Origin of the sequence: Rhodococcus coprophilus NBRC 100603, from assembly GCF_001895045.1 — a bacterium.
Classification (GTDB): Bacteria; Actinomycetota; Actinomycetes; order Mycobacteriales; family Mycobacteriaceae; genus Rhodococcus; species Rhodococcus coprophilus.
Map to the genome: position 1 here is coordinate 57,672 of NZ_BDAM01000002.1, position 56,099 is coordinate 113,770.

At 67.0% G+C, this 56,099-nt stretch carries 54 protein-coding genes, 1 tRNA gene and 1 pseudogene (2 of these 56 cut by a window edge); 16 read left to right on the top strand and 40 right to left on the bottom strand.

From position 1 onward, the window contains the following. From RDCOP1_RS04615 to trxA, 4 genes are all read left to right on the top strand, one after another. A protein-coding gene (locus tag RDCOP1_RS04615; protein WP_197713473.1) for a PadR family transcriptional regulator crosses the window boundary here: on the top strand, positions 1-485 show its 3' portion. 124 nt of this gene lie to the left of the window's left edge; only the last 485 of its 609 coding nucleotides appear in the window; its start codon lies off the left edge, out of view; it ends in the stop codon at positions 483-485. Between the two features lie 183 nt (positions 486-668). Beyond that, positions 669-1,187, top strand: coding sequence for a 2'-5' RNA ligase family protein (locus tag RDCOP1_RS04620; protein WP_072698955.1), 519 nt, complete (start codon positions 669-671; stop codon positions 1,185-1,187). Between the two features lie 232 nt (positions 1,188-1,419). Beyond that, positions 1,420-2,442, top strand: coding sequence for a GlxA family transcriptional regulator (locus RDCOP1_RS04625; RefSeq protein WP_072698956.1), 1,023 nt, complete (start codon positions 1,420-1,422; stop codon positions 2,440-2,442). Positions 2,443-2,563: 121 nt separating this feature from the next. Next, complete coding sequence (gene trxA / locus RDCOP1_RS04630; RefSeq protein WP_072698957.1) at positions 2,564-2,935, top strand: thioredoxin; 372 nt, start codon at positions 2,564-2,566, stop codon at positions 2,933-2,935. A 116-nt stretch (positions 2,936-3,051) separates the two neighbouring features. On the opposite strand, the gene polA is transcribed toward trxA, so the two are convergent. After that, positions 3,052-5,778 carry a DNA polymerase I gene (polA, locus tag RDCOP1_RS04635; RefSeq protein ID WP_072698958.1) on the bottom strand — a complete coding sequence of 909 codons (2,727 nt, stop codon included), beginning with the start codon at positions 5,776-5,778 and terminating at the stop codon, positions 3,052-3,054. 297 nt (positions 5,779-6,075) lie between these two features. Here polA and RDCOP1_RS04640 point away from each other — a divergent pair, with 297 nt between their 5' ends. The 4 genes from RDCOP1_RS04640 to RDCOP1_RS04655 are packed head-to-tail and all read left to right on the top strand — an operon-like array spanning position 6,076 to position 10,179. Next, positions 6,076-7,362, top strand: coding sequence for an ABC transporter permease subunit (locus tag RDCOP1_RS04640; protein ID WP_174555772.1), 1,287 nt, complete (start codon positions 6,076-6,078; stop codon positions 7,360-7,362). Between the two features lie 3 nt (positions 7,363-7,365). Then, complete coding sequence (locus tag RDCOP1_RS04645; protein ID WP_072698960.1) at positions 7,366-8,355, top strand: branched-chain amino acid ABC transporter permease; 990 nt, start codon at positions 7,366-7,368, stop codon at positions 8,353-8,355. Beyond that, positions 8,348-9,364 carry an ABC transporter ATP-binding protein gene (locus RDCOP1_RS04650; RefSeq protein WP_072698961.1) on the top strand — a complete coding sequence of 339 codons (1,017 nt, stop codon included), beginning with the start codon at positions 8,348-8,350 and terminating at the stop codon, positions 9,362-9,364. Before RDCOP1_RS04645 ends, RDCOP1_RS04650 begins: the two co-directional genes overlap by 8 nt. Continuing rightward, a complete protein-coding gene (locus RDCOP1_RS04655; protein ID WP_072698962.1) occupies positions 9,361-10,179 on the top strand; it encodes an ABC transporter ATP-binding protein in 819 nt (272 codons plus the stop codon). Before RDCOP1_RS04650 ends, RDCOP1_RS04655 begins: the two co-directional genes overlap by 4 nt. Before the next feature lie 75 nt (positions 10,180-10,254). On the opposite strand, the gene RDCOP1_RS04660 is transcribed toward RDCOP1_RS04655, so the two are convergent. Both RDCOP1_RS04660 and RDCOP1_RS04665 read right to left on the bottom strand, forming a co-directional pair. Further along, a complete protein-coding gene (locus tag RDCOP1_RS04660) occupies positions 10,255-11,583 on the bottom strand; it encodes an ABC transporter substrate-binding protein (RefSeq protein ID WP_072698963.1) in 1,329 nt (442 codons plus the stop codon). A 156-nt stretch (positions 11,584-11,739) separates the two neighbouring features. Next, positions 11,740-12,354, bottom strand: coding sequence for an ANTAR domain-containing response regulator (locus tag RDCOP1_RS04665; protein ID WP_072698964.1), 615 nt, complete (start codon positions 12,352-12,354; stop codon positions 11,740-11,742). A gap of 111 nt (positions 12,355-12,465) precedes the next feature. Between RDCOP1_RS04665 and RDCOP1_RS04670 the strand changes: the two genes are divergently transcribed. Next, positions 12,466-12,542, top strand: a tRNA-Leu gene (locus RDCOP1_RS04670). Positions 12,543-12,856: 314 nt separating this feature from the next. Here RDCOP1_RS04670 and RDCOP1_RS04675 read toward each other — a convergent pair. Then, positions 12,857-13,384, bottom strand: a complete 528-nt coding sequence (locus RDCOP1_RS04675; protein WP_072698965.1) for a universal stress protein — start codon at positions 13,382-13,384, stop codon at positions 12,857-12,859. Positions 13,385-13,736: 352 nt separating this feature from the next. Here RDCOP1_RS04675 and RDCOP1_RS21715 point away from each other — a divergent pair. Together RDCOP1_RS21715 and lexA are read left to right on the top strand one after the other, a co-directional pair. Further along, positions 13,737-14,073 (top strand): annotated as a pseudogene (locus RDCOP1_RS21715) (acetamidase/formamidase family protein); the annotation flags it as partial. A gap of 79 nt (positions 14,074-14,152) precedes the next feature. After that, positions 14,153-14,815 (top strand): transcriptional repressor LexA, encoded by a 663-nt coding sequence (lexA, locus tag RDCOP1_RS04685; RefSeq protein ID WP_072699166.1) that lies wholly within the window; start codon positions 14,153-14,155, stop codon positions 14,813-14,815. A 71-nt stretch (positions 14,816-14,886) separates the two neighbouring features. Here lexA and RDCOP1_RS04690 read toward each other — a convergent pair whose 3' ends face one another. From RDCOP1_RS04690 to RDCOP1_RS04700, 3 genes are all read right to left on the bottom strand, one after another. Continuing rightward, positions 14,887-15,543 (bottom strand): hypothetical protein, encoded by a 657-nt coding sequence (locus RDCOP1_RS04690; protein WP_072698966.1) that lies wholly within the window; start codon positions 15,541-15,543, stop codon positions 14,887-14,889. Between the two features lie 222 nt (positions 15,544-15,765). Beyond that, a complete protein-coding gene (locus RDCOP1_RS04695; protein ID WP_072698967.1) occupies positions 15,766-16,962 on the bottom strand; it encodes an NAD(P)/FAD-dependent oxidoreductase in 1,197 nt (398 codons plus the stop codon). A gap of 102 nt (positions 16,963-17,064) precedes the next feature. Then, a complete protein-coding gene (locus RDCOP1_RS04700; protein ID WP_072698968.1) occupies positions 17,065-17,982 on the bottom strand; it encodes an RNA polymerase sigma-70 factor in 918 nt (305 codons plus the stop codon). A gap of 419 nt (positions 17,983-18,401) precedes the next feature. On the opposite strand from RDCOP1_RS04700, the gene RDCOP1_RS04705 reads away from it, so the two are divergent. After that, positions 18,402-18,908 (top strand): hypothetical protein, encoded by a 507-nt coding sequence (locus RDCOP1_RS04705; RefSeq protein ID WP_231922932.1) that lies wholly within the window; start codon positions 18,402-18,404, stop codon positions 18,906-18,908. A 96-nt stretch (positions 18,909-19,004) separates the two neighbouring features. Here the strand turns inward: RDCOP1_RS04705 and nuoN are convergent, their stop codons facing one another. The 19 genes from nuoN to RDCOP1_RS04805 form a co-directional block, all read right to left on the bottom strand. Next, positions 19,005-20,603: an NADH-quinone oxidoreductase subunit NuoN gene (nuoN, locus tag RDCOP1_RS04710; protein WP_072698970.1), complete on the bottom strand. Its 1,599-nt coding sequence runs from the start codon at positions 20,601-20,603 to the stop codon at positions 19,005-19,007. Next, positions 20,600-22,294, bottom strand: coding sequence for an NADH-quinone oxidoreductase subunit M (locus RDCOP1_RS04715; protein WP_072698971.1), 1,695 nt, complete (start codon positions 22,292-22,294; stop codon positions 20,600-20,602). The genes nuoN and RDCOP1_RS04715 overlap by 4 nt, the downstream gene beginning before the upstream one ends. Positions 22,295-22,310: 16 nt before the next feature. Further along, positions 22,311-24,203 carry an NADH-quinone oxidoreductase subunit L gene (nuoL, locus tag RDCOP1_RS04720; RefSeq protein ID WP_072698972.1) on the bottom strand — a complete coding sequence of 631 codons (1,893 nt, stop codon included), beginning with the start codon at positions 24,201-24,203 and terminating at the stop codon, positions 22,311-22,313. Positions 24,204-24,263: 60 nt separating this feature from the next. Continuing rightward, positions 24,264-24,563 (bottom strand): NADH-quinone oxidoreductase subunit NuoK, encoded by a 300-nt coding sequence (gene nuoK / locus RDCOP1_RS04725; RefSeq protein WP_072698973.1) that lies wholly within the window; start codon positions 24,561-24,563, stop codon positions 24,264-24,266. Continuing rightward, a complete protein-coding gene (locus tag RDCOP1_RS04730; protein WP_072698974.1) occupies positions 24,560-25,396 on the bottom strand; it encodes an NADH-quinone oxidoreductase subunit J in 837 nt (278 codons plus the stop codon). Before RDCOP1_RS04730 ends, nuoK begins: the two co-directional genes overlap by 4 nt. Then, positions 25,393-25,944 (bottom strand): NADH-quinone oxidoreductase subunit NuoI, encoded by a 552-nt coding sequence (nuoI, locus tag RDCOP1_RS04735; protein WP_072698975.1) that lies wholly within the window; start codon positions 25,942-25,944, stop codon positions 25,393-25,395. The genes RDCOP1_RS04730 and nuoI overlap by 4 nt, the downstream gene beginning before the upstream one ends. Continuing rightward, positions 25,937-27,259, bottom strand: a complete 1,323-nt coding sequence (gene nuoH, locus RDCOP1_RS04740) for an NADH-quinone oxidoreductase subunit NuoH (protein ID WP_072698976.1) — start codon at positions 27,257-27,259, stop codon at positions 25,937-25,939. The genes nuoI and nuoH overlap by 8 nt, the downstream gene beginning before the upstream one ends. After that, on the bottom strand, positions 27,256-29,700 hold the full coding sequence (locus RDCOP1_RS04745; protein ID WP_072698977.1) for an NADH-quinone oxidoreductase subunit G: 2,445 nt from the start codon (positions 29,698-29,700) through the stop codon (positions 27,256-27,258). Before RDCOP1_RS04745 ends, nuoH begins: the two co-directional genes overlap by 4 nt. Beyond that, positions 29,697-31,826 carry an NADH-quinone oxidoreductase subunit NuoF gene (gene nuoF, locus RDCOP1_RS04750; RefSeq protein ID WP_072698978.1) on the bottom strand — a complete coding sequence of 710 codons (2,130 nt, stop codon included), beginning with the start codon at positions 31,824-31,826 and terminating at the stop codon, positions 29,697-29,699. Before nuoF ends, RDCOP1_RS04745 begins: the two co-directional genes overlap by 4 nt. After that, entirely contained in the window at positions 31,823-33,145 is a 1,323-nt protein-coding gene (gene nuoD / locus RDCOP1_RS04755) for an NADH dehydrogenase (quinone) subunit D (RefSeq protein WP_072698979.1), read from the bottom strand. The genes nuoF and nuoD overlap by 4 nt, the downstream gene beginning before the upstream one ends. Next, positions 33,145-33,840: an NADH-quinone oxidoreductase subunit C gene (locus RDCOP1_RS04760; protein ID WP_072698980.1), complete on the bottom strand. Its 696-nt coding sequence runs from the start codon at positions 33,838-33,840 to the stop codon at positions 33,145-33,147. Before RDCOP1_RS04760 ends, nuoD begins: the two co-directional genes overlap by 1 nt. Beyond that, positions 33,837-34,391, bottom strand: a complete 555-nt coding sequence (locus RDCOP1_RS04765; protein ID WP_072698981.1) for a NuoB/complex I 20 kDa subunit family protein — start codon at positions 34,389-34,391, stop codon at positions 33,837-33,839. The genes RDCOP1_RS04760 and RDCOP1_RS04765 overlap by 4 nt, the downstream gene beginning before the upstream one ends. Positions 34,392-34,484: 93 nt before the next feature. Next, on the bottom strand, positions 34,485-34,844 hold the full coding sequence (locus RDCOP1_RS04770; protein ID WP_072698982.1) for an NADH-quinone oxidoreductase subunit A: 360 nt from the start codon (positions 34,842-34,844) through the stop codon (positions 34,485-34,487). 230 nt (positions 34,845-35,074) lie between these two features. Next, on the bottom strand, positions 35,075-35,542 hold the full coding sequence (locus RDCOP1_RS04775; protein ID WP_239537372.1) for an Rv3143 family two-component system response regulator: 468 nt from the start codon (positions 35,540-35,542) through the stop codon (positions 35,075-35,077). 340 nt (positions 35,543-35,882) lie between these two features. After that, positions 35,883-36,167: a hypothetical protein gene (locus RDCOP1_RS04785; protein WP_143152178.1), complete on the bottom strand. Its 285-nt coding sequence runs from the start codon at positions 36,165-36,167 to the stop codon at positions 35,883-35,885. A 287-nt stretch (positions 36,168-36,454) separates the two neighbouring features. Beyond that, the gene (locus RDCOP1_RS04790; RefSeq protein ID WP_072698986.1) at positions 36,455-37,123 is read right to left on the bottom strand and encodes a methionine ABC transporter permease; all 669 of its coding nucleotides are present in this window, start codon (positions 37,121-37,123) and stop codon (positions 36,455-36,457) included. A gap of 13 nt (positions 37,124-37,136) precedes the next feature. Continuing rightward, the gene (locus RDCOP1_RS04795) at positions 37,137-38,156 is read right to left on the bottom strand and encodes a methionine ABC transporter ATP-binding protein (RefSeq protein WP_072698987.1); all 1,020 of its coding nucleotides are present in this window, start codon (positions 38,154-38,156) and stop codon (positions 37,137-37,139) included. Further along, on the bottom strand, positions 38,156-38,992 hold the full coding sequence (locus tag RDCOP1_RS04800) for a MetQ/NlpA family ABC transporter substrate-binding protein (protein ID WP_072698988.1): 837 nt from the start codon (positions 38,990-38,992) through the stop codon (positions 38,156-38,158). Before RDCOP1_RS04800 ends, RDCOP1_RS04795 begins: the two co-directional genes overlap by 1 nt. A gap of 182 nt (positions 38,993-39,174) precedes the next feature. Further along, positions 39,175-40,203, bottom strand: coding sequence for an isopenicillin N synthase family dioxygenase (locus RDCOP1_RS04805; RefSeq protein WP_072698989.1), 1,029 nt, complete (start codon positions 40,201-40,203; stop codon positions 39,175-39,177). Between the two features lie 325 nt (positions 40,204-40,528). Between RDCOP1_RS04805 and RDCOP1_RS04810 the strand changes: the two genes are divergently transcribed. Both RDCOP1_RS04810 and RDCOP1_RS04815 read left to right on the top strand, forming a co-directional pair. Continuing rightward, the gene (locus tag RDCOP1_RS04810; RefSeq protein WP_072698990.1) at positions 40,529-41,146 is read left to right on the top strand and encodes a type 1 glutamine amidotransferase family protein; all 618 of its coding nucleotides are present in this window, start codon (positions 40,529-40,531) and stop codon (positions 41,144-41,146) included. After that, positions 41,143-41,610: a MarR family winged helix-turn-helix transcriptional regulator gene (locus RDCOP1_RS04815; RefSeq protein WP_072698991.1), complete on the top strand. Its 468-nt coding sequence runs from the start codon at positions 41,143-41,145 to the stop codon at positions 41,608-41,610. The genes RDCOP1_RS04810 and RDCOP1_RS04815 overlap by 4 nt, the downstream gene beginning before the upstream one ends. 11 nt (positions 41,611-41,621) lie before the next feature. Here RDCOP1_RS04815 and RDCOP1_RS04820 read toward each other — a convergent pair whose 3' ends face one another. The 12 genes from RDCOP1_RS04820 to RDCOP1_RS04870 all read right to left on the bottom strand — a co-directional run bounded on the left by RDCOP1_RS04820 (position 41,622) and on the right by RDCOP1_RS04870 (position 52,807). Continuing rightward, a complete protein-coding gene (locus RDCOP1_RS04820; RefSeq protein ID WP_072698992.1) occupies positions 41,622-42,494 on the bottom strand; it encodes an acyl-CoA thioesterase II in 873 nt (290 codons plus the stop codon). Next, on the bottom strand, positions 42,491-43,912 hold the full coding sequence (gene pyk, locus RDCOP1_RS04825) for a pyruvate kinase (RefSeq protein WP_072698993.1): 1,422 nt from the start codon (positions 43,910-43,912) through the stop codon (positions 42,491-42,493). Before pyk ends, RDCOP1_RS04820 begins: the two co-directional genes overlap by 4 nt. Positions 43,913-43,996: 84 nt before the next feature. Continuing rightward, positions 43,997-44,170 carry a hypothetical protein gene (locus RDCOP1_RS21440; RefSeq protein ID WP_169848821.1) on the bottom strand — a complete coding sequence of 58 codons (174 nt, stop codon included), beginning with the start codon at positions 44,168-44,170 and terminating at the stop codon, positions 43,997-43,999. Between the two features lie 170 nt (positions 44,171-44,340). Continuing rightward, entirely contained in the window at positions 44,341-44,601 is a 261-nt protein-coding gene (locus RDCOP1_RS21590) for a hypothetical protein (protein WP_174555767.1), read from the bottom strand. 80 nt (positions 44,602-44,681) lie between these two features. Further along, positions 44,682-45,548 (bottom strand): TM2 domain-containing protein, encoded by an 867-nt coding sequence (locus tag RDCOP1_RS04835; RefSeq protein WP_084722413.1) that lies wholly within the window; start codon positions 45,546-45,548, stop codon positions 44,682-44,684. Next, positions 45,545-46,600 carry a prolipoprotein diacylglyceryl transferase gene (lgt, locus tag RDCOP1_RS04840; protein WP_072698995.1) on the bottom strand — a complete coding sequence of 352 codons (1,056 nt, stop codon included), beginning with the start codon at positions 46,598-46,600 and terminating at the stop codon, positions 45,545-45,547. The genes RDCOP1_RS04835 and lgt overlap by 4 nt, the downstream gene beginning before the upstream one ends. After that, complete coding sequence (trpA, locus tag RDCOP1_RS04845) at positions 46,597-47,400, bottom strand: tryptophan synthase subunit alpha (RefSeq protein ID WP_072698996.1); 804 nt, start codon at positions 47,398-47,400, stop codon at positions 46,597-46,599. Before trpA ends, lgt begins: the two co-directional genes overlap by 4 nt. Next, positions 47,397-48,650: a tryptophan synthase subunit beta gene (gene trpB / locus RDCOP1_RS04850; RefSeq protein WP_072699167.1), complete on the bottom strand. Its 1,254-nt coding sequence runs from the start codon at positions 48,648-48,650 to the stop codon at positions 47,397-47,399. The genes trpA and trpB overlap by 4 nt, the downstream gene beginning before the upstream one ends. 136 nt (positions 48,651-48,786) lie before the next feature. Further along, a complete protein-coding gene (gene trpC / locus RDCOP1_RS04855) occupies positions 48,787-49,596 on the bottom strand; it encodes an indole-3-glycerol phosphate synthase TrpC (protein WP_072698997.1) in 810 nt (269 codons plus the stop codon). Positions 49,597-49,684: 88 nt separating this feature from the next. Next, a complete protein-coding gene (locus RDCOP1_RS04860; protein ID WP_072698998.1) occupies positions 49,685-50,374 on the bottom strand; it encodes a TIGR02234 family membrane protein in 690 nt (229 codons plus the stop codon). Continuing rightward, positions 50,371-51,954: an anthranilate synthase component I gene (locus RDCOP1_RS04865; protein WP_072698999.1), complete on the bottom strand. Its 1,584-nt coding sequence runs from the start codon at positions 51,952-51,954 to the stop codon at positions 50,371-50,373. Before RDCOP1_RS04865 ends, RDCOP1_RS04860 begins: the two co-directional genes overlap by 4 nt. An 85-nt stretch (positions 51,955-52,039) precedes the next feature. Continuing rightward, positions 52,040-52,807 carry a dioxygenase family protein gene (locus tag RDCOP1_RS04870; protein WP_072699169.1) on the bottom strand — a complete coding sequence of 256 codons (768 nt, stop codon included), beginning with the start codon at positions 52,805-52,807 and terminating at the stop codon, positions 52,040-52,042. A 144-nt stretch (positions 52,808-52,951) separates the two neighbouring features. Between RDCOP1_RS04870 and RDCOP1_RS04875 the strand changes: the two genes are divergently transcribed. Beyond that, entirely contained in the window at positions 52,952-53,437 is a 486-nt protein-coding gene (locus RDCOP1_RS04875; RefSeq protein ID WP_072699000.1) for a MarR family winged helix-turn-helix transcriptional regulator, read from the top strand. Between the two features lie 39 nt (positions 53,438-53,476). Here the strand turns inward: RDCOP1_RS04875 and RDCOP1_RS04880 are convergent, their stop codons facing one another. Continuing rightward, positions 53,477-54,760, bottom strand: a complete 1,284-nt coding sequence (locus RDCOP1_RS04880) for an acyl-CoA dehydrogenase family protein (protein WP_072699001.1) — start codon at positions 54,758-54,760, stop codon at positions 53,477-53,479. After that, a complete protein-coding gene (locus tag RDCOP1_RS04885) occupies positions 54,757-55,893 on the bottom strand; it encodes an acyl-CoA dehydrogenase family protein (protein ID WP_072699002.1) in 1,137 nt (378 codons plus the stop codon). Before RDCOP1_RS04885 ends, RDCOP1_RS04880 begins: the two co-directional genes overlap by 4 nt. A gap of 160 nt (positions 55,894-56,053) precedes the next feature. Between RDCOP1_RS04885 and RDCOP1_RS04890 the strand changes: the two genes are divergently transcribed. Continuing rightward, on the top strand, positions 56,054-56,099 hold the beginning of the coding sequence (locus RDCOP1_RS04890) for a tautomerase family protein (RefSeq protein WP_072699003.1). 134 nt of this gene lie beyond the right edge of the window; the window shows 46 of its 180 coding nt (coding positions 1-46); its start codon is at positions 56,054-56,056; its stop codon lies beyond the right edge, outside the window.

A 56,099-nucleotide genomic window follows, 5' to 3' on the forward strand; every position in this document is an offset into this window, starting at 1 on the left:
TGGCACGCAGCAACAGCGTCTACCAGGTGATCGACCGGCTCCTGCGCGACGAGTTGGTCCGGGTACGCGAGACGCATCCGGCGGGAACCGGTCCCAGTCGCACGGTGTACGAGATCACCCCGAAGGGACGCACGGCGTTCGACGACTGGATGGGCGTCGTGCTGGCCGAGCCCGCACGCGAGTTCCCCGAGTTCAGGGCTGCAGTGGCCATCGCGGGGATCCTGCCCCCGGAGGTGGTACGCGGCCATCTTGCGCGCCGGATCCCGATCCTGGAGCAGCAGTTGGCGGACGCGGACGAGACGTCCGCAACGACCACGGAACTCGGCCTGCCGCGCGTGCTCACCCTGGAGAACGAGCACAAGGCCGCACTGGCCCGGGCCGAACTCGACTGGCTCCGCGGGGTCGTCGCCGACCTCGAATCCGGCACCCTCACATGGTCTCCGGACGCATTGGTGGCACTGAGCGATCGCCTGGAACCCGAATAACAGGCCGTCCCCGTCGCTCGCGCCGGGCAATGACGCGAACCCACGCAGGTCCGGGACTCCACATCGGCGACTCGGCGCTGATCGGCAACAGCGCCCCTGCGACGGCCTGCCCGCGCACTGCAGCAACCTCGGCGGGCGCGGGACATTGCGGCCCGGACGGTCACCCGGTCATCATTGCTCACCATGGTGCAGTCGGTGGAACTACTGCTCGACGACGACCTCGACGCGGCGGTGCGGGAAGAATGGTCGAGGATGCTCGACGCCGGTGTCACCTCGCAGGGGCGCATCCGCTCCCCCAGCAATCGGCCACACGTGACGCTGTTCGTCTCGGCCGAGATCCCGGCCGAGGTCGAGGATGCGGTGCGCGCGACCCTGAGCGATACTCCCCTGCCGGTGCGACTCGGCGGTGTCGTGGTGTTCGGGGACCGTCACGCGACGCTTGCCCGGCTCGTCGTACCGTCGTCGGCTCTTCTCGATCTGCATGCGCGTCTGTTCGGTCTACTCGCGGAGTGCCCCGGGGTGCCGGCACACATCAGGCCCGGAGAATGGACGCCGCACGTGACATTGGCTCGCCGGGTACCTGCCGATCGCATCGGCGCCGCCTTGATCGCAGCGCACGTCGGCGGACGCGACCTCACCGGGACGAGCAGCGGAATCCGCCGGTGGGACGGTACGGCCAAACGCGAGTGGCGGCTGGTCTGACCGCATTCTCGGGCGGTGCTCAAAATTTGTAATCCCCGAATTGGGTGATCTCCATGTGGGTGTCGGGCGTCTTACCCATGAGAGCGAGGACGTCCAGGATAAGCAGTACGACGAGCAGCAGAAGCAGTAGCGCGATCATGATTACCAGCGTCGCGCGGCCCGATACCGCACAACAGTGGCAGAAACGACATGGTTCCTCGCTTTTCTGCCACTGCGGTGTCACACTGGCTCTATGGCCGACAAACTCGAGAAAGTCGTCGTCCCCGTCCTGCCCCGCACCGAGATGTTCGAACTCGGTGTGGTGTGCGAGGTCTTCGGCTTCGACCGGTCCGACGACGGCTTGCCCACCTACGATTTCTCGTTGATCGCCGGCAGCCCGACCCCCTCCCGGACCCGATTCGGGTTCACGATCGACGCACCCTACGACCTCGCGAAGATCGACGACGCCGACCTGGTGATACTTCCCGCCGGAGGCACCGACACAGCCTCACTCGACGATCCGTCCTTCCTGTGCGGGGACTGCAACGACACGTCCGACCTCGAGCCGCTGTTCGAGCGGCTTCGCGCGGCGGTCGACCGCGGGGCCCGGGTGGCGAGTCTGTGCACCGGCGCGTTCGTCCTGGGCGCCGCGGGACTTCTCGACGGACGCCGCTGTACCACCCATTGGCGGCATTCCGCCCGGCTCGCCGAGATGTACCCCGATGCGCTGGTCGATCCGAATGTCCTCTACGTCGACGACGGCTCGGTCCTCACCAGCGCGGGCACCGCCGCGGGCATCGACCTGTGCCTGCACATCGTGCGCACGGTGCAGGGTTCCCACGTCGCAAACTCGATCGCCCGGAGGATGGTCGTTCCACCGCACCGCGACGGCGGTCAGGCGCAGTACGTCGCGATGCCCCTGCCGGAATGCGAGTCCGAGGCCCTGGGTCCGCTCCTCGACTGGATGACCGAGAATCTGGGAAGCGACCTGCCCGTCCCGGCCCTTGCCGCGAAGGTGCACATGTCACCCCGCACGTTCGCGCGCCGCTTCACCGCCGAAACCGGGACCACTCCGGCGCGGTGGCTGCGCGACCAGCGCGTTCTCGGCGCTCAGCGCCTCCTCGAGGACACCGACCTCCCGGTCGACGTTGTGGCCGACCGCGTCGGATTCGGCACCGCAGCGGTGCTCCGGCAACACTTCCTGCGCCTCCGGCACACCACACCCCAGGCCTACCGCCGGGCCTTCCGGGCCGCCGAATCGGTGCCGGTCTCCTGACCTTCGGACGGCCCCGGCTCGCCGAGCGCCCCACATGAGCGGAGGGGCTCGCGTAGCGTGGCGGGAAGAAAACGAGACATCCGGATGTTGGACCGGGCGATACGCCGACGAAAGGATTTCCGTGGCAACCCAGGCTCTCACGCAGCAGAATTTCGACGAAGTCGTCACCAGCAACGACATCGTGCTCGTCGATTTCTGGGCCGATTGGTGCGGCCCGTGCAAGCAGTTCGCCCCGACCTTCGAGGCGTCGTCCGACGAGCACCCCGACGTGGTGCACGCCAAGGTGGACACCGAAGCCGAACAGGGCATCGCAGCGGCAGCGAACATCAGGTCGATTCCGACGATCATGGCCTTCCGAGAAGGCATTCTCGTCTACAACCAGGCCGGCGCGCTTCCGCCGGCAGCCCTCGCCGACCTCGTCAGCCAGGTCAAGGCGCTCGACATGGACGATGTGCGCAAGCAGATCGCAGAAGCGCAGAACACCCAGAACTGACCTGCCAGGACCACGGTCCCGTTGACCGTGCCTCCCCGTCACGCCAACGTCCTCCCCACCCTCGCGGGTAGGGAGGACGTTGCCGTCGTTGTCCGGTATCCGGTAGGTGCGGCCCGTCAGTGGGCGGCGGCGTCCCAGCTGCGGCCGTAGCCGACCGACACCTCGAGGGGCACCGACAATTCGATCACGGAGTCCATCTTCTCCCGCACGATCGCCTCGACCTGCTCGCGTTCCTCGTCGACGACCTCGAGAACGAGCTCGTCGTGCACCTGGAGCAGCATCCTCGAACGTAGGTCCGCCGCGCGCAGGGCGCGCTGCACATCGATCATCGCGACCTTGATGATGTCGGCGGCGGTGCCCTGGATCGGGGCGTTGAGCGCCGCGCGCTCGGCCACCTCCCGGCGCTGCCGGTTGTCGCTGTTGAGGTCCGGCAGGTACCGGCGCCGCCCGTAGAGCGTCGAGGTGTAGCCGACCTTCCGGGCTTCCTCGACCACATTGTGGAGATAGTCGCGCACCCCACCGAACCGGGTGAAGTACGCCTCCATCTGTGCGCGCGCCTCTTCCGCGGAGATCTTGAGCTGCTGTGCGAGACCGTACGCGCTCAGACCGTAGGCCAGACCGTAGGACATGGCCTTGACCCGCCGCCGCAGTTCCGGGGTGACCTCGTCGAGCGGGACACCGAACGCGCGCGAGGCGACGAACGAATGGAGGTCCTCTCCCGTGCGGAAGGCCTCGATCAGACCTTCGTCACCCGAGAGGTGCGCCATGATGCGCATCTCGATCTGGCTGTAGTCGGCGGTGAGCAGCATGTCGAACCCCTCACCGACGACGAAGCCCTCGCGGATCTGCCGGCCGGCGTCGGTGCGCACCGGAATGTTCTGCAGGTTCGGTTCGGTCGATGACAGCCGGCCGGTCGCCGCGACCGTCTGGTTGAACGTGGTGTGGATCCTGCCGTCGTCGGCCACCGACTTGATCAGCCCGTCGACGGTGGTCTTCATCTTGGTCGATTCCCGGTGTGCGAGAAGATGTTCCAGGAACGGGTGGCCGGTCTTGTCGAACAGGCCCTGCAGCGCGTCGGCGTCGGTGGTGTACCCGGTCTTGGTCTTCTTCGTCTTGGGCATGTCCAGTTCGTCGAAGAGCACGACCTGCAACTGCTTCGGTGAACCGAGATTGATCTGCTTGCCGATCACTTCGTAGGCGGCGTTCGCCGCGGCGGCGACGTCGGCCGCGAACCCGGACTGCAGGTCGTAGAGGTGGTCGGCGTCGACGGCGATACCGGTGGCCTCGATGTCGGCGAGCACCTCGAGCAGCGGCAGTTCCATCTCGGAGAGTAATGCCACCGATTCGATGTCGGCCAGTTCCGCGTCGAGCGCCGCAGCCAGGTCGACGACCGCGCGGGCGGCAAGGATCTGGGTCTGCGCGGCCTGCTCGTCGACAGCGTCCGCATCGTCGAGCAGAGACAACTGACCGTCGCCGTCGTTCTCGGCCCGCAGTTCGCGCTTGAGGTACCGCAGCGACAGGTCGTCGAGTTTGAAGCTGCGCTGCCCCGGCCGAACGAGGTAGGCGGCGAGGGCGGTGTCGCTGGTGAGGCCGGCGATCGTCCAGCCACGACCCCGCAGGGCGTGAATCGCGGATTTCGCTTCGTGCAACGCTTTTTCGACGGTCGGGTCGGCAAGCCATGCCGCGAGGGCCGCGTCATCCTCGGGTGTCAGCGCGATGGTCGCGACGTAGGCGCCGTCACCGTCGGCCGCTGCGATCGCGATTGCGGTGGCCTCTCCCCCGTACGGCGTTCCCGGTCCGACGACCGACAACCCGTGACGCTGCCCCGCGACGGCATGTGTCGCGAGCCAGTCGCCGAGAGCGCCGGGCTCGACGATCCCGCCGCGTACCTCGAAGCCTTCTTCGGCTTCGGGCGCGGCGGAGGCGAGCGTTTCGAACAGCCGATCTCGCAGCACCCGGAATTCGAGGTCGTCGAACAGACGGTGGATGCGGTCACGATCCCAGGGAGCCAGCGCGAGCTGATCCGGGGAGTACGGCAACGCCACGTCGCGCACCATCTCGGTGAGCTGCCGGTTGAGCAGCACGTTCGACAGGTTCTCGCGGAGTGCATCGCCGGTCTTGCCGCGCACCTCGTCGACCCGGTCGACGAGACCGCTGAGACTGCCGAACTCCCTGATCCACTTCGCGGCGGTCTTCTCTCCGACACCCGGGATACCGGGCAGGTTGTCGCTCGGGTCGCCGCGCAACGCAGCGAAGTCCGGGTACTGCGCCGGGGTCAGGCCGTACTTCTCCTCGACGGCCTCGGGGGTGAAGCGGGTGAGGTCGGAGACACCGCGCCGCGGATACAGCACGGTGATGTCGTCGTTGACGAGCTGGAGCGCGTCGCGGTCGCCCGTCACCACGAGCACCTTGTATCCGAGCGCATTCGCCTGGGTCGCGAGGGTGGCGATGAGGTCGTCGGCCTCGTAGCCCTCGATCGCCATGACGGGTATGCCCATCGCGCCGAGCACGTCCTTGGTGAGTTCGATCTGTCCCTTGAACTCGTCAGGTGCGGCGCTGCGCTGAGCCTTGTACGCGGCGAACAACTCTGCGCGGAACGTCTTGCGGCTGACGTCGAACGCCGCGGCGACATGTGTGGGCTGTTCGTCGCGGAGCAGGTTGATGAGCATGGAGGTGAACCCGTACACCGCGTTGGTGGTCTGCCCGCTGTGGGTCTTGAAGTTCTCCGCCGGCAGCGCGTAGAAGGCGCGGAACGCCAGAGAGTGTCCGTCGAGGAGGAGAAGGGTCGGGCGGGCGTCGGCGTCCGCGGTGGGCGTAGTCGAGGAAGATGCAGCACGGGTCACGCGCTCAGTCTAGGGACCGGCCCCGACACCGTCGAAGACCCGAGTCCGCGCGCACGCCGCTCGAGTTCCGGAAACACCAGTGTTTTCGTGCGGCACGGAAGCGAAACACGTGGGAAACCAAGGATGTCGGTGCATTTCCGTCATAGCCGCTAAAGTGCCCACTCACGACACCGCCCAGGCGTCGTTCTCGACCAACATTGCACCCGATTTGGGAGGACCTGCGTGGCCCCTACGGTGAGACTCCGGCGACGACGATGGGCGTCCGGATTCCAACTAGTGCTATTGCTCCTGGCGGTGATGTTCGGCCTTGTGGCGGGTGGCGGAAGCGCCGCCGCTCAAGACCCTCCGGAGCCGCCGCCCACAGGCACCGTCGCCCCTCCCTCCGAGGATTCGCAGATCGCCGACGACGCCGTGACCGTCCGCGGCACACTCAACAACGCGGGAGACAGGCTCGACGGCGTCACCGTCCGCGCGTCGGACGCGTCGGGTGAGATCGTCGGGGAGACGGAGTCCGCCGACGGTGGCCGCTGGGAACTCGCGGTGCCGCCCGGAACGTACGTCTTCGAGGTGGTCGGGGACAGCCTCCCCGACGACGTGAGCGTGCAGTCGACCGTCAGCCGCGAGGTGGCCCCCGGCCAGCCCAACACCGTGATCTTCTCCTTCGGCGAGGCTCGGTCCGGGTCGAACGTGGCGTTCGCGGAGACACTGATCCGCACCATCGTCGACGGCCTGCGATTCGGCCTGATCATCGCCATCGCGGGCGTCGGCCTGAGCCTGATCTTCGGGACGACGGGTCTGACGAACTTCGCGCACGGCGAGTTGGTGACGCTGGGCGCGGTCGCGGCCTGGGTCTTCAACGTCAGCTTCGGCATCCACCTGGTACCCGCGACGATCCTCGCGATCATCGTCGGCGTCATCATCGGCTGGCTCAACAACACGCTGGTCTGGGCTCCGCTACGGCGGCGGCGCACCGGCCTGATCGCACAGCTCGTGGTGTCGATCGGTCTCGCCATCGCGTTGCGGTACCTGATCCTCATCTTCTTCTCCGACCGCGCTCAGCCTTACAACGACTACCAAGCACAGCGTCAGCTCCAGTGGGGTCCGCTCGCGATCACCCCGGTCAATCTCGCGTGCATCGTGATCAGCCTGGTGGTGCTCGTCGGGGTGGCGTTGCTGCTCCAGCGCACCCGGATCGGCAAAGCGATGCGCGCGGTCGCCGACAATCGCGATCTCGCCGCGTCGTCGGGCATCGACGTCGAGAAGGTGATCCGCTTCGTGTGGGGCCTCGGCGGCGGACTCGCCGCGCTCGGCGGTGTGTTGTTCGGTCTCTCCGAGCTCGGGGGACGCGTCCAGTGGGAGATGGGCTTCAAGCTGCTCCTGCTGATGTTCGCGGGGATCATCCTCGGCGGACTGGGAACGGCCTACGGCGCGCTGCTCGGCTGTGTCGTCGTCGGGTTGCTCGTGCAGTTGTCCACACTGGTGATCAATCCCGACCTGAAGTACATCGGCGGACTGCTGGTACTCATCGTGATTCTGGTCATCCGCCCTCAGGGCATCCTCGGCAGCAGAACAAGGATCGGGTGACACATGGACCTCCTCGCTGTTCTCCAAGTGTCCTTCGCGCAGATGATCGGCCCGTCGGCCATCTTCTATGCGCTTCTCGCAATCGGCCTCAATCTCCACTTCGGATACGCGGGCCTGCTCAACTTCGGCCAGATCGGCTTCGCGCTGCTCGGCGGGTACGGAGTAGGCATCATGACCGTCACCTACGGTCAGCCGCTGTGGGTCGGCGTACTCGTCGGCCTCGCGCTCCCTGCGCTGCTCGCTCTCCTGCTCGGTATCCCGACGCTGCGCCTGCGTGCCGACTATCTGGCGATCGCCACGATTGCCGCAGCCGAGATCCTGCGGTTGGTGTTCCGGTCCACCGCGTCCGACTCCGTCACCGGATCGACCCGCGGACTGTGGGGTTTCGCGGGTCCGTTCACGGCCTGGAGTCCGTTCGACTCCGGTAAGCAGTACAACCTGCTCGGGATGCGCTTCTACGGTGACGACCTGTGGGCGATGGTGGTCGGCTGGACGCTCGTGCTCGTGCTGTGCGGCGTCGTCTACCTGCTGTCGCACAGCCCGTGGGGTCGCGTCCTCAAAGCGGTCCGCGAGGACGAGGACGCCGCCCGCGCCCTCGGCAAGAACGTGTTCGTCTACAAGATGCAGGCTCTCGTACTGGGCGGCATGATCGGCGGCCTCGGCGGCATTTTCAACGCGCTGCAGACCAAGTCCATCAACCCGGACTTCTATTCCACGGCGCAGACGTTCTTCGCGTTCGGCGCGTTGATCCTCGGCGGCGCCGCCACCGTGTTCGGCCCGGTCCTCGGGGCGATGTTGTTCTGGTTCATCCTCACACTCCCGGACGCATTCCTGCGCCAGGCGATCTCCGGACCCGATCCGCTGATCTCGCTCACCGAACAGCAGGTCGGGGCGATGCGATTCGTCCTCCTGGGCATCCTCATCGCGGTGATGATGGTGTTCCGTCCACAAGGAATCCTGGGCAGCAAGCGGGAGGTACAACTCGATGCCTGACACCACCATCCGTACTCCCCTCACCCGTGAGCAGCGAATAGCCGTGTTCGCGGACATCGACCATCGCCCGGGAAGCCCGAAAGCGGATCCGATTCTGGTGGTGGACAACGTGTCCCGGACCTTCGGCGGCCTCAAGGCCGTCGACGTCGACCATCTCGAGATCCAGCGAGGCTGCATCACGGGCCTGATCGGACCGAACGGTGCGGGCAAGACGACCTTGTTCAACCTCCTCACCGGCTTCGATCATGCCGACTCCGGGACGTGGAACATGGACGGCCGATCCCTCGGCCGGATGCCACCGCACCGGGTGGCCAGGCAGGGCATCGTCCGCACCTTCCAGCTCACGAAGGCACTGTCGAAGATGACGGTGCTCGACAACGTCCGGCTCGGCGCACGCCACCAGACCGGTGAACGCATGGCGGGCGCGATGCTGCCCTGGACGTGGCACGCGCAGGAACGAGCCATCACAGAACGTGCCCGCGACCTGCTCGCCCGCTTCAATCTCGAGCAGAAGGCCGACGACCTCGCCGGTTCCCTGTCCGGTGGACAGCGCAAGCTACTCGAGATGGCACGGGCGCTGATGACCGAGCCGACGATCGTCATGCTCGACGAGCCGATGGCCGGGGTGAACCCCGCGCTGACCCAGAGTCTGCTCGGGCACATCAAGTCGCTGTGCGACGACGGCATGACCGTGGTGTTCGTCGAGCACGACATGGACGTCATCCGGGACATCTCCGACTGGGTGGTGGTGATGGCACAAGGATCGGTGATCGCGGAAGCGCCCCCGGACCGGCTCGCCGACAACACCGCGGTCGTCGATGCCTATCTCGGCAGTCACCACGACCAGGCACTCGAGTTCGACGACGAAGGCAACCCGGTGGGAGCGACCGCGGAACTCGCCGAGGTTCTCGCCGAGGCGGAGGCCCAGGTCCTCGAATCCGGAGCCGACCTGTCCGACCCGGACGCAGTGCGGCCCACCGATCCACCCGCATCTCAGGAGAAGTCATGAGCGACACCCCGCCTGACGGGTCCATGACCCCGGCCGAAGCGGCCGCCACCCCCGACGAGCACGCACGATCGGCAGAAGGCGCGCTCGTGCGTGCGGACGACGTCGTCGCCGGCTATTTTCCAGGAGTCGATATCCTGCGCGGCTGCAACTTCTTTCTCCGCGAGGGCGAGATCGTGGGCATCATCGGCCCGAACGGCGCCGGCAAATCCACTCTGCTCAAGGCATTGTTCGGCCTGATCCCGGTGCGGCGAGGCGAAGTCACGCTCCGCGGTGAGTCGATCACCTCGGCGCCCGCGCACGTCCTCGTGCGTAAGGGCGTGGGGTACGTCCCGCAGACGCAGAACGTCTTTCCGTCGCTGACCATCGAGGAAAATCTCGAGATGGGAATCTACCTGCGGCCCAAACAGTTCGGCGAGCAGTTCGACCGGGTCTCGACCCTGTTCCCCCTTCTCGGGGAACGCCGCAAGGTCAAGGCGGGGGCGTTGTCCGGTGGTGAGCGGCAGATGGTGGCGATGGGCCGCGCACTGATGATGGATCCGTCGGTCCTGCTTCTCGACGAGCCGTCGGCGGGCCTGTCGCCGATGTTCCAGGACGAGGTGTTCATCCGCTGCAAGAAGATCAATGCCGCGGGCGTGTCGATCATCATGGTCGAGCAGAACGCGCGGCGCTGTCTGCAGATCTGCGACCGCGGGTACGTGCTCGATCAGGGCCGTAACGCCTACACCGACACCGGGTCCAACCTCATGCACGACCCCAAGGTCATCGAGTTGTACCTCGGGACTCTCGCGGGCAGCAAGGAGAAGAAGACTCCCTGACGCGGGTATCCGCGGCACACGATGGGGCCGGTCATCCGATTGGATGACCGGCCCCATCAGGGTTCTACGTGTCTGTCAGCCACCCACGACGATGTAATCCTCGGTCGTCAAGGTGTTGTCGGGTCCGAAGACGAGACGGCCGTACGAGCCGACACCGGGCTCACCGGCATCCACGAACGACAGCTCGCCGGTCGCGCCGTCGTAGTCGATGTCCTGGCCCGCCGCGATGAGGTCCTTGCACTGCTGGTACGTGGTGCACTTCTCGCCGTCCTTCGTCACGGCGTTGATGTTCGCCGCGATGTCGACGCCGGCGGTGGAGCCGGCCACCTCGGCGGCGAGCGCCGACACGATCGCTGCGTCGTAGGACTCTCCGGCGTAGTTGAAGTCGATGAGCGCGGGGTCGACCTCGAGCAGACGCTGCTGGAAGGCCTCACCGGTGTCGGTGAGAGGGGTCGTGCCTGCCATGCCCGCGAGCAGGCCGTCGGCGACGCTGTCGCCGAGCGCGTTGCCCATGTTCCCGTCGACACCGAAGACTGCCATGCCGTCGGACGGGCCGATGCCGACCTCGTGCATACGCGTGATGATCTTGGCCGATTCCTCGAATCCGATGAGCGCCACAGCGTCGGGACCGAAGTTGGCGACCTGGTCGACCTCGGCGTTGAAGGACTGCGCGTTGGGGTCGTAGATGATCTTCTGGATCTGGTCTTCCGGGATACCGGCGTCGACGAGGTTCGTCACGGTGTTCTCGGCCAGGCCCGTGCCGTACGGATCGTTCAGGGCGAGGATCGAGACGCGCTGAGCGCCGTCCTCGGCGATGAGCTGAGCAAGTGCCTGCGCCTGCAGGGAGTCCGTGGGCGCGGTACGGAAGTACATGCCGCCATCGGCGTAACACACGAACTGATCGGACGTGTTGGCCGGCGAGAACATGACCACGCCCGCGCTGGCGATCTTGTCGATCACCTTGAGCGAGACCGACGACGACGCCGCACCGATGATCACCTGGGTACCCGCGGCGAGTTCCCGGTCGACGGTGGCGTTCGCGGTATCGGTGGTGGTGTCACCCGAGTCGCCCGGGATCAGCTCCACGGGCTGGTTCAGGACGCCACCGGCAGCATTGATCTCGTCCACTGCCAGGCGTACTGCCGCGACCTCCGGCGGACCGAGGAACGCGAGGCTGCCCGTCTCGGGGAGCAGGGTGCCGATCTTCAGCGGGCCGGTCGCCGGGGTTGCCCCGGGTGTGGCCTGTTCGGGTTCGCAGTCGGTGTCGACAGTCGTGGCGGTCGCGGAACCACCGCCCTCGGCGGAACCACTCGTGGAATCGTCGCTGTCCGAGCTACAACCCGCGAGTGCGAGTGTCACAGCACCGAGAACCGCAGCGGCGCGGACATAGGTCCGTTTTGCCATCCAACTCTCCTTCAATCGCCTGTCCCCCCCGGCTGGTGCGCCGGATGTCGTCGAAACATAGCCGCAGAAGTGACGATTCGAACACAGGCGAAATCGTTGTGACCCGACCGTTATATTTCGGGCAGGAGAATTGATCCGGACGTAACGAGCCGAGGATCAGCCGGCCGCTTCGGAACCCAAGGTGTCGACGATGACCTCAGCAACCTGTTTCATGGTGGTCCGCCGGTCCATCGCGGCACGCTGGATCCACCGGAAGGCCTCCGGTTCGCTCATTGCATGCTTCGCCATGAGCAGACCCTTGGCACGATCGATGAGTTTGCGGGCCTCGAATCGCTCCGACAGCCCGGCGACCTCGCGTTCGAGTTCGCGCAGTTCCGCGAACCGGCTGACGGCCACCTCGATCGCGGGCACGAGGTCGCTCTTGGAGAACGGTTTGACCAGGTATGCCATCGCACCGGCGTCACGAGCACGCTCGACGAGTTCTCGCTGACTGAAGGCTGTGAGAATGACCACAGGAGCGATTCGACGCTGCGCGATCTCCGATGCCGCGTCGATCCCGTCCCGGCGGGGCATCTTCACGTCCATGATCACCAGATCCGGCGAGAGTTCCTCCGCCAGCTCGACCGCGCGTTGTCCGTCGCCGGCCTCGCCGACCACGTCGTAACCCTCTTCGCGCAGCATTTCCACCAGATCGAGCCTGATCAGCGTCTCGTCTTCCGCAACGACGACCCTCCGTGGAGTTGCAGTGTTGTCGTGCGGCGCGGTTGTCATGATCGGCCCTTCCCATCGTGCTCTGGCGGCCCCCGCGAAGGGGTGGAACGATTGAAGGGTACCGGTGTTTGACCGACGCGCCTGATCCCTTACAGTGGTCTCCGCAAGCATGCCCTCGTATCCCAATTGGCAGAGGAAACGGATTCAAAACCCGTGCAGTGTGAGTTCGAGTCTCACCGAGGGCACCACAAACCACACAGGACGTTCGAACGGTCCTGCTCGACGCCGGACCCCGGCCACGCCAGAAACCGCGGAATCAATGACGCGCAAGAGTCTCGGGTTCGGGGGCCCGCACATCGAGCAGTCGTGCAGGATCTGACCGTAGTCGTCGCGGCGAGGTCCAGGATCAGTTGGTCGGCGAAATGCCCTTCGTGCAGGCCCATCAACGTCGTTACCACTGCCCTGGGAACTGGGTAGCCCCGGCGCTCGCCCATCTTGCGCTATGTGCGGGAGTCGACGTTGTCCGCGGTGGTCGCTTGCAGGCAGTTTCGGGAGTCGTGATCTAGCCTCCGCTGGGATCCTTGACTTGTTCCCACGGCAGTAAGCCGTCGTCGTCGAGGACCGGTTTGCGCGGGATGATTACCACCGGACGGTGCTGACGGTGGGAAAGTTGCACGGAGAGTGACCCAGTGAAGAACTCTTCGACTGAACCCCGGAAACCCGATTCGCGTGAGCCGACCACGATGAGGGCCGCGTCCAACTGGTCGGCCAGGCGGGCAAGCTCCTGCGCCGGACCACCCGCCAGCGCGCGGACGGACCATTTCACTGGCAGCGGATCCATGACTCCCGCGATCTCTGCCCGCAGCCTGGGATCGAATTCCTCGGTCTCGGTGAAAGGCAGGTCGGGATTGATGGGCGCCGACACGACCGTCCCATCGGGTCGTTGCTCAACCTTCTCGCTGGAGGCGTCGACAGTGGCGCAGACCAAGTCCGCGCCCAAATCGTCGGCTAACCCTGCCGCTGCCTCGACCACCGTCGCAGCAGTGCCGGGCACGACACCCACCAAGACCTGGGGCTTGGGATTGTTCATTGTATGGACTCCTTCGTGCGGGATCCATCGATGCGATCGGCTGGCGAGGTGCCGGCGACACCCCGAGGTGACGGCGCAACGGCCGTCTGGGGCGGGACCGCCTCAACAGCTTGGGTTAGGGCTGATGCTGTAAGGAAAGGGTGTCACAACCTTTCGAGTTTGTGCATCGGAAGAGGGTTCCAGCTGCTTCATGAGGCCTTGATTGCTGGTGGTCCCGTGTGTCGGCGACGCTCGAAAACTGGACAGTTTCGCCGCCTGAAGAGTGAACACTCAACACGCTTGGAGAGTGATCACTCTTTGGAAGACTGGGCATTGATCAGAAGGCTCGCGGCCGACAGTGTCCCGAAGGCCCGGATCGCGGCGCGGTACCTTCCGATCGACCGTGTGCAAACCCGGATCCGGCGACGCGCCGAGTGTCGCGTACGGCTACCCGTTCGCGGAAACTGCCGGATCCTGGATACCCATCGGCCTGTCCGATCCCGACGGTGCGGTCGAGGCCAGAGCAGCGACCTCGACGCCGCAATGCGGCGCGCTGTCGTCAATGCCCTCGACCTCCTCGATAACGACCAGGCATTGACCGCGCAACCGCCCACGCGTACCTCTCGGCGGCGGCCGACTTCACCGTGTCGCAGGTGGTCGACCGGACAGTCGGTGTGCACGGCCAGATCTACAAGAACCATTTCAGCTGAGGTAGAACGGGGTGCCGGTCGATCGATGCGCGGCCACCGGCGCCGCTTCGGGTTGCGGCCACTCCCCTACTATCACCGGGTGACCGGTTACGACGATCTCGACATGTTCGGCGGCCTCGACGCCTCCGCCCTCCCGCTTCGCCAGCAACGAATTCTGGTGACCATCCGGGATTGGGTGGCCTCCCACGGCTGCGCCCCGAGCACCCGGCAGATCGCCGACGCGGTCGGCCTGAAGTCGACGTCGACGGTGTCGAAACATCTTCGTCTCCTCGAGGACCAGGGTTTCCTCCGCCGCGGTACCGCTGTGGCGCGCCAACTCGATGTGCGGCCGTTTCTTCCCGGGGCCTCCGGGGGCCGCTCGTCGGACAACCGGGTGTCGGTACCGGTGGTGGGCGACATCGCGGCCGGAACACCGATTCTCGCCGAAGAGCACACCGACGAGATCCTCGATCTGCCTCGGGAACTCGTGGGCACCGGCACGGTGTTCGGTCTCCGTGTGCGTGGGGAGTCGATGATCGACGCAGCGATCTGCGACGGTGACGTCGTGGTGGTCCGTCGCCAGGACGAGGCTCACTCCGGCCAGATCGTCGCCGCGATGATCGACGGCGAGGCCACCGTGAAGGTCTTCAGGCGACGCAACGGCCATGTATATCTCGAGCCCCGCAACCCTGCCTATTCGGTCATCGACGGTGACGACGCGGTAGTGCTGGGCAAGGTGGTCTCGGTGATGCGCCGGATCTGATGCCCCGCGGCAGAACTGAAAACGCTCCTGATCGACACTTTCGCTCTGCCTGTACTTCCGACCCGCTCCGGTCAGCGGATGAACACCCATTGTCCGCCGGTGCACCGCTGCTTTCGCATGTCGGGCGTGTTGGTGATGGTGCCTTCTTCGTCCGGACGGCAAGGACCTGCAACCGCTCCGCCGCCTCCCATCGTGCCGGGCGGATTGGGTGGATTGTTCACCGCGTCGAACTCGTCGGCGCAATGCTGCGTCCACGGTGACCAGGTTCCGTCATCCCACACTGTCGCCCCGCGGTCGTGAACGTACTTGTCGGTTCCACACCACACGATCTGTGGATTCCGCGGATCTGCGCTCGGGTCGGGCGCCGGCGCATCAGTGTAGGGGTTGGGGCAGATCTCACCGACGCAGTTGAACGGGTTGGGATCGGGCTCCTGCGGCGCAACCGTGGCCCCATCGTTCGTTTCGGCAGCGGGCGCCACATCCGCGTCTTTCGGCTGCGGCTGTGGCTCGACCGGCACCGCAGGGTCACCGGCTTCCGTCGGCACCGCAGGCTCGACGGGATCCGGTTGCGCCGCAGCCGATATCGGTGCCGTGCTGGTGGAAGTCCCTGCCGCGACCGTCGTCGTCGCTGTCGTGGGATTCGCACCATCGTTCGTCGAACTACCGTCGCCACATCCTGCAACCACAAGTCCGAGTACGACCAACAATCCTGCTGCGGCGCTTCTCATGGTCTGTTCTCCCCCATTCGACGAATCCCCCGAACCCGCGACAACGCGCGCTCACGATCACAGTCGTAGGATTATGCGCCAGCGTTACATGCGGACGGAAGTGTCGAAAACGCATCCGGCGTCCTGTTCGACGGTGCGGTCATCTGACCGCGGGGAACCCCTCCGTACCCAAGGAGGGCGACCCGTTCGTTTCCCAAGGAGGAGTGCCGATTCCAGCGGCAGTCATCGTGCGTTCCTCGAAGTCGCGGCGCGATCAGGGCTTCCTGTGCGAGTCGCGGTACCGGACGGATGCCGGCCGCCTCTCGGGAAGCCGACGGTGCTAGGACACAGCGCCTCCACGCGAAGGCCCGCCATGGCAGCTTTCAGTCCGAGAGCCTTGAGCGACAGGGCGATCCGGCCGGCGAACACCCGATCCTCGGGGGTGTCGTCCCGCTCGTGGAACTGGACGACGCCCGATCGTCGTCCCAGGCTGATACCGATGCCGTTGAATCCGAAGTCGAGACTCGCGGGTTCCTCGCCGGCTATTCGGCTGAGAACCGTGCCGGCGGCGGTGAGTCCCATGGGAAGTGCCGACTGGCATGCCATGCGTAGCGGGTCTCCCGAGGGCGCCGCGCAATCTCCTGCGGCGATCACGCGATCGTCGTCGATGCTCGTCAGCGTCTCGTCGGTGAGCATCCGACCGACCGTGTCCGTGCTGAAACCGCTGGCTCGGGCGAGTTCGGGGACCCCGAACCCGGCGGTCCAGACGGTGACCGCGCTGGGCAGAACGGTGCCGTCGTCGAGCGCCGGCCCGTCCGGGCCGACCCGGACGACACGCGAATTCTCGAGGACCTCGACGCGCAGGTTCGACAGGCGTTCGTACGTTGCGCGGCGTGCTTTCTCGGTCAGCACCGGGCCGATGACGCCGCTGCACACGAGACGGACCCGGCGCCCTTGTTCGGCGAGTTCTCCGGACGTTTCGAGACCTGTGAGTCCCGCCCCGACGACCGTGACCACCGAGTCGGGGTCGAGCGTGCTCAGCGCGTGCCGAAGGCGTTCTGCATGCTCGTATTCCGCTACCGGGAAGGCGAATTCTTCGACTCCCGGCACCGTGGCCGGTCGCGTCGCTTCGCTCCCGACGGCGTAGATCAGGTAGTCGTACCCGACCGAGCCACCCGTTGCGAGATGGACGGTCCGTGTGCGGGGTTCGATGTGGGCGACGGTATCGACCAGCAGTTCGGTTCCTTTCCCCAGGAGCTTGCGGTAGTCGCCGGAAGCATGATGGTTTCCGGCGGCGAACTGGTGGAGCCGGGTCCGTTCGACGAAGTGCGGTCGAGGATTGATTACCGTGACCGCGGTCTTCCTGCTCACACGACTGGCTGCGGCAGTTCCTGCGTATCCGCCGCCGATCACGACGACGCGGGGGCGTGGCTGTGACATGGTTTCTCCGATCCCTACGTGGCTCGGGTGAGTGAGCCCTTGTCATCGGAGACAGGACAGGATCGGTGTTTGTGACACGGCTACGGAGATCAGCCGGTCGTTCTACGGTCGTTGCATGTCGCGGAGATGTTGTGCGAGCGCACGAACGTCGGCGACTCGCCCCAGGTGAGCGAGCTTGTCCGGGTTGATCACGACCCGGACCGCCCCGATCCGTCCGTCGGCGATGTCGAAGGTCATGACCTGCACGATGGCCCCACTGTTGTCCCGCACGATCAGACCTGGGTGCCGGTTGATGTCTCGGGGTTCGAGCACCATGCCGACCTGTGCCATCGGCGAGATATACGAGGCGAGCAGACGAAGCACCTTCTCGCTACCCACTACAACCTTGCGCACCGCCGGCGCCTTGCCGCCGCTGTCGGCGACAAGTTGCACGTCGGCGGCCAGCAGGTCGCGAAGACCGCCGACGTCGCCGTCCTGAAACGCCGTGAGGAACCTCGCGGTGAGCCGTTCGTGAGCATGTGGATCGGCATCGAATCGGGCCGCGCCTCGATCGACGTGCCGACGTGCGCGCACCGCAAGCTGCCTGCACGCCGCCTCCGATCGGTCGACGATCTCGGCGATCTCGGCAAACCCGAATCCGAATGCTTCGCGCAGTACGAAGACGGCACGCTCTAGGGGGGTCAGTCGTTCGAGCAGGACGAGCGCCGCCATCGACACCGATTCCGTCAACTCTGCCGAGCGCTGCGGATCGTCGTAGGGCTCGTCGAGCATCGGTTCCGGAAGCCACTCGCCCACATATTGTTCGCGCCGCACGCGGGCCGATTCGAGCACGTTGATCGACACCCTCGTGACGACAGTGGACAGGAACGCGCGAGGCGAGTCCGGGCGGGTTCCGGATGCGTCGTATCGCATCCAGGTTTCCTGGACCGCGTCCTCGGCCTCGGCGACGCTCCCGAGGATGCGGTAGGCGATGGCGAAGAGCAGCGGACGTAGGTCTTCGAACTCTTCGACGGCAGTCACCTCTGCCCCTCCCGTAGATCCGTGTGTTCGATGACAGCACTCCCCCGGGATCAGTGCAACAACGCCGTGGAGGTTCCGGGGCCGTGAAGGTTCCGGGGCCGTGGAGGTTCCGGGGCCGTGGAGCTCCCGGGAAGGAACGCGACCGCAGCAGTCCCGCCCACGGTGCCGGCACCGAAAGATGTCGGCCGTTCGGACTATGGTGGCGCCGTATCGGAGATGCTTCACACCGCACCGACACGGAACGGACTTCCGCCATGACGCCGCCCGTCGTTTCTCCCGCGCACCGGACCTGCTCTCGCGCTGCCACCGTCCGCCTGCCCCGGACACCAGGTGACGGGCCACCGCTCGGCGCGTCCGCGTGCACGACAGCCACCCATGCCTCCCGAACGGTGATTCCCTTCGGCCGCGACGGTGCCGGCATGCCCGTGTCCTGGGATCTGTCGGCCGGACGTAACCTCCTCATCGCACGCGACGAGCGACTCGCCCCGCCGAGTGTGTCCCTCGACCTCGCGGCGATGAGCGTGCTGTCGGGAGGGACCCACGACGTGACCGTGCTCGATCCGCACCGGCGGCATCGGTGGGTGACCGAACTGGGTCCTGGGCAGAGTAGCTCCGCCCGCACGGCCGCGACACCCGAAGACATGACTCGCGTGGTGACCGACCTGGTTTCGGCGCCCGGGACGCGGCCACGAATGTTGCTGGTCTCCGACCTCGCAGCCACCGTCGCGGCTCTCGACCATCGGACCCGCGCTCTGCTCACAGAGGCGGCGGTGACGGCACGCGAGCGACGGCTGACGATCGTGGCGACCACCGCGGACCCCAATCCGCGGTGGTTCCCCGAGCACCTGATCTATGCGTTCGACGACGTCGTCGAACCGCAAGCGGTGCCGGGGCGGTACCGCGAGCCACGGCTGTGGGCACGCTGACGGCGCCGATCTTCGCCTGCCCGCACGCTCTTGGACTGGCCATCCCGCTGGTGATCGCGATCTCCACCGCGTGCACCGCGTCCGACCGGGCATGCGCTACCGCAGGAAGCCGACCGCCTGTTCGGCGAGGCTCAGCATCGGCGAAGGCATGATGCCGAGCAGCACGGTCGTCACCGCCGCGAACGCCACCACCGCGCCGGTGTAGGCGCTCGTCGTCGCGAGTTGCGGCGGGTCGTCGGGCGGATCACGGAAGAACATCAACACGATCACCCGGATGTAGAAGTATGCGGCAATGGCACTGGCCAGCACACCGACGATCACCAACGCCACCGCATCTCCCGCGACCGCCGCCCCGAAGACCGCGAACTTGGCGATGAAACCGCTGGTGAGCGGAATACCGGCGAGAGATAGCAGGAACAGCGCGAACACGGCAGCCAGGGCGGGATACCGCCTGCCGAGACCGGCCCACCGCGACAACTCCCAGGCCTCCCCGTCCGGGTCGCGGACGAGCATGACGACACCGAAGACACCGACTGCACCCACGGCGTAGGCGAACAGATAGAACAGGGTGGACGCCACCCCCACGGCATTCGTGGCCACGACACCCGTGAGCACGAAACCTGTGTGGCTGACGGCCGAGTACGCGAGCATGCGCTTGACGTCGGTCTGGGTCACCGCCAGCACCGCTCCCAGGAGCATCGTCGCGATCGCCACCGCCCACAGGATGGGCCGCCAGTCGTCGCGCAGACCCGGCACCGCGACGTACAGCACCCGCATCAACGCACCGAATGCCGCAATCTTCGTCGCCGCTGCCATGAAGGCGGTTATCGGTGTGGGCGCACCCTGATAGACGTCCGGGGTCCACGAATGAAACGGCACCGCACCGATTTTGAACAACAGGCCGACAGACAACAGACCGACGCCGATCAGGGCTATCGTCTCGTCTCCCGTTCCGGCCGCGACCGCATCAGCGATCCCAGCCAGTTGCACCGTGCCCGCGTATCCGTACAGAAGCGCGATCCCGTAGACGAAGAACGCGGACGAGAAGGCGCCGAGCAGAAAGTATTTCAGCGCCGCTTCCTGGGAGATCAGCCTGCGTCGGCGGGCGAGTCCGCAGAGCAGGTACAGCGGGAGCGACAGGACTTCGAGCGCGACGAACATGGTGAGCAGGTCACCTGCCGCCGGAAACAGCATCATCCCGCCGACCGCGAACAACGCCAGCGGAAATACCTCGGTCCGGGTGACACCCGCCTCGGTCGCTTCTCGCTCGGCGGCGCTGCCGGGTAGCGCAGCAGCCTGCGGTGCGAAGGCGTCGGTGTACACCACGGCCGGGGCCCGAGCCGGGTCCGGAGCGGTGGTGGCGACGCTGCGCTCGGCGATGAGCGCAACGGACAACAGCGCTACCACCAGAATGGATGCCTGCAAGAACAGCGTCGCGCCGTCGATCACGACCGCCCCACCTGCCGTCAGTCCCCGGGTGCGTTTGACCACCACCGCGACCAACGCGAGGGTCAGTCCCCCGAAGCTGAGAGCCAGGTGTGCCGCGTACCGCGCGCGGGACGGAACGAACGCCTCGACGAGCACTCCGACGACCGCAGCCCCGAACACGACGAGCATCGGCATGAGCATGCCGTAGTCGATGTCGGGCGCCGGCAACGACTGTGCGAGTACGGCTCCGCCGTCGAGAGATGTCACTCGTGGGCCCCTTCCTCGATACCGCTGTCCGAACCAGGTTCGGCCACCGGGCTTTCCGCCGGAACTGTCGGTTCCGGCTGAACCAGGTCGACGGAGACCAGCGTTGCGTCGACGGCCGGCGTGATCGCGTCGAGCATCGGCTGTGGGTAGAGGCCGAGGAACAGGAGCAACGCGATCAGCGGTGCCACCACCAACAATTCACGCGGCAGCAGGTCGGTCAACGCGGAGCCGTGCACCTCGGTGGGGTCGGTGCGGACCGGACCGCCCATCATGCGCTGATAGAGCCACAGGATGTAGAGCGCCGAGAGGACCAGCGCCAGGGTCGCGATCACGGCGGCAGCCTGATAGCGGGGATAGGTGCCGACGAAGACGAGGAACTCGCTCACGAACGGGGCCAGACCCGGGAGCGAGAGGGTCGCGAGACCGGCGACGAGGAACGTTCCGGCCAGGACCGGTGCAACCTTCTGCACCCCTCCGTACGCGGCGATCGCACGAGAGCCTCTGCGCGACACCAGGAATCCGGCAATGAGGAACAACGCTGCGGTCGAGATACCGTGGTTGACCATGTACAGCGTCGACCCGGTCTGGCCCTGGGCGGTCATCGCGAAGATACCGAGAACGATGAACCCGAAGTGCGAGATCGAGGTGTAGGCGATCAAGCGCATGAGGTCCGTCTGCCCGATGGCGAGCATCGCGCCGTACACGATCCCGATGACCGCGAGCGTGACCACCAGCGGCGCGAAATACACCGAGGCCTCGGGGAACAACTGCAGGCAGTACCGCAGCATCCCGAACGTACCGACCTTGTCGACCACCGCCATCATGAGCACCGCGGCGACCGGTGTGGTCTGCACCGCGGCGTCGGGCAGCCATCCGTGCAGTGGCCACAACGGCGCCTTGACCGCGAACGCGAACATGAAGCCGAGGAACAGAGCGTTGAGCACCGCGGGCGCGGCACCGAGTTCTCCTGCCGCAGCGGCGTCGCTGATCACCCGGAGGTCGAAGGTGCCCAGTCCCGGCTCGCTTCCCAGTTCCGCCTTTGCGGTCACCACGTAGAGACCGACCATCGCGGCGAGCATGACGAGGCCGCCGAGCAGGTTGTAGAGCAGGAACTTCACGGCCGCGCGCGACCGTGCGGCGCGGTCGCTTCCCCGGCCTCCGAAACCCGCGATGAGGAAGTACATCGGGATGAGCATGGCCTCGAAGAACACATAGAAGAGCAGGACGTCGAGCGTGCTGAACGAGACGAGCACCATCGCCTCGACGACCAGCATCAACGCGACGTAGGTGTGCGCTGCGCGGGGGCGTGACGGCTCCGCCACGCTGCCCCCCGCATCGCGATCGGTGGCCTCGGGGTGGTCGGCGGCACGGCCGTCGTGCCACCCCGCCAGCATCAGCAGCGGTACCAGGACCACGGTGAGCAGGATGAGCACGAGCGCGATGCCGTCGATGCCGAGGCGATACGCGGACCCGAAAGACGGTATCCACGGCTGAGATTCGACGTACTGGTACCTCTCGCCGTTCGGGGAGAATCCGACGGCCAGGAAGATGCCGACGAGCAGCACGGCTACTGCCGTTCCGAGTCCGAGCACTCTTGCGGCGGAGGACATCCGGGCGGGCAGAGCGAAGACGAGCGCTGCGCCGATCAGCGGGAGGACCCACAGGATCGTCAGCCAGGGCACGGTGGTCACGAGCGGCTCACCCCCATCACATTCTCACCAGCATCAGGGCGCCGACGATGATCGTCGCGCCGGCGAACATGTAGAGGGCGTACGAACGGACGAATCCGGTCTGCAGCAGTCGTAGTCCGCGGGACAAACCCCTCACGGCCGCTGCCGTTCCGGTGACCGATCCGTCGATCCCGCGGCTCTCGACCTGCTCGAGTCCGTCGACCGCCACCCGGCCCGGCCGCATGAAGACCGCTTCGTTCACGGTGTCGCCGTAGAGGTCGCGGCGAGCGGCGGTCGTGAACGACGACACGTCGGCGGGCGCGGACTCGGCCACCGGCCTCGTCGCGTACTGCCGGTACGCCGCATAGACGCCGGCTGCGACCACCGCGAGGGTGAGAACCGTGACGAGCCACACCGGCAACCCACCACCGTGGGGCGCCTCCCCGACTACAGGTTCGAGCCAGTGTTCGAGGTTGCCGCCCGCCACCAGCGCGCCGCCTGCACCCACCGAGCCGACGGCGAGCACGATCATCGGCCACGTCATGATCCGTGGCGCCTCGTGGGGGTCGACACTTGCCTCCCAGCGTCGTTCCCCGAAGAACGTCATGATCATCACGCGGCTCATATAGAAGGCGGTCAATCCCGCGCCGAGCAGCGCCGCGATTCCGAGTACCGCTCCGAGCCAACCGCCCTCGGCGAACGCGACTTCGATGATCTTGTCCTTGGAGAAAAAGCCGGAGAACGGTGGAACTCCGATGATCGCGAGATAGCCGAGGCCGAACGTGACGAAGGTGACGGGCATGACCGCACGCAGCCCACCGAATCGCCGCATGTCGGTCTCATCGTTCATCGCGTGCATCACCGAGCCGGCTCCGAGGAACAATCCGGCCTTGAAGAACCCGTGGGTGAGCAGATGCAGGATCGCGAAGACGCATCCGGCCGGCCCCAGCCCGGCGGCGAGCACCATGTATCCGATCTGGCTCATCGTGGAAGCGGCGAGTGCCTTCTTGATGTCGTCCTTCGCGCAGCCGATGATCGCGCCGAACAAGAGCGTCGCGGCCCCGACGAGCACCACCACCAGCCGGGCGGCGGGCGCGGCCTCGAAGATCGCGTTCGCTCGGACGATGAGGTAGACACCGGCGGTCACCATCGTTGCCGCGTGGATGAGCGCGGAGACCGGGGTCGGGCCTTCCATCGCGTCGCCGAGCCACGATTGCAGCGGCAGCTGTGCCGATTTCGCACAGGCGGCAAGCAACAACGTCAAGCCCAGTGCGGTGGCGACCCCTTCGCTCGCATCGGGGACGGCCGCGAACACGGCGTCGTATTCGAGGGTGCCGAAGGTGGCGAACATGATCATGAGTGCGACGAGAAGTCCCATGTCGCCCACGCGGTTGACCACGAACGCCTTCTTCGCGGCGGTCGCGGCGGACGGCTTGTACTGCCAGAACCCGATGAGCAGATACGACGCGAGGCCGACACCCTCCCAGCCGAGGTACAGGACGAGGAAGTTGTCGGCGAGAACGAGCACCAGCATCGCCGCGAGAAACAGGTTGAGGTAGGCGAAGAACTTCCGCCGCGCGGGATCGTGAGCCATGTACCCGACGGAGTAGAAGTGGATCAGCGTCCCCACCCCGGTGATGAGCAACACGAAACACACCGACAACTGGTCGATCCGCAGACCCATGTCGACTTGGAGTTGCCCGACGGACACCCACTCGAAGAGGGTCTGCCGGGCGCTGCGTGCGTCGGCGTCCGCACCGAGCATCTCGGCGAACACCGCGGCGCCGAGCACGAACGACACGAGCGCGGTGCCGCATCCCAGCAGGTGACCCCAGCGGTCGCTGCGCCGCCCCGCGAGGAGCAGCACCACAGCCCCCAGCAGGGGAATAGCAGGAATCAACCAGAGTGCCGAGGAAGGAAACGAAGTCATGTCGTGTCTCCTCTCGGCGCGTCGTGGTTCGTCACTCTCACCGTCCTTTGGGGGCGACCGTCAGTACCTGAGCAGATCGGCGTTGTCGACCGAGGCGGAACGGCGGGTCCGGAAGATCGTGACGATGATCGCGAGACCCACCACCACCTCGGCCGCAGCGACCACCATCGTGAAGAATGCGAAGACCTGGCCATGGAGATTGCCGTGCATCCTGGCGAACGTGACGAACGCCAGGTTCGCTGCGTTCAGCATGAGTTCGATACACATGAACACCACGATCGCGTTGCGTCGCAACAGCACTCCGGATGCGCCGATCGTGAACAGCAACGCCGAGAGGTACAGATAGTTCTCGGGGTTCATCGCGTCTCCCCCTCGCCACGGCCGTCTCCGGCGTTCTTCTCGCCACCGAGGCCTTCGTCCGCAGGGCCGGAGACGCCGAGATCATCGTGCCCCCAGTTTCGTCCGATGCGACGTAGCAGCGGACCGACGGAGTTCTCCGCGAACGAACCGTCGGGAAGCAGAGCGGGCACGTCGGCCGCGTTGTGGCGCGCGTAGACACCGGGTCCGGGAAGCGGTGTCACCCGGCCGCCCGTCCGGAACCGCTCCTCGGAGAGTTCCCGCTGAGTGCGCCGCGGACGGAGCCGTTCCCGGTGCGCGAGCACCATGGCTCCGAGAGTCGCGGTGATCAGCAGAGCACCGGTCAGTTCGAATGCCCACACGTAGTCCAGGAACAGCAGGACGGCCAGTTCTTCGACGTTGCCGGACGCGTCGGCGGCATCGAAGCCGACGAACCCCCTCATCGCTGCGTTTCCGAGGCCGGCGATCAGCAGCACTCCGAATCCGACTCCCACGGCTACGGCGAGAACTCTTTGTGCACGCAATGTTTCGACGAGCGAGTCGGACGAGTCGATGCCCACGAGCATGAGCACGAACAGGAACAACATCATGACGGCGCCGGTGTACACGACGATCTGTACGACACCGAGGAACAACGCTCCCTGGGCGATGTACAGGACGGCGAGGACGACCATGGTCATAGCGAGGAAGACCGCCGAGTACACAGCCTTGGCTGCCCCGACCACTCCGAGGGCGCCGACCACCGCAACGGTGGCGAGGATCCAGAACTGCACTTCTTCGCCGGTCGAGGTCTGGGTGAGTTCCTGGGCGAGCAGCACAGTTCCCGTCGAATTCATGACGGTTGTCCGTCGGTCGGTGCCGCCGGATCGGCGGCGTCGGCCGGCGAGACGGTGCCGGTGTAGTAGTCGTCGGCGGTGGTCCCCGGCGCCATCGGATGCGGTGGGGGCCGCATGCCCTCTTCCAGCGGCGCGAGGAGTCGGCCCTTGTCGTAGATGAGGTCGGTGCGATTGTCGTCGACCATCTCGTAGTCGTTCGTCATCGTCAGGGCGCGGGTCGGACATGCTTCGATGCACAGCCCGCAGCCGATACAGCGAAGGTAGTTGATCTGGTAGACACGTCCGAATCGTTCACCGGGCGAGAATCGTTCGTCCTCGGTGTTGTCGGCGCCCTCGACGTAGATCGCGTCTGCCGGGCACGCCCACGCGCACAGTTCGCACCCGATGCATTTCTCGAGGCCGTCCGCATACCGGTTGAGTTGGTGCCGGCCGTGGAAGCGCTCCGCGGTCGGATTCTTCTCCTCCGGGTAGAACTCGGTGTTGGGCTTCTTGAACATCGTCGAGAAGGTCACGCCGAAACCCGCGAGTGGGCCGAGGAATTCAGACATTGCTCTCCTCCTGCTTTACGGCCTGCACACTTTCGTGCTGTCGGCCGGGCAACGGCGGCACCGGGAATCCTCCCGCGAGCGGATCGTGCCGGCCCTCCGCCTCGGGTGTGCCGGTATCCGGGTCGCCACGCGGCTCTGCGGTGCGACGCCATCGATATCCGAGGTAGCCGAGTGAGATCGCCGAGACCACGAGTCCGGCGATGACGAGCGACGCGGTGGCAGGGAGTCGTCCCTCGTCGGCGAGCAGGACGATGACCGCCACGATCATGACCCACACCACGGCGATCGGGATGAGCACCTTCCATCCCAGGGCCATGAACTGGTCGTACCGCAACCTCGGGAGGGTGGCCCGCAGCCACACGAAGACGAACAGCACCAGCCAGATCTTCACGACGAACCACAGCAACGGCCACCATCCGCTGTTGGCTCCGTCCCAGATGCTCAGCGGCCACGGGGCACGCCAGCCGCCGAGGAACAACGTCGTGGCCAGCGCGGACACGGTGATCATGTTGACGTACTCGGCGAGCATGAACATCGCGAACCGCAGCGACGAGTACTCCGTGTGGAACCCGCCGACGAGTTCGCCTTCGGCCTCCGGGAGATCGAACGGTGCTCTGTTGGTCTCACCGACCATCGACACGCAGTAGATGAGGAAGGCCGGGAGCAGGAGCAGTGCGTACCAGATTCCCGTCTGCTCGGCGACGATCCCGGATGTCGACATGGTGCCTGCCAACAGGAACACCGCCGCGAAGCACAGGCCCATCGCGATCTCGTACGAAATGACCTGGGCCGTCGAGCGCAGCCCACCGAGCAGCGGGTACGTCGATCCCGACGCCCACCCTGCGAGCACGATGCCGTAGACCCCGATCGAGGTGACGGCGAGGATGTAGAGCACCGCGACGGGCAGGTCCGTCAGTTGCAGCGGTGTGCGCTCCCCGAACACCGAGACCACGGGCCCGAACGGGATGACGGCGAATGCCATCAGCGCGGGGGCGGTCGCGATCACCGGCGCCAGCAGATAGAGCGGTTTGTCCACGCCGCTGGGCGTGATTCCTTCCTTCAGGCCGAGCTTGATGCCGTCCGCGACGGTTTGCAGCAGCCCTTTCGGCCCGACCCGGTCCGGCCCGACCCGCATCTGCATCCACGCCATGATCTTGCGTTCGACGAGGATCAACACGAGCGTGGTGAGCACCAGGAACGCGAAGATCAGTAGGGCCTTGGCGATCACGAGCCACCACGGGTCGATCCCGAACATCGACAGGTCGACTTCACGTGCTGTCGGAACCACCACTGCGCCGGAGACCGTCACCGTCATTGCGGTACCTCCGTTTCCGGCTGGGCGGCACGGATGCCGACCACGGCGCCGGCAGTCACCGCGAGGTGTTCGTGGACGCCCGCGCCCCGCGACGCCGTCGGAAGCCACACCACCCGTTCGGGAAGCGCATCCACGACGAGGGGCAACGTGATCTCGCCGCGGTCGGTGAAGACCGTGACCGGCTCGCCACCCCGGGCGCCGATCTCGGCAGCCGTCGACGCGGACAGTCGCACGACCGGTGCTCGCGCCGTCCCGGCGAGGTTGGGCTCCCCGTCCTGTAGCCGTCCCGCGTCGAGCAGCATGCGCCAGGTCGCGAGAACCGCTTCGCCGAGAACCGGTCGTCGTCGGTCGGTGGCGGCGACGTCGGGAAGGGGCGCCGCCGGTACCGGCCACTCTCCGAGACGCTTGAGTTCCGTTCGCGCCGAATCTGTTTCGGACGCACCGAGATCGACGTCCATGGCATCGGCGATCGCGTGCAGAACACGCCGGTCGGGCATCGCATCGGAGTCGCGCAGGGCTGCTGCGAACGGACGTGGCCGACCCTCCCAGTCGACGAACGTGCCGGACTTCTCGGCCACCGGCGCGACGGGAAACACGACGTCGGCGAGATCGGTGACCTCGCTGCGCCGCACCTCGAGACTGACGACGAAGGGCGCCGCCGCGAGTGCGGCCCGCGCCGCGTCGGGGTCGGGTAGGTCGGCGAGTTCGACGCCGGCGACGACGAGAGCGCCGAGGTTTCCTGCCGCAGCCGCCTCGAGGATCGTGGCGGTGTCGCGACCCGGGGCCTCGGGGAGCGCGTCCCCGGAGTCCAGGTTCCACGCCGCCGCGACCTCACGTCGCGCATCCGCGTCGGTGACGGAACGGCCACCCGGAAGCAGCGTCGGGAAGGCGCCCGCATCGAGGGCCCCTCGTTCGCCGGCGCGGCGGGGGATCCACGCCAGGCGTGCACCGGTGGCGTCGGCGAGACGGGTAGCAGCGGTGAGCCCGCCCGGCGCACCAGCGAGACGCTCTCCGACGACGATGACCGCTCCGGCGCGGCGCAGAGCGTCGATGCCCGACGGGTCTCCTTCGCGCAACGCATCGAGCAGTTCGGCTTCTCGACCGGGTACGCATTCGAGTAGGCGGGCGCCGAGTTTCGTGGCGCCCGCGCCTGCATACGGCGCCATCGTCCACACCGCGGTCTTCCCGCTCCGGACGGCTTTGTGCAACCGGAGGAACACGATCGGCGATTCCTCTTCGGGTTCGAAGCCCACCAGCAGAACCACCGGTGCTCGTTCCAGGTCGCGGTAGGTCACGCCGATTCCTCGCGCGGCGACACGAGTGGTCAGGAACTGTGTTTCCTCCGCCGAGTGGTCACGAGCCCGGAAGTCGATGTCGTTGGTAGCGAGCGATACTCGGGCGAACTTCGCGTACGCGTACGCGTCCTCTCGGGTGAGTCGCCCGCCTGCCAGTACCCCGGCCGACCCGCGCGCGGCCGTCAGACCGCGCGCCGCCACGGCCAGCGCCATCGGCCACGACGCGGGGACGAGTTCACCCGAGTCGTCGCGCACGAGTGGGCCGGTGAGCCGGTCGGGTTCGGTGGCGTAGGTGAACGCCCACCGGCCCTTGTCGCAATTCCATTCCTCGTTGACCTCCGGGTCGTCGCCGGCGAGGCGGCGGAGCACCACACCGCGACGATGGTCGGTGCGCTGCGCACACCCACTGGCGCAGTGTTCGCACACGCTCGGACTGGACACGAGATCGAACGGCCTCGCCCGGAATCGGTAGGTGGCGCCGGTGAGCGCGCCGACCGGGCAGATCTGCACGGTGTTTCCAGAGAAATACGACTCGAACGGTTCCTCCGGGTAGATGCCGACCTGTTGCCGGGCACCACGTTCGAGCATGTCGACGAGGGGATCGCCGGCAATCTGTGCCGAGAACCGGGTGCAGCGCGCACACAGGACGCAACGTTCGCGATCGAGCAGGACCTGCGACGAGATCGCGATCGGCTTGGGAAAAGTGCGCTTCTCTTCGACGTAGCGTGATTCCGCGCGGCCGTTGCTCAGAGCCTGGTTCTGCAGCGGGCACTCGCCGCCCTTGTCGCACACCGGACAGTCGAGCGGGTGGTTGATGAGCAGCAGTTCCATGACTCCGCGCTGCGCCTTGTCCGCGACGGGTGAGGTGGCCTGGGTACGGACGACCATTCCGTCGGTGACGACGGTGGTGCACGACGCCAGGGGTTTGCGCTGCCCTTCGACGTCCACGAGGCACTGACGGCACGCTCCGACGGGATCGAGCAGCGGGTGGTCGCAGAAACGAGGGATCTGCACGCCGACGAGTTCTGCGGCACGGATCACCAATGTGCCTTTGGCAACCCGAATTTCGATGTCGTCGATGGTGACGGTCACTTGGTCGTCCGTCGGCGCGGCGCCGGCGGGATCCGTTCCCGGAGCTGTGGTCATCGAGTCTCCTCGCGTGCTGCGCCGGCGCCGAGCGTGGCGCTGTGCGGATCGAAGGGGCAGCGACCCTGTTCCACGTGTGCGCGGTATTCGTCGCGGAAGTAGGCGATCGACGAGGTGATCGGGCTCGTTGCACCGTCGCCGAGAGCGCAGAACGCCCGGCCGAGGATGTTGTCGGAGATGTCGAGCAGGGTGGCGAGGTCTTCCTCGGTGCCGCGGCCCGTCTCGAGCCGGTCGAGGATCTGCACGAGCCACCACGTCCCTTCGCGGCAGGGCGTGCATTTCCCGCACGACTCGTGCGCGTAGAACTCGCTCCAGCGCAGTACCGTGCGCACGACGCACGTGGTCTCGTCGAAGATCTGCAGAGCGCGCGTACCCAGCATCGATCCGGCGGCGGCGACGCTTTCGTAGTCGAGCGGGGTGTCGAGGTGTTCGTCGGTGAGGATCGGTGTGGACGAACCGCCCGGGGTCCAGAACTTGAGCTTGTGGCCTTCGCGTACGCCGCCCGCGTGGTCGAGCAGTTCCCGCAGGGTGATGCCGAGGGGCGCCTCGTACTGGCCCGGCGTGGTGACGTGCCCGGAGAGGGAGAACAGCGCGAACCCCGGCGACTTCTCGGTCCCCATGGACCGGTACCACTCGACTCCGTTGCGGATGATCGGCGGCACGTTCGCAATGGACTCGACGTTGTTGACCACGGTCGGGCACGCATACAGTCCCGCGACCGCGGGGAACGGCGGCCGCAGCCGTGGTTGCCCTCGACGGCCTTCGAGCGAGTCGAGCAGCGCCGTCTCCTCCCCGCAGATGTAGGCACCGGCACCGGCGTGCACGACGAGATCGAGGTCGTAGCCGGAGCCGAGGATGTCGCGTCCGAGGTATCCGGCGTCGTATGCCTCGGCAACGGCGGCCTGCATCCGTCTCAGTACGGGGACAGCCTCACCGCGCAGGTAGACGAACGCGTGCCGCGCGCGGATCGCATAGGCCGCGATGATCGCGCCCTCGATCAGCGCGTGCGGGGTTGCGAACATGAACGGGATGTCCTTGCAGGTGCCGGGCTCGGATTCGTCGGCGTTGACGACGAGATAGTGCGGCTTGTCGTCGCCCTGCGGAATGAACGACCACTTGGTGCCGGTGGAGAATCCCGCTCCGCCGCGGCCGCGCAGACCTGCGTCCTTGACCGCCGACACCACGTCGTCGGGGTCCATGCCCAGCGCGATCGGCAGTGCCTCGTATCCGTGATGACGCCGGTAGGTGTCGAGCGTCCACGCCCGGTCTTCGTCCCAGTAGCCGGTGAGCACGGGCGTCAGTGCGGTCCCGACGTTGCCGAGGTCCCCGTCGTCGGCACCGGGCGCCGGCGGCGCGGTCATGTCTTTGGCCCGCGCGACGCGCAGCCCGGCCAACGAAGCCTCTCCGGCGCTGCCGCCCGCGGGGAGCGCGTCGGCGCGTTCGTCGGGGAATCCGGCAAGCAACCGCGATGTGTCGCGGAAGCTGGTCAGTGGCGCGCCCCGGGTGGGGAGCGGAGGTTTCCCGGCGCGGAGACCGTCGACGAGTGCGACTGCGGATTCGACGGTCCGGTTGTCGAACAGTTCCCAGTTGACGGTCATCACCGGCGCGAAATCGCAGGCTGCGTTGCACTCGATGTGTTCGAGGGTCACCGTGCCGTCCGGCGTGGTCTCGCCGTTGGCGACGCCGAGATGCTCCCGCACAGTCTCGAAGATTTCGTCGCCGCCCATCACGGCACACAGGGCGTTCGTGCACACCCCGACGTGGTAGGTCCCTGTGGGCTTGCGGCGGTACATTCCGTAGAAGGTGGCGACCGCGGCGACCTCGGCGCCCGTCAAGCCGAGTTGCTCGGCGCAGAAGTCGATTCCGGCTGGGGTGATGTAGCTGTCCTCGGCCTGGACGAGGTGCAGCAGAGGAAGAAGAGCGGAGCGGGCGTGCGGGTAACGTCCGACGATCTCGGCGGCGTCCGAGTCGAGCCGGGCGCGCACATCCTCGGGATAGCTGCGCCGCGCGCCCGGGCGAACGAGCGCGGCGTCTTCGTCGGGTCGTGGCCCCAGCGGCAGGAAGACCGGTGCCGGGCGTTCGGTGGGTTCGGTGGTGTCTTCGCCTCGTACGTATCCGGTGCTCATCGGTCCACTCCGCCCATGACCGGATCGATGCTCGCGAGCGAGGCGATGACGTCGGAGACCATGCCGCCTTCGCACATCGCCGCGACCGCTTGGAGATTGGTGAAGGACGGATCGCGATAGTGCACCCGGTAGGGCCGGGTGCCGCCGTCGCTGACCATGTGTACCCCCAGTTCGCCGCGCGGCGATTCGACCGAGACGTACACCTGCCCGGCGGGCACGCGTAGTCCTTCGGTGACGAGCTTGAAGTGGTGGATCAGTCCCTCCATGGAGGTGCCCATGATCCGGCGGATGTGCTCCGGTGAATTGCCGAGGCCGTCGCTGCCGCTGGTGAGCTGGGAGGGCCAGGCAATCTTCTTGTCCTCCACCATCACCGGGCCGGGACGGAGCCGGTCGAGGCACTGTTCGACGATCTTCAGTGACTCCTTCATCTCCGCGATGCGGATGCGGTATCTGCCGTAGCAGTCGCTCCCCGAGTCGGTGGGGACGTCGAATTCGTAGTTTTCGTATCCGCAGTACGGTTGCGCTTTGCGCAGGTCGTGGGGAAGCCCGGTCGAGCGCAGGATGGGTCCGGTGACGCCGAGCGCCATGCACCCGGTGAGGTCGAGGTATCCGATGCCCCGGGTCCGCGAGATGAAGATCGGATTGTCGTCGAGCAGCATTTCCATGTCGCGGATGCGGGACGGGAGGATCGCCAGCAGGTCGCGAATCCGGGGGATCGCATCGGATGGGAGGTCCTGTACCAGCCCCCCGGGCCGGATGTAGGCGTGGTTCATCCGCAGGCCGGTGATGGCTTCGAAGACGTCGAGGATCAGTTCGCGCTCACGGAATCCGAACAGCATCGGCGTGGTGGCGCCGAGTTCCATGCCGCCGGTGGCGAGCGCCACCAGGTGCGAGGAGATCCGGTTGAGTTCCATGAGGAGCACCCGGATCACGTTCGCGCGCTCGGGAACGAGGTGGGTGATGTCGAGCAGTTTCTCGACGCCCAGGCAATACGCCGCTTCGTTGAAGAACGGCGCGAGGTAGTCCATTCGGGTGACGAAGGTGACGCCCTGGGTCCAGTTGCGGTATTCGAGGTTCTTCTCGATCCCGGTGTGCAGGTAGCCGATGCTGCACCGGGCTTCGGTGACGGTTTCGCCGTCGATCTCCAGGACGAGTCGGAGGACGCCGTGTGTGGAGGGGTGCTGGGGACCCATGTTCACCACGATGTGGTCTTCGCCGGCCGCAGCGGCGGCGGTGACGACCTCGTCCCAGTCCTGACCCGAGGTGGTGAGGATGGTTTCCTCGCGTGCGGAGCCGGAAGTCGTTGTGTGGTCGCTCATCAGCTGTAGGCCCTCCGTTCGTCCGGAGGCGCGATGGTGGCGCCCTTGTACTCCACGGGGATTCCGCCGAGGGGATAGTCCTTGCGCTGGGGATGGCCCCGCCAATCGTCGGGCATCTCGATGCGGGTCAAGGCGGGATGACCGTCGAAGCAGATCCCGAAGAAGTCGTAGGTTTCGCGCTCGTGCCAATCGTTCGTCGGATAGATGTCGTAGAGCGAAGGGATGTGCGGATCCGTCTCGGGGGCGGCGACTTCGAGCCGGAGTCTCAGATTGTGAGTGATGGACATGAGTGCATAGACGGCGTGCAGTTCCCGCCCGGTCTCTTCGGGATAGTGCACCCCGCTCACGCCCAGGCACAGTTCGAAACGCAGGGCGGGATGGTTGCGTAGTTCGAGTGCGACGCGTGGCAGGTGCTGCCGGCGCACGTGGATCGTCATCTCGTCGCGGAAGACGACGATCTTCTCGACTGCCTCGGCGAACCCTGCCCCTGAGGAAGCGCCGAGGGCATCTTCGAGTGCGTCGGCGAGGTCGTCGAAACAGCTTCCGTACGGGCGCGGCGAACTGCCGGGGAGGCTGATGCGTCGTACGAGACGCCCGTATCCGGAGGTGTCGCCGCTGCCGCGGGCACCGAACATGCCGCGCCGGACGTCGATCTGTTCGCGGCCGGTGTTCTCGGGGTCGTGGTCGGTGGTCATCGGCGCGGCACCGTCAGTTCGATGAGCGGCCGCGCGGACAGGGCCGCCTCTTCGGCAGCGCGCACGGCTTCTTCCCGGTTGGCACCCAAGGGCATTCGCGCGATCTTCTCGTGCAGCGCGAGGATCGCGTTGATCAGCATTTCGGGGCGCGGAGGGCATCCCGGCAGGTAGATGTCGACGGGCACCACGTGGTCGACGCCCTGGACGATCGCGTAGTTGTTGAACATGCCGCCGGAGGAGGCGCACACCCCCATCGCCAGCACCCACTTGGGTTCGACCATCTGGTCGTACACCTGCCGCAACGCCGGCGCCATCTTCTGACTGACCCGTCCGGCGACGATCATGACATCTGCCTGCCGGGGAGAGGCGCGGAACGCTTCCATGCCGAATCGGGCGAGGTCGTAGCGTCCTCCGGCGGTCGACATCATCTCGATCGCGCAGCACGCGAGACCGAAGGACGCCGGCCACAGCGAGCCCTTGCGTGCGAATCCCGCGAGAGCTTCCACCGTGCTCAGCAGAAAACCGCTCGGCACCTTCTCTTCGAGACCCATGCTCGACTCCTACCACTTCCGTAGTTGGTGTGGATCACTTTCTCGCACAACGACTTCGACGAACTGTCTTCTACCGTCAGCCCGCCGCGGAATTCACTCCCACGCGAGGCCTCCGCGTTTCCATTCGTAGGCGTAGGCCACGAACACGTTGACCATGAACAGCCCCATCGCCAGCAATCCGAATACACCGAGCGCATCGAAATTCACCGCCCACGGGTACAGAAAGACGATCTCGATGTCGAAGATGATGAACAGCATGGCCGTGAGGTAGTACTTGACGGGGAAACGCCCGCCTCCCGCCGCCTGCGGCGTCGGATCGATGCCACATTCGTAGGCTTCCAGCTTCGCCCGGTTGTAGCGACTGGGCCCGGCTATCGACGCCACGACCACAGAGAACACGGCAAATGCGAGAGCGATCGCTCCGAGCACCAGGATCGGTACGTAGACGTTCATCCCCACCTCCGGTTCCGCTGACGTCCCCCGGTCGTGCCGTAGCCACCGAACCTTCGTTCCCGGTGCCGAGCCCGGCAATCCGGGACAACTCGGTCACTTGTGAGCTACCGCACACACACTAGTAGCGTTCGTGCCGGACTTGTCAGCGATTTCGGGTGCCGAATTCGGCCGCGCGTGTCCGCTCCGGACCGGAGTACAAATGGGGTAGGTTCATCCGCCGCGTTCGATACTCAGCGGTTTGCTGCACGCAGCAGCCGCACGACTTCCCGCGCCAGCGCCAGCGGGTCGATCGGCCGTGTGACGACGGCTTCGGCACGCGACCACGATGCCAGCCACGCATCGTCGGCCCGGCCCGTGAGCACCAGGATCGGCGGGCACGGATCGATCTCGTCCTTGAGTTGCTTGGCGATGCCCAGACCACCGGCAGGTGCCGTCTCCCCGTCGAGGATCGCGAGGGCGATCTCCCCCGCGTCCATGTGCGCGATAACCACCGGCGCGGTGGCGACCTCGACGTATTCGAGCGGCGGAAGATCGGGATGGACCCGGTCTCCCAGCGCCGCCCGGACCTGCGCACGCACGGCCGCGTCGTCGCTGTAGAGGAGAATGCGCAGCGGTGCGGAGGAGTCGGTGCGGTCGGGGGCGGCGGTCACGCGCCCGATGCTAGAGGCTCCCCCGGCCGGGAGCCTGTATCCGGACATACTCGCCGGGCGTGTCGCCCTGTGCCCCCTGCCCCGGGCGGATCCGGGTGTAGGTGCCGCTACCGTCGGCCGACCGCACGATGTCGTGCCGCGCCGGCTCGGATGTCCCCGAGCGGGACGACCGCACGGGGACGTGCCCGACCTCGGCCGAGCACTGCCGCACGGCACGGCCGTAGGCACCGAGCAGGCCGACGACATGGTGACGGCCATCTCGCCGTGCGCGCCGCCGATCAGTTCTTGGAGTATGCGGGCGTAGACAGGGCTCCGGACCGGTGTGACGCGCGCGAGAACACCTCGGCGCCGCTCCGGTCGTCCGTACCGCGGGCACTGGCGGGGTCGGTCAGCCGTGCCGGATATCGAAAACGTCGGCTGGCACCGGAAGCTCTTCTCCCGCAGCGGCATACGTGACTCCACGCCCGATGATCGCACCCGGCGCGATCATCAGATGGGCGACGATGATGCAGCCCCCGACGAGAAGCGAGGAGATGATGCCGATCGAATACGAGTCGGTGAGTGCGGCGGCGGAGAACCCGATCGTGAGCATGCCGGAGAGAACGATTATGGCGAGCATCCTCCGCTGCGACGACGGCGCGTTCTCGGATGACTTTCGACGATGTGTAACCATGACGAACTTCTCCGTTCCCTCCCTGGAACAGAGTTGTCGGACGCCCCCACGCCCGCGCACCTGCCGCTCGAGCCCCTCGAAACGGCGGTACGCTCCTCCGCTTTGCAACGGAGTCGGCACCCTGTTCCGCTGCCGCTCGATGAGAGCGGTTTGGTAACGGAAATACTATCAACTGTGACATAAACCTCGCAACGCATTAGTGGCTGGTCACCGCGTTGTATTCGCGTGCCACTGCATGCGCCGAGCAGCGCTTCCTGCCGAGCCGGGCCGGCTCGGCAGGACATCGATCATCGACGATGCGCGTATGCCCGGATGATGCCGTCGCCGATGGACTGCATGATCTGCACCATCACGATCAACACGACCACCGCGACGAGTAACACCGGCGTGTTGAAACGCTGGTAGCCGTACACGATCGCGAAGTCACCGAGACCACCGCCGCCGATCACCCCGGCCATGGCGGAGTACCCGACGAGCAGCACGAGTGTCAGGGTCGCTCCGGCCACCAGAGGAGACACCGCTTCCGGCAGAAGGACCTTCCGCACGATCTGCCCGGTCGACGCACCCATGGCCTGGGCTGCCTCCACCCGGCCGCGCGGGACCTCCCGCAATGCGGACTCGACGATCCGCGCGAAGAACGGGATCGCCCCGATCGTGAGGGGGACGATCGCCGCTGTCGGACCGATCGCGGTGCCGACGATCGCCCGCGTCACACCGATCAATGCGATGAGCAGGATGAGGAACGGCAACGACCGGAACAGGTTGACGATCACTCCGAGGACCGTGTTGAGCGTCCTCCTCGGCACGAGCCCCGAGGGGGACGTGACCTGCAGGACGATTCCCACCAGCACGCCCCCGATCACCGTGAGGACGAACGACACCGTCACCATGTACAGCGTCTCGAGGGTCGCCTCCCACACTTCCGGCAAGGAGTCGTACCAGGTGAGCTTGTTCATCGGGCGTGTGACCTCATTCGGTGAGTCCCTCCAGTTCGGTTCCCGCGCCCCACGACAGGGTCAGGTGCGGGTGCCGGTCGACGAACTGCTCGACCCGGGCGTGATCGGTTTCCGCGGTGAAACGCAGGCGCATCCGGCCGACGGTCACGTCGCCGACCTGCTCGACCCGCCCGCCCACCACGGCGATATCGGCGTCGGCGTCCCGGATCATCTGCGACAACCACGGCCCGTGCGCTGCGTCCCCGATGGCCGTGACCACAGCGGTATCTGCGGTCGAGCCGAGTGACGGATCGTCACCCACGGGCAACATGGCCGCACCGAGCGCAGAATCGGGCGAGGCGATGAGATCGGTGATCCGGCCGGTCTCGGCGATCCGGCCGGCCTCGAGCCGCGCCGCCGACGTGCAGATTCTGCGTAGGACCCCCAGCTCGTGGGTGATCACCACGACCGTCACGCCCAGCGTGCGGTTGACTTCCGCGACGAGGTCGAGCACCTGATCGGTCGTGTCGGGGTCGAGGGCGCTGGTGGCCTCGTCGCACAGCAGGACTTCGGGTTCCGCGGCGAGCGCCCGTGCGATGCCGACGCGCTGCTGCTGTCCGCCCGACAACTGGGACGGATAGCTCTTTTCTTTGCCCGACAAGCCGACGAGGTCGATCAGCGACGACGCGCGTGTGCGTCGCTCGTCCTTACCGAGCCCGGCGAGCTCGAGAGGCAGTTCGATGTTGCGCAGGACGGTGCGCGAGTGGAGCAGGTTGAACTGCTGGAAGACGGTGCCGATCCGGCGGCGGGCAGAGCGTAGGTCTGCCCCGGAGAAGGTCGAGAGGTCGTCACCGCCGAGCAGGATCCGGCCCGACGTCGGCTTCTCGAGCAGGTTCAGGCATCGCAGCAAAGTGGATTTGCCCGAGCCGGAGGGACCGACGACCCCGAAGATCTCACCGTCGGGGATGTTCAGAGAGACCCCGCGCAACGCCGCGACCTCCCCGGCGCCACCGGCGCCGGGGTAGGTCTTGACGAGGTTGTCGACGACGATCATCAGTTCTCAGGCTGGACCGGAACGACGGATCCCGAGTAGGTTTCGTCGATCCACGCTGCGGTCTCGGGCGACTCGAGAGCCTCGGCGAGCGCCACGACGGCGGGGTCGTTCTCGTTCTCCGCGCGGACGACGAGCAGGTTGGAGAAGGGGTTGCCCTCGACCTGTTCGGTGACGATGCCGTCCTCGGCGGGCGTCAGACCGGCCTCGAGGGCGTAGTTGGAGTTGATGACGGCGGCGGTGATCTGCGCGTCGTCGAGCTGACGGGCGAGCTGCGGACGCTCGATAGCCATGAACTTCAGGTTCTTCGGATTCGCGGTGATGTTCGCTTCGGTGACCACCGAGAGGTCTGCCTGGCCGAAGGGCACATCCATCTCGATCAGGCCGGCCGATTCGAGCAGGTACAGCGCGCGGGCGTAGTTGGTGGTGTCGCGCGGAACCGCGACGGTGTCGCCGTCCTTCAACTCGTCGAGCGACCCGATCTTGTTCGAGTACAGGCTCAGCGGCTCGAGGTGCACATCGGCGACAGCGACGAGATCGTCGACACCGTTCTGCTTCTGCCAGTCGATCAGGTACGGCTCGTGCTGGAAGAAGTTCGCGTCGACGTCACCGGCTTCGAGCAACTCGTTCGGGTCCACCTCACCGGTGATCTCGAGGACATCGAGCTGGTAGTCGCCGAGCGCACCGGTGCTCACGATGTGATCGAGGATCTCGACGTGCGGCGTCGACGACGCCGAGATGCGGAGAGTGTTCTCGTCCCCTCCGGACGAGGAGCAGGCTGCCAGGCCCACGGCGAGGGTGAGAGCGGCGGTCGCGACGACGGTACGACGCAAAAACATCGGGTACTACCTTCCGTTGGGGAACTGCCGGACGACCGGCAGGTGGAACAGGGTGGAACGGACCGGAAGACACGCTGCGCGCATCCCGGGGGGAGGTCAAGTCTTCGCCCGCTACGGCGGACGTGTTGCGAGGACGAACGATTCGGGCACGGGACGCTGCGCGGCGGCGGTCGGCTGAGCGGTCATCGGCTGAGTTCGGGCGACCGGAGCAACCGTGCGTGGTACCGCTCGGTGACGTTGGGATGCGCACGGAGACGGGATTTGAGCGCGTTGATCCCGTACACCGCGTGCAGTTCTCCGCCGTGCGCGTCGCGTCCCACACCACGCGCATCGGCCGCAAGATCGTCGGAGAGCGCGATGGTGGGGAGCGCCTTGTCGAGCGCGGGATTGAGAAAGAACGGTAGGGACACCCGGTCCGAGCCCGCGGCGGGTGGTTCCACACGATGGACGGTGGCAGTGAGGTATCCACCGGTGGCCAGCTCGAGGAGTTCACCGATATTGACGAGGAGGTGTCCCGGGAGAGGGTCGATCTCGACCCATTCCCCGTCGCGCTGCACCTGGAATCCGGTGCTGCCGGGTTCCGGGTACAGCAGAGTCAGCGCTCCGACGTCCTTGTGGCTTCCGACGCCCTGATCGGTCACCGACCGGTCGTGCCCGGGATAGCGCACGATCTTGAGCAAGGGGTCCGGATCGGCGAAGACCTCGTCGAAGAAGGCGGCGGGCGCTCCGAGGGATTCGGCCCAGGCGCGCAGCAACCGGAGTCCGACGGTCTGCAGCCGTTCCATCCAGTGCAGTGCCGAGGACCGCAATTGCGGCACCTGGTCCGGCCACAGGTTCGGACCGTGCAGCACTTCCCAGGGGCGGGCGTCGTCGACTTCGGCCACCGCTTCACGTTCCGGTCCGATGTCGAGTTGTTCGCGCCAGTCGATGTTGCCTTGGGTCCGTTCCCCGCCGACCCGGGTGTAGCCCCGGAAGTGCGGTGAGTGGGTGTTCTCGATCTCGAGCTTGGTGGCGTCGGGAAGTGCGAAGAACGCGCGGGAGTCGGTGATGAGGTCGTCGGCCGCGGCGGGATCGATTCCGTGGCCGGTGAGATGGAAGAACCCGATCTCGTGTGTGACGGTGCGGAGGCGTTCGAGTTCAGCGACTCGCTCCGCGGGTGCACCGTCGAATCGGGTGAGGTCGATGATCGGCAGTGTCGTCGAAACGGACATGGTAAATCCTTTCGAACCGGCGCCTGTCGGGACGTGACCAGCGGCGCTAGCGGTTCGGGAGAGGAATTTCGGGCACGGGCTTCCGGGGCACCGATGCCCCGGTCGGGGTGTCAGCGGCAGGCACGACAACACGACGGGGTGGCGACGCCCGCGCGTGTGTGCATGTCCCGTGCTCGATTCATGCCGAACATGTCCCCTCCGGTGGGCCGGCTCGGCCCTAGACGACAGCGAAACCACAGAGTGGTCGGTAACAAGGCTAAACGTCCCGGCGACGGGCGGGCAAATCACCGTTGACATCCAACTGTCACTACGACAGCATTCTGTCATGCCTGAAGTCGTCTACTTCGCCCTCTGCGACACCCTCGCCGACTGGGAGATCGGGTATGCGATGGCGAGTATCGCGAACCCCGACCACCAGATCCGGCCCGGCCGCTACACCGTGCGCACCGTCGCCGTCGAACGCGAACCGATCACCACGATGGGTGGACTCCGCATCGCTCCGGACGTCGCACTCGACGAGGTGGACCCGGCCACCAGTGCGATGCTCGTGTTGCCGGGCAACAACATCTGGCCCACCGACGCGTTCGCACCGTTCACCGACACCGCCCGCGCATTCCTCGACTCCGGAGTACCTGTCGCAGCGATCTGCGGCGCCACCGGCGGACTGGCACGGGCGGGACTGCTCGACGACCGCGCCCATACCAGCAACGCGCCGGAGTTCTTGAACGCAATCGGCTACGGGGGCGCACACCTCTATCGCGACGAACTCGCCGTCGTCGACGGGGATCTCGTGACCGCGAGCGGCATCGCGCCGGTCGAATTCGCCCGCGCGATCTTCGAGCGTCTCGACCTCTACCCGCCCGACGTTCTCACCGCTTGGTACAAGCTCTACGGACAGCACGACCCGTCCGGGTACTACGAACTAACGGCACACGAGGCATGAGCACGACGGAAAACTCTGTGCGGCAACTGCTCGGCGACGCCGCTCTGGCCTCGTTCCGCCTCAACGGGCAGTTCCTGGACCTGGCCGAGACTCTCGCCCGACCCGTGGGGCTGACCGCCGCACGGTGGCAGGTGCTCGGCGCCGTGCTCACCACTCCCCTGCCGGTCGCCGCAATCGCGCGCGAGATGGGCATCACGCGTCAGAGCGTGCAACGCACCGCCGACCTGCTCGTCGGACAGGGCCTCGCGGAGTACCGGCCGAACCCCGCGCATCGGCGTGCGAAACTCGTCGCCGCGACGCCCGCGGGACAGGACGCCGTGGCGAAGATCACCCCAGCGCACGAGACCGCGGCACGCCGACTGTGCGACGAGATGGGCGGGGACGAGTTCGAGGGCGCAGTAGCGGCGCTGCGCCGATTGTCGAGCGCCCTCGAGCGCCTCGACGAATCCGGCGAACGAACGTGAGAGCCTGCCCTTCAGCGACGTGACGGGAAGTGCCGTACGAGGCCTTCCTGCACGACCGTGGCGACGAGTTGGCCCTCGAGGTCGAAGTAGCGCCCGGTCGCCATCCCTCGCGATCCCGCAGCGATCGGCGACTCGGTGGCGTAGAGGTGCCAGTCGTCGAAGCGGAGAGGCCGGTGGAACCAGATCGAGTGATTGACCGTCGCGGCCACGATCCGGTCGAGCCCCCACGACAATCCGTGGGTGGTCAGGATCGAATCGAGCACCGTGGTGTCCGAACTGTAGGCGAGGGCCGCCACGTGCAGCAGGGCGTCGGCCGGCATCTCACCGTCGGGGCGCATCCAGACACGATTGTGGTTGAGCCTTTCGCCCGTGCCCCGCAGCACCCAGGCGGGGTCGTTCGCATACCTCATGTCGATGGGTTTGAGTGCCCCCGCGAAATACGGCAACTGCTCCTCGAAACCCCGCAACCGTTCCCCGATGGGTGGAAGAGATTCCGGCAGAGGAACTTCCGGGACAGTGACGGAATGCTCGAGTCCCTTGCCCCAGCGCTGGAAGGCGACGAGCATGACGAACAGTTCCTGATCGTCCTGATAGGCGGTCACCATCCGGTTGGCGAAGTCGCGCCCGTCCCGGTGCCGCGCGACCCGGTACTCGATCGGAGCCTTGACGTTGCCGCCGCGGATGAAATGCGCGTTGACCACGTGCACCGGCCGGTCACCGACGGTGCGTCCCGCGGCGATCAGCCCCTGCGCGACGAGTTGCCCGCCGAACGTCCGCGCACCGACCTGCGGCGGATGCTGCCCACGGAACACGTCCTCGCCGGTCTGCTCGAGATCGAGCAGACCGAGGAGGACGTGCAGATCCGAGGTGTCGACATCCGTCACCGGGTGTCCTTTTCCCCCAGACGGTGTACGTGGATGAGGTTCGTCGAGCCCGTCCGTCCCGGGGGGGCACCGGCGACGATCACCACGAGGTCGCCGCGCTGGTAACGCCCGAGCGACAGCAGCGCCGCATCCACCTGTTCGACCATCTGGTCGGTGGTGTCCACCGGAGACACCGAGAACGTCTCGGTTCCCCAGGTCAGTGCCAGTTGATTGCGGATGCTCGGCGCGGGCGTGAAGGCCAGCAGCGGAAGCCGGGTGTGCAACCGGGCGAGCCGGCGCACCGTGTCGCCCGACTGGGTGAAGGCGACCAGTGCGCTCGCGTCGAGCCGCTCACCGATGTCGCGCGCCGCGTACGAGATCACGCCGCGTTTGGTGCGGGGAACGTGCGTCAGCGCGGGGACATCCGTCGTATCCGATTCGACGGCCGCGATGATGCGCGCCATCGTCTTGACAGTCTCGATCGGGAACTTGCCCACCGAGGTCTCGCCGGACAGCATGACCGCGTCGGCGCCGTCGAGCACGGCGTTCGCGACGTCGGATGCCTCCGCGCGCGTCGGGCGGGAATTCTCGATCATCGACTCGAGCATCTGCGTTGCGACGATCACGGGCTTGGCGTTCTCCCGTGCGATCTGGATCGCGCGCTTCTGTACGAGCGGGACCTCCTCGAGCGGCAGTTCGACGCCGAGATCACCGCGAGCAACCATCACCGCGTCGAATGCGAGCACCACTGCCTCGAGGTTTTCGATGGCTTCGGGCTTTTCGAGCTTCGCGATGACCGGCACGCGGCGTCCGACGCGGTCCATGATCTCGTGCACGAGTTCGATGTCCGACGGGGACCGCACGAACGAGAGCGCGATGAAGTCGACGCCGAGTTGCAGCGCGAATTCGAGGTCGGCGATGTCCTTTTCGGACAAGGCCGGAACCGACACATTCATGCCGGGCAGCGAAACACCCTTGTTGTTGCTGACCGGTCCGCCCTCGGTCACGCGGCACACGACGTCGTTGCCCTCGACGAATTCGACCACGAGACCGACCTTGCCGTCGTCGACGAGCAGACGGTCGCCGGCGACCGCATCCTGAGCGAGTTCCTTGTACGTGGTCGAGACGCGGTCGTGGGTGCCCTCGACATCGTCGACCGTGATGCGGACGAGTTCCCCGTTGCTCCAGACAGTGCGTCCCTCGGCGAATCGACCGAGCCGGATCTTGGGCCCCTGGAGGTCGGCGAGGATGCCGACCGCTTTTCCGGACGCGTCGGCGGCTGCGCGCACGTGGTTGTACTGGACCTCGTGATCGGCGTGATCTCCGTGGCTGAAGTTCAGGCGCGCAACATCCATTCCGGCCTCGACGAGGTCCCGAAGGACGTCGGGGTCGGAGGTTGCCGGGCCCATAGTGCATACGATCTTGGTACGTCGGGTCACGACTCGAGCCTAGCCCCCATGGTGCGCGGCCACCATCGGAGTCCGTAACCGGCGAACCCGCGTGGGACCAGGTGACCCGGTGTGTCAGTCCTTCCGGTCCTCTGCTATTTCAGGGGCATTCTCCCTGGTGGCCATCCCGCCGGTCCCACCTTCGTCGGCGGGTCCGGGACGGCCGCCCTTCGGCTCGCGCGCGTGCGACCCGTCCGCGTCGTTCGCCTCGTCGCGGTCGTCGGAACGAGTCTTCTTCTCTGCCGTCATTGCTTCTCCTTCTCGGCCGGGATCCACCGGCGAAACGTTGTCCGTCGCGAGCGTCGACTTCACTCGTCGAGGCGACCGCCGCGTCCCGCACGGCTCCCTGCGCACCTCGGCGACTACTCCGGGCCACATGCGCAGCGTCGGAGGACAGCGCACCACGGGGTCGAACGAGGTCATTGCGGAATCGTCCATGTCGAGTCGGGCACACCGATGGGCAGGCCGACGCCCCGCGAAAGTCCCGCAGTGACCGCGTATTGCCCCGGGGGAACGGGTCCACCCTCCTCGCGCGCCTCCAGCGCACCGCGGAACAGAGCACCCTCGGGGTGGAACACCCGCGCCCCGCACAACGCGGAGGCGGCGCGGAACGTCCAGGATAGCGCCGAGCGCAAGGGCACTGAGGAGCGCGAGAGGGTGGAGAAATCGAGTGGCGGCACGGTGCGCGTATACCCGTTGCGGTGGCATTCAACCGGATCGCCGCGGGCCGAGCGGACTGTCGGCCGCGGCGACACGAGCCTTACGGACGGAGCGGTCGCCCTTGCTCGTCGCGGACCTTGCCGGTGAGCATCAGGATGCCGTCGACGAGCGGCCAAATTCCGCCGACACCGCAGGTCAGCCAGGTGACGGCGATCTGCGCGACGGCTGTACCGGGCTGACCGAGGTAGAAGCGGCCGGCGCCGAATGCTCCGAGCAAGATTTGGAGAACGCCCGCGGTGACCTTCGACTTCTCCGAGTACGCCTCGCCGGTATAGGGGTCGCGTCCGAACGGGGCCGAGGGATCGGCGCCGTAACCCTGAGGTGGGCCGTATCCCTGCGAGGGGCCGTACCCCTGCGACGGGTTGTAGCCCGGGGGCGGGCCGTAACCCTGCGGCGGCGGGCCGTACGGCGTCGGCGCCGCGCCGTACCCGGCCGGCGGGACGTCCGGGTTGGGGATCCCCGGCGCGGACGTCGGGTACCGGGGGTCGGGGGTGCCGTACACGGGTCCCGGTGCTGCGGATCCCCCCGCGGAGTTCGGGTCCGGATAGGGGTAGTTGCCGGGCGGCGGGTAGTCGGACTGATGCTCGGCCGGTGGCGGGTAACTCGGCGTCGTACCCCAGCCCGGGCCGTTGCCGACCCCCGAGTAAGTGTCCCATCCGGGCCCGGGGGTTCCGGTGTGGCCACCGAAGGATTCCGACGGGGATTGCTGCTCGGACAACGAGGCGTGCGCCGTCGCGTCGTAGTCGAAGGTCGGGCCGAAGTCGCGTGCAGGTTCCCCGGCGTTCGGAGCATCCGGGTCCTTCGGGGCGTCCGGGTCCGCTTTCCGGCTGCCGGAATGTTTGCGCAGGTCCGGCTTGGCAGGGTCGGAGTCGTGCGAGTCGGAAGCGCCCGGGTCCGGTGAGGTCACGAGTTGTCTCCCTTGCTCTTGCCCGGCGGTGAGGTGTCGAGTTTACCTGCGGGTTCAGCTCCGGCGTCGATCTCCGGATCGTCGGTCTCGGTCTTCTCGACTCCGGCCGGTGACGCATCGGTCACCGGCTTTTCGGCTGCCGCGCCCGCGCCGACCGGCGCAGTTGCGGACACCTGGGTCGGGGTTCCGCCGAGGGTCGCCGGGTCTTCTCGACCCTTGCGCGCGAAGATCACGTAGGCGACGGCGAGTACGAACACGATCCCCGAGGTGAATGTGTTGATCCTGATCCCGGCGATCTCGGTCGCAGCATCCGTGCGCATGAGTTCGATCCAGAACCGTCCGGCGCAGTAACCCGCGACGTACAACGCGAAGAGGCGCCCGTGGCCGATGGCGAAGCGGCGGTCGATGAGAACCAGCAGCACGACCACGGCGACATTCCACAGCAACTCGTACAGGAACGTGGGGTGGACGACGAAGGCCACCTCGCCGGTGGAGACACCGTCGATCAGCGAGGGTGACACGCGACCGGCGTCGTCGGCGCGCTGGTAGATCTCGAGGCCCCACGGCACGGTGGTTTCCCGGCCGTAGAGTTCCTGGTTGAACCAGTTGCCGAGGCGCCCGATCGCCTGGGCGAGCAGGATGGCCGGGGCCAGCGCGTCACCGAATGCCGGCAGCGGGATGCCGCGACGGCGGCAGCCGATCCAGGCACCCACCGCACCGAGTGCGACGGCCCCCCAGATCCCGAGTCCGCCTTCCCAGATCTTCAGGGCGTCCGCGGGGTTCGCGCCGTCGCCGAAGTACTTCTGCCAGTCGGTAGCGACGTGGTAGAGCCGGCCGCCGACGAGACCGAACGGAACGGCCCACACGGCGATGTCGAGTACCGTGCCGGGCTTGCCGCCGCGGGCGACCCAGCGACGATCACCCCACCAGATCGCGACGACGATGCCGACGATGATGCACAGGGCGTAGGCGCGCAGGGCCAGCGGGCCCACGTACCAGACGCCCTGTGACGGACTCGGCAGATAAGCCAGAACAGACGCAGTGGTTGTCACGACGCCACGGTAGCCGAGCGCACGCCCCGCGCGAGATCCTGCGTCAGGGCGAGCAGCGCGTCGCGGCCCTGACCCGCAGCAGTCACGAGCGCCGAACCGACGATCACGCCGTCCGCGTAACCGGCGATCTCGGCGGCTTGGGCACCGTTGCGCACGCCGAGACCGACACCGACGGGGATGTCGCTGTGGGTACGCACCCGGGCCACGATCTCGGGTGCGCGGTTGTCGACCTGGTCGCGCGCGCCGGTGACACCCATCGTCGAAGTCGCGTAGACGAAGCCCACACATCGGTCGAGGGTCATGGCGAGTCGCTCATTGGTCGACGACGGTGCCACGAGGAACGTCCGGCCGAGCCCGTACTTCTCGGACGCGGCGATCCACTCTTCTGCCTCGTCGGGGATGAGGTCGGGGGTGATGAGCCCGAGGCCACCGGCGGCCGCGAGGTCACGAGCGAAGTTCTCCACGCCGTAGCGCATCACCAGGTTCCAGTACGTCATCACGACGGCTGCTCCGCCGGCGGCGTTCACCGCTTCGACCGCCCGGAACACATCGCGGACCCTCACGCCGTTGGCGATCGCCTCGAATGCGGCTTCCTGGATGGTGGTGCCGTCCATCACCGGGTCGCTGTAGGGGATACCGACCTCGATGAGATCGCATCCGCCTTCCACCAGCGTCGCCATGGCTTCGAGCGACCCGTCGACGGTGGGATAGCCGACGGGAAGGTACCCGATCAGCGCGGCACGGTTCTCCGCGCGGCAGGTGGCGAAGATCTGGGTGAGGCGTTCGTGCGGGGCGCTCACTGCGCGGCTCCTTGGGTGCTGTCGCTGTCGTTTGCCGGAAGGTAACCGAACCAGCGGGCTGCGGTGTCGACGTCCTTGTCGCCCCGGCCGGACAGGCTCACGAGGATGATCGCGCCCTCCCCCAGTTCGGGTCCGAGCCGCAGGGCGCCGGCAACGGCGTGCGCGGATTCGATCGCGGGAATGATGCCTTCGGTGCGGCACAGCAACGCGAACGCGTCCATGGCCTCGCTGTCGGTGATCGCCCGGTACTCCGCACGGCCGATGTCGGCGAGCCACGAATGCTCGGGCCCGACGCCCGGATAATCGAGACCCGCTGAGATGGAATGCGATTCGATGGTCTGGCCGTCTTCGTCCTGGAGCAGGTACGAGTACGCGCCGTGCAGAGCGCCGTGGCTGCCTCCACCGATGGTCGCGGCGTGGCGGCCCGTCTCCACGCCGTCACCGCCGGCTTCGCAACCGATCAGCTTGACCGACGCGTCGTCGATGAAAGGGTGGAAGATGCCGATGGCGTTCGAACCGCCGCCGACGCACGCGACCACCGCGTCGGGCAGTCGACCGGTCATCGCGTGCACCTGCGCGCGGGCTTCGAGTCCGATGATGCGCTGGAAGTCGCGCACCATCGCCGGGAAGGGATGCGGCCCCGCTGCGGTGCCGAAGCAGTAGTACGTGTTGTCGGCGTTGGTCACCCAGTCGCGCATGGCTTCGTTGATCGCGTCCTTGAGGGTGCGCGATCCGGTCTTGGCGGCGATGACCTCGGAGCCGAGCAGGCGCATGCGCGCCACGTTGAGAGCCTGGCGTTCGGTGTCGACCTCGCCCATGTAGACGCGGCACTCGAGTCCGAGCAGTGCGCAGGCGGTGGCGGTGGCGACGCCGTGCTGGCCCGCGCCGGTCTCGGCGATGATGCGGGTCTTGCCCATGCGCTTGGCGAGCAGAACCTGACCGAGCACATTGTTGATCTTGTGCGAGCCGGTGTGATTGAGGTCCTCGCGCTTGAGCAGGATGCGCGCCCCGCCCGCGTGCTCGCTCAAGCGGGTCGCTTCGAACACCGGGGACGGGCGGCCGGTGTAGTCGCGTTGCAGGCGGTCGAGTTCGGCAAGGAACCCGGGGTCGGTCCGCTCCTTCTCGTAGGCGGCGGTGACCTCTTCGATGACCGCCATGAGCGCCTCGGGAACGTACCGCCCGCCGAACACTCCGTAATGACCGCGGACATCGGGTTCGTGCGCGGTGGGGGTGGACACGGCGTCACTCATCGAGGGAAGCCCGCGCCCCTTGGCGAAAAGTACGGAATCGTCTGCAGTCACGTATCCAGTCTGCCCCACGTTGCGGTGCTGATCATGCCCGGGTCCGGCGGTGCCGATCATGCCCGGGTCCGGCCCGGGGTACAGCTCAGCGCGCAGGCTTGGGGCATGACGGATGCGTACCGACCGTCACCAGTTCGGCGACGGCCTGCCGCGGGTCGCCGCTGGTCACCAGACCTTCGCCCACCAGGACCGCGTCGGCTCCGGCTCCCGCGTACGCGAGCAGGTCGGCCGGTCCGCGGACACCCGATTCGGCGATCTTGATGACGTGGCTGGGCAGTCCGGGCGCGATGCGTCCGAAGGTGTTCTTGTCGACCTCGAGCGTCTTGAGGTTACGCGCGTTGATGCCGATGACGGTCGCGCCGGCTTCCAGCGCGCGGTCGGCCTCTTCTTCCGTGTGCGCTTCCACCAGGGCGGTCATCCCGAGCGACTCGGTGCGATCGATCAGCGCCGCGAGCACGGTCTGCTCGAGCGCGGCGACGATGAGCAGCACGATGTCCGCGCCGTGAGCGCGTGCTTCGTGGATCTGGTACGGGCCGACGACGAAATCTTTGCGGAGCACCGGGATACGCACCGCGCGCCGCACGGCGTCGAGGTCGGCGAGACTGCCGTGGAAACGGCGCTCCTCGGTGAGAACGCTGATGGCGCGTGCACCGCCCGACTCGTAGGCTTTGGCGAGCTCGGCAGGATCGGCGATGTCGGCCAGCGCACCCTTCGAGGGGCTTGCGCGCTTCACCTCTGCGATCACCGCGATACCCGGCTCCCGGAGAGCGGCCTTCGCATCGATCGGCGCGGGCGCGGCAGCACCGGCGGCCTTGACGGAAGCGAAGTCGGCAACCGCCTCACGGGCGGCGACATCGGCTCGCACACCTTCGAGAATCGAGTCGAGAACTGTCATCGTGGCTCGAGTCCTTTCCCACCCTTGTCAATCCCGATGTGATTAAGCTCATCGGATTTCTTCAGCCTAGTGGGCGCGCCCGCGGCACTCATCGCCGGGTACCCGAATCGGATACGTCCCCGTCGTCGTTCCCCTCGTCGTCGCGGTCGACGGTCGGATCCTCGCCCGCATCCATTGCGTCCCACAGGGTCCGTTCGGTCATCGGTTCGTCGGTCTCGGCTCGTCGCACGGCCGCGTCGCGGCGCGCTGCCGGGCTGTCGTACTTCGCCGACAAGCCGGCCTGTTCACGCGGAGTCCGCCAGAGTGCGACCGCGGCGGCGATCGCGAGGCACGCGCCCAGAAGCGCCAGGACCGCCGGCAACGGAGAGACCGTCACCGCCGTGACCGTGGCCCGGCCGGGCAGTTCGGCGATCCGCGCCGCGGTGTCCGCATCGCCCCCTCCCACGAGCAACTGCACGGCCGGAACAGCCGCGGCGACCGCAACCGCCCCCACCGCGATCGAGACGACGCGCAGTGCCCGTCCACGGACCGCGAATGCCGCGGCGATCGCGGCGAGCAGCGCCAGCGCGAGGGGCGTGGTGGCAGCGGCCCATTTCGCGCCCTCGAGGTCGGTGACGCGGTCGGCGCCGAGGCCGTCGGACGACTCGGCCCGCACCCACGTCATCCGGCTCGACCCCCACAGTGCCGCGGCGCCGAGCGCGAGCAGACCGGCCGCGACGACCGTCGGGCGGCGACCCGCGCCGGAGCGGGGAGCATCCGCGGAGCCGGGGGCGCTCACTGTGCGTCTCCGCTGTAGTTGGTGACCGTCGCGGCCGCCGCGACCGCCGCCAGAGCCGACATCGCCTTGTTGCGCGCTTCGGTGTCCTCGGCCTCGGGAACCGAGTCGGCGACGATGCCGGCGCCCGCCTGGACGTACGCGACGCCGTCTTTGATCAGCGCGGACCGGATGGCGATCGCGGTGTCCGCGTCGCCGGTGAAATCGAGATAGCCCACGATGCCGCCGTAGATGCCGCGCCGGGTGGGTTCGAGTTCTTCGATCAGTTCCATCGCCCGCACCTTCGGCGCGCCCGAGAGTGTGCCCGCCGGGAAACAGGCGGTCACGGCGTCGAGTGCGCGATTGCCGTCGGCGAGCCGTCCGGTAACCGTGGACACGAGGTGCATGACGTGGCTGTAGCGCTCGATGTGGCGGTAGTCGTGCACCTTCACGGTGCCCGGCTCGCACACCCGGCCGAGATCGTTGCGGCCGAGATCGACCAGCATGAGATGTTCGGCGTTCTCTTTCTCGTCGTGCAGCAGATCCTTCTCGAGGAGCGTGTCCTCCTCCTCGTCGGCACCGCGCCACCGGGTTCCCGCGATCGGATGTGTGGTGGCGGTGCCGTCCGCGACGGTCACCAGCGCTTCCGGGCTCGAGCCGACGATCGAGAACGCGGTGTCACCGTCCGGCCCGGGGATGTGCAGCAGGAACATGTACGGACTCGGATTCGATGCCCGAAGCATGCGGTAGACGTCGATGGGCGCAGCGTCGCAATCGATTTCGAATCGCTGCGAGAGCACGACCTGGAACGCCTCACCGGCTTCGACGTCCCCGATGAGTTTTCGGACGTCGGTACTGAACGCCTCGGTGGTGCGCTGACGGCGGTACTGGGGTTCGGGGCGCGAGAAGGTCGCGACGGTGGCCGGCGCCGGTGCGGCAAGCGCCGCGGTCATCCGGTCCAGCCGGGCGACCGCATCGTCGTAGGCCTCGTCGACGCGCCGGTCGGATCCGTCCCAGTTCACCGCGTTGGCGATGAGCCAGATGGTGCCTTCGTGGTGGTCCACGGCGGCGAGATCGGTCGCGAGCATCATCACCAGTTCGGGGATCTGCAGGTCGTCGTCGGCGAGCTGCGGCAGTTTCTCGAGATACCGGACGGTGTCGTAGCCGAGGTAGCCGACCATGCCGCTGGTGAGAGGCGGAAGTCCGTGGATGCGGTCGGTGTGGAGCAGCTCGAGGGTTTCCCGCAGCACGTCGAGAGGATTTCCCCCGGTGGGGGTGCCGGCCGGGACGTGCCCGTACCACGCGGCTTCGCCGTCGACGACGGTCAGCGCCGCGGGGCTGCCCGCGCCGATGAACGACCACCGGGACCACGACCGGCCGTTCTCTGCGGACTCGAGCAGGAACGTGCCGGGACGGTCGTCGGCGAGCTTGCGGTACGCCGAGAGCGGTGTCTCCGCGTCGGCGAGCACCTTGCGGGTCACGGGCACCACGCGGTGCTCTCGCGCGAGTTGCCGGAACTGCTCGCGCGTGGTGGTGGAATCGGACCAGCCACCGGCGGGAACATCGGTGGTGGCTGCGGGAATGGTGGTGGGCTCGCCGGACATGCGCCCATCATCCCAGGGATCATCCGGGGCGGCGCAGGCGCGGTCGCCCCGGACGGACCGACGCGGTGTCCGGACGACGCGCGTCTCAGGCGACCTGGATGGAACGCTTGGCCAGGCCCATCCAGAATCCGTCGACGACCTGTTCGGGCGGCTGCGCCGGATCCCGGGACAGACCCAGGGTGACGAACAGCGGAGCGAAGTGCTCGGTGGTCGGGTGCGCGTAGGGCATACCGGGTGCGCGGCGGCGGAAATCGAGCAGTGCGTCGACATCCCCGCGCGCGAGTTGTTCGCTCGCCCAGTGGTCGAACTCCGCGGACCACCCCGGTGCGGGGGCCTCGGGTCGCGGGTCGCGCAGGAACGGCAGTCCGTGTGTCGTGAAACCGGATCCGACGATGAGAACCCCCTCCTCCCGCAGCGGCCGCAGTCGCTCGCCCAGGCGCAGAAGGCGTTGCGGATCCAGGCTGGGCAACGACATCTGCAGTACCGGAATGTCGGCATCGGGGTACATCACCGTCAGCGGCACATAGGCGCCGTGATCGAGTCCTCGCTGCGGTTGGTGCACGACCGGTTCCCCGTCGGGCATGAGCATCGCCACCCGGCGTGCGAGGTCCGGCGCTCCGGGCGCGCCGTAGGTGACCTCGTAGAAGCGGCGCGGGAAGCCACCGAAGTCGTAGACGAGCGGCGTCCCCGTGGTGGTGGACCCGATCGTGAGGGGCGCCGATTCCCAGTGCGCGGAGACCACGAGAATCGCGGTCGGGCGGGGCAGCGCCGCAGCCCACGTGCGGAGTTGGTTCACCCACAGTTCGCTGTCGACCAGGGGCGGTGCCCCGTGGCTGAGGAAGAGGGCGGGCATCTCGCTCATGAAACTCCTTAAGTTGAAGCTTCAAGTATCGTAACGTGCGTCGGCGGTGATCGCCAGGTCGCTCCCCCCGGGTGCACCCGCTGCCACCCACTCCGACAGGCTGGAGGCACGACGACGGAAACGAGGACTCCCCCGATGAACAGCGAGAACCCGCGGTGGCTCGATGCCGACCAGCAGGAGGCGTGGCGCGTCCTGGTCGCGGTGATCACCCGGTTGCCCGCCGCGCTCGACACACAGATGCAGCGCGACGCGGACATGACGCATTTCGAATACTTCGTGCTCGCCGTGCTCTCGGAAGCACCCGAGCGCCGCCTCGGGTTGAGCACCCTCGCCACCGAAGCCAACGCGTCGCTCTCGCGCCTGTCCCACGTCGTCACCCGGCTCGGAAAACGAGGATGGGTGCGCCGCGAGCCGATCCCCGGAAGCCGCGGGTCCTACGCCGTGCTCACCGACGCCGGGTACGCGAAGGTCGTCGAGGCCGCGCCCGCACACGTGGAGACGGTGCAGCGTCTCGTGTTCGACGGGCTCGACGAGCACCGGGTGCGCGATCTCGCACGCATCGGGTCGGTGCTCGTCGAGCAGATCGACAAGGGGATCGCCTCCGGAACCGGCAAAGCCTGACCCCGGAAGGCCTGATCATGAAAGGTCTGACCCCGGCGGCTATCCCGCGGAGCGGCCCTTCGGCACGTCGCGGAACGCAAGGTTGGGATCGTGACTGCGCTCCCGGGGCATGCCGAGCACCCGCTCGCTGATCGCGTTGCGGGCCATCTCCGTGGTGCCACCGGCGATGCACCAGACCTGGCGCATCAGATAGTCGACCCCACGTTCGGCGACCGCTCCGTCGTCCGAGCCCCATGCAGCGCCGTCCGCGCCGGTGAACTCGTATCCGATGGTGACCAGACGGCTTTCGACCACGCCGGACATCAACCGGGCGATACTCGCGGATTGATCGGAGATCGTCCGGTTCGCCATTCCCTGACCGACGCGCCGGCTCAGTGCCTGCTTGGCCAGTTCGAGCGCCCGGGCCTCACCGAGCAGGTCCCGGGCGACGGGATCGCCGAGCCTTCCGGCGTCGCGAGCGACGTCGAACAGTTCGGAGATGCGTGATCCGCCGCGGACCGAGCCCGCCGGGATGGTCGTGTAGGGCGAGTTCAGGTACATCCGCTCGTGGAACATCCACCGCGTCCCCACCGTCCAGCCGTCGTCGACCTCACCGACGCGATCGCTGTCGGGCACGCGCACATCGGTCAGGTACTCCTGGCAGAATTCGCTGGAGCCGCTGAGCATTTCGATCCGGTGTACCTCGATGGCCGGCTGTTTCAGCGGCACCATGAAGACGGTCAGCCCGCGGTTCTTCGGCACGTCCCAGTTGGTACGGACCAGGCACAGAGCCCAGTCCGACCACCATGCACCGGTCGTCCAGATCTTCGACCCGTTGAGGATCCAGTCGTCGCCGTCGCGGACCGCGGTGGTCACCGCCCCCGCGACATCCGATCCGCCGCTCGGCTCGGACAGCATCTGCATCCACAGTTCCTCGCCCTTGAGGATCGCGGGAATGTGCCGTTGTTTCTGCTCTTCGGTGCCGAATTCGAGGAGGACCGCGGCGCACGGCACGAAGGTGGGCACCTGAAGCCGCGACGGGTACTCGTACCCGCTCAGTTCTTCGTTGAGCACCTGCTGATACGGGCGCGTGAGCCCCTGTCCGCCGTACTCACGCGGAATGCAGATTCCCGCGAGTCCGGCGTCGAAGAGCGCGCGCTGGAGGTCTCGTTCGTGCTGGACCGCGGCAAGTTCCTCCTCGTCGGTGTTCTCGTTGCGGATCACTCCGACCAGGGAGGACGGGCCGGAGCGTTCGAGGTTGTCGCGGATCCACGACCGGGCACGTGCCCGGAACTCGTCCAGCGATTCCGTGTCCCGGCTGGTCGGCGAGCTCTCGACGGTCATCGGTTGGCCTCCTGGTATTCGACGATGTCGGCGATGCGGGCGCGGTGCTCGGCCGGCGTGCCGTAGTTGGATCGATTCGCGGCGCCGCGCCGTGCGAACAGATGCAGGTCGTGTTCGAAGGTGATGCCGATCCCGCCGTGGATCTGCACGCAGTCCTGGAACAGTTCGCCGCCGTAGTGCCCGATGTACGCCTTCGCCGCGGAAACCAGTTCGGGGGCGTCGTCCGCTTGTGTGGCAACGGCTTCCGCCGCGCTGTCGCTGATGGCGTGACTTGCCTCGAGCCACATCTTCATGTCCGCGAAGCGGTGTTTGAGTTCCTGGTAGGACGCGAGCGGACGCCCGAACGAGTATCTGTCGAACGCCCACGCCACGGTGAGGTCGAACGCCGCCTGCAGCGCACCGACCGACTCTGCGCAGGCCAGGACGGCCCCCACCTGCAATGCGCGCTCCACATCGGCGGCGGCGCCACCGGCCGCACCGACGAGCGCGGTGACGGGCAGCCGTACGTCGTCGAATTCGACAGCGGCGTAGCGACGGGTGATGTCGATGGACTTCAGCGGCACGATCCGTACGCCCGGGGTCCCGCTCGGTACGAGGACCTGCGAGAGGCCGTCACCGGTGCGCCCGGCGACGAGCAGGAAGTCGGCCGACACGGCCGCTTCGACGGGACGCTTGGTTCCGCGCAGGACGACGTGCTCTCCCTCCACGCGAATCTCGACCGCGTCGGAGGCTGTCCGGCTGCCCGGACGCGCTTCCTCGGAACACCATGCAGCGGTGGCACTTCCTTCGACAAGAGCACCGAGGGTGTCCCCGTGCGCGTCGGCGTACCTGCCCAGTACGTCGGCAACGATGTTGGTCGGCACCAGCGGACCCGGCGCCGCGTGGGTGCCGAATTCGTAGGCGACCAAGGTCAGATCGACCAGGCCGTGCTCACCGATCGAGCCGCCACCGGCTTCTTCCCCGGCGAGCAGGCTGGTCCAGCCCAGTTCGGCCCCGCTGCGCCAATACTCCGCGCCGAAGCCCGCCGGATCGTGACGGAGGCGGCGGATCTCGGCTACGGGCACCCGGTCGGTGAGGAACCGGGATGTGGTGTCCCGGAAGAACTCTTGATCCGGACTCGGATCCAGCAACATGCGCTCCCCTATCCACTTTCAGTTTACGTATATATAACTCTCAATACAGAGAACACTATTCTCCACCAATGCGAAAGGTCCGGCGCGACATTCCCGCGTCCGGCAGGCGGCCAGACAGCCGGGCCGCTCCGGCCACACCCGGATATGGCACAGTTCTCCTGTGCCATTGATTCAGATCAGCCAGACCCCGGGCCTGACCGCCGAGC

What these genes read in the sequence shown, in the direction of transcription:
- RDCOP1_RS04790 (WP_072698986.1), bottom strand. Translation starts at nt 37,123, where the DNA reads ATGAACAAGCTCACCTGGTACGACTCCTTGCCGGAAGTGTGGGAGGCG.
- RDCOP1_RS04665 (WP_072698964.1), bottom strand. Translation starts at nt 12,354, where the DNA reads ATGACAACCGCGCCGCACGACAACACTGCAACTCCACGGAGGGTCGTC.
- RDCOP1_RS04660 (WP_072698963.1), bottom strand. Translation starts at nt 11,583, where the DNA reads ATGGCAAAACGGACCTATGTCCGCGCCGCTGCGGTTCTCGGTGCTGTG.
- RDCOP1_RS04695 (WP_072698967.1), bottom strand. Translation starts at nt 16,962, where the DNA reads ATGTCACAGCCACGCCCCCGCGTCGTCGTGATCGGCGGCGGATACGCA.
- RDCOP1_RS04620 (WP_072698955.1), top strand. Translation starts at nt 669, where the DNA reads ATGGTGCAGTCGGTGGAACTACTGCTCGACGACGACCTCGACGCGGCG.
- RDCOP1_RS04655 (WP_072698962.1), top strand. Translation starts at nt 9,361, where the DNA reads ATGAGCGACACCCCGCCTGACGGGTCCATGACCCCGGCCGAAGCGGCC.
- RDCOP1_RS04690 (WP_072698966.1), bottom strand. Translation starts at nt 15,543, where the DNA reads ATGAGAAGCGCCGCAGCAGGATTGTTGGTCGTACTCGGACTTGTGGTT.
- RDCOP1_RS21440 (WP_169848821.1), bottom strand. Translation starts at nt 44,170, where the DNA reads ATGACGGCAGAGAAGAAGACTCGTTCCGACGACCGCGACGAGGCGAAC.
- RDCOP1_RS04745 (WP_072698977.1), bottom strand. Translation starts at nt 29,700, where the DNA reads ATGACCACAGCTCCGGGAACGGATCCCGCCGGCGCCGCGCCGACGGAC.
- RDCOP1_RS04805 (WP_072698989.1), bottom strand. Translation starts at nt 40,203, where the DNA reads ATGTCCGTTTCGACGACACTGCCGATCATCGACCTCACCCGATTCGAC.
- RDCOP1_RS04785 (WP_143152178.1), bottom strand. Translation starts at nt 36,167, where the DNA reads ATGGTTACACATCGTCGAAAGTCATCCGAGAACGCGCCGTCGTCGCAG.
- RDCOP1_RS04880 (WP_072699001.1), bottom strand. Translation starts at nt 54,760, where the DNA reads ATGACCGTCGAGAGCTCGCCGACCAGCCGGGACACGGAATCGCTGGAC.
- trpC (WP_072698997.1), bottom strand. Translation starts at nt 49,596, where the DNA reads ATGACAGTTCTCGACTCGATTCTCGAAGGTGTGCGAGCCGATGTCGCC.
- nuoI (WP_072698975.1), bottom strand. Translation starts at nt 25,944, where the DNA reads ATGTCTGAATTCCTCGGCCCACTCGCGGGTTTCGGCGTGACCTTCTCG.
- RDCOP1_RS04760 (WP_072698980.1), bottom strand. Translation starts at nt 33,840, where the DNA reads ATGACCACCGACCACGACCCCGAGAACACCGGCCGCGAACAGATCGAC.
- RDCOP1_RS04650 (WP_072698961.1), top strand. Translation starts at nt 8,348, where the DNA reads ATGCCTGACACCACCATCCGTACTCCCCTCACCCGTGAGCAGCGAATA.
- RDCOP1_RS04640 (WP_174555772.1), top strand. Translation starts at nt 6,076, where the DNA reads ATGTTCGGCCTTGTGGCGGGTGGCGGAAGCGCCGCCGCTCAAGACCCT.
- RDCOP1_RS04810 (WP_072698990.1), top strand. Translation starts at nt 40,529, where the DNA reads ATGCCTGAAGTCGTCTACTTCGCCCTCTGCGACACCCTCGCCGACTGG.
- RDCOP1_RS04870 (WP_072699169.1), bottom strand. Translation starts at nt 52,807, where the DNA reads ATGCCCGCCCTCTTCCTCAGCCACGGGGCACCGCCCCTGGTCGACAGC.
- RDCOP1_RS04770 (WP_072698982.1), bottom strand. Translation starts at nt 34,844, where the DNA reads ATGAACGTCTACGTACCGATCCTGGTGCTCGGAGCGATCGCTCTCGCA.
- RDCOP1_RS04795 (WP_072698987.1), bottom strand. Translation starts at nt 38,156, where the DNA reads ATGATCGTCGTCGACAACCTCGTCAAGACCTACCCCGGCGCCGGTGGC.
- nuoH (WP_072698976.1), bottom strand. Translation starts at nt 27,259, where the DNA reads ATGACGGTGACGGTCTCCGGCGCAGTGGTGGTTCCGACAGCACGTGAA.
- RDCOP1_RS04645 (WP_072698960.1), top strand. Translation starts at nt 7,366, where the DNA reads ATGGACCTCCTCGCTGTTCTCCAAGTGTCCTTCGCGCAGATGATCGGC.
- nuoK (WP_072698973.1), bottom strand. Translation starts at nt 24,563, where the DNA reads ATGAACCCCGAGAACTATCTGTACCTCTCGGCGTTGCTGTTCACGATC.
- trpB (WP_072699167.1), bottom strand. Translation starts at nt 48,650, where the DNA reads ATGAGTGACGCCGTGTCCACCCCCACCGCGCACGAACCCGATGTCCGC.
- RDCOP1_RS04675 (WP_072698965.1), bottom strand. Translation starts at nt 13,384, where the DNA reads ATGAACAATCCCAAGCCCCAGGTCTTGGTGGGTGTCGTGCCCGGCACT.
- RDCOP1_RS04800 (WP_072698988.1), bottom strand. Translation starts at nt 38,992, where the DNA reads ATGTTTTTGCGTCGTACCGTCGTCGCGACCGCCGCTCTCACCCTCGCC.
- nuoL (WP_072698972.1), bottom strand. Translation starts at nt 24,203, where the DNA reads ATGACTTCGTTTCCTTCCTCGGCACTCTGGTTGATTCCTGCTATTCCC.
- RDCOP1_RS04885 (WP_072699002.1), bottom strand. Translation starts at nt 55,893, where the DNA reads ATGTTGCTGGATCCGAGTCCGGATCAAGAGTTCTTCCGGGACACCACA.
- nuoD (WP_072698979.1), bottom strand. Translation starts at nt 33,145, where the DNA reads ATGAGCGACCACACAACGACTTCCGGCTCCGCACGCGAGGAAACCATC.
- RDCOP1_RS04765 (WP_072698981.1), bottom strand. Translation starts at nt 34,391, where the DNA reads ATGGGTCTCGAAGAGAAGGTGCCGAGCGGTTTTCTGCTGAGCACGGTG.
- RDCOP1_RS04730 (WP_072698974.1), bottom strand. Translation starts at nt 25,396, where the DNA reads ATGAATTCGACGGGAACTGTGCTGCTCGCCCAGGAACTCACCCAGACC.
- nuoF (WP_072698978.1), bottom strand. Translation starts at nt 31,826, where the DNA reads ATGAGCACCGGATACGTACGAGGCGAAGACACCACCGAACCCACCGAA.
- RDCOP1_RS04815 (WP_072698991.1), top strand. Translation starts at nt 41,143, where the DNA reads ATGAGCACGACGGAAAACTCTGTGCGGCAACTGCTCGGCGACGCCGCT.
- RDCOP1_RS04625 (WP_072698956.1), top strand. Translation starts at nt 1,420, where the DNA reads ATGGCCGACAAACTCGAGAAAGTCGTCGTCCCCGTCCTGCCCCGCACC.
- RDCOP1_RS04775 (WP_239537372.1), bottom strand. Translation starts at nt 35,542, where the DNA reads ATGTCCGGATACAGGCTCCCGGCCGGGGGAGCCTCTAGCATCGGGCGC.
- RDCOP1_RS04875 (WP_072699000.1), top strand. Translation starts at nt 52,952, where the DNA reads ATGAACAGCGAGAACCCGCGGTGGCTCGATGCCGACCAGCAGGAGGCG.
- RDCOP1_RS04705 (WP_231922932.1), top strand. Translation starts at nt 18,402, where the DNA reads ATGCCCGTGTCCTGGGATCTGTCGGCCGGACGTAACCTCCTCATCGCA.
- RDCOP1_RS04865 (WP_072698999.1), bottom strand. Translation starts at nt 51,954, where the DNA reads ATGTCCGGCGAGCCCACCACCATTCCCGCAGCCACCACCGATGTTCCC.